The organism is Mycobacterium sp. 23, assembly GCF_048287075.1.
Taxonomy (GTDB): domain Bacteria; phylum Actinomycetota; class Actinomycetes; order Mycobacteriales; family Mycobacteriaceae; genus Mycobacterium; species Mycobacterium gordonae_B.
In genome coordinates this window covers 6,855,773-6,912,914 of the sequence record NZ_JBLVUX010000005.1, presented here as the reverse complement: position 1 = coordinate 6,912,914, position 57,142 = coordinate 6,855,773, and the positions used below count along the sequence as shown (strand labels likewise).

Below are 57,142 nucleotides of genomic sequence, written 5' to 3'. Positions count from 1 at the left end.
ACACTGCGCGCACTCTCGCCCCGATCGCAACTTCATCTGGGGCCACGCCCTCGAGACTGGCCAACAACTGCGGCCCCTCGTCCAGACGAACGAGCACGACGACGTACGGCTCGCTGCGCGGGAACGAGTCCCACGGGGGGCGGTACACCGGCGCGAAACTGACGATCTCACCAGTACCCGCCGCGGTCTCCCAGGCCAACTCACCGTCATGGCAGACGGGACACACCAGCCGCGGGTAGAGGAAAGGGTGGTCGTTCGCGCACCGCTGGAAGACGAGTACACCGCGGGCCGCTGCTGCGAAGTAGGGACGGTTGACATCGGTCAGCGGCGGCAGCGCCTCAGGATCGTGCAGACCGTCGAGAGAACTCGAAGCTGCGGTCATGACGCTCCCTCCATCACCATGCTGACGTGACTGCACAGCATCGAGCCGTAGCTGTGCACGAACGCGGTATCCGCCCCGGGCACCTGACGGCCCTCGGCGCGACCGGACAACTGCCAGTAACCCTCAAGGATCTGCGAAATGCCAGAGGAGGTCCCGGTGTGCCCGAACCGGATTAGGCCGCCGTCGGTGTTCACCGGAAGGTCGCCCCCCGGATCGGCGCAGCCGTCACGGTAGAAATCGCCTGCCCCACCGGGCTTCACGAAACCCGCCTCCTCAAGGATCATCGCCGGGTTGGAGGCGAAGGCGTCGTAGAGCAAAGCGATGTCGACGTCGGCCGGCGCCCGTCCGGAGCGCTCAAAGGCCATCGGACCCGAACGGGCGGCCCCGGTACGACCCGGCCGGGCCAGCGAGGTCAGAAAACCGTGGGTGTGACCCTCTCCAAAGCCCAGCAAATGCACCGGCCGGTGCTTGCCCGCGCGAGCCCGGCGGGCCGAGCCCAGCACCAGCGCGCCACCGCCCTCGCAGGGAATCGAGCAGTGGTAGAAGTGGAACGGCCCGGCGATCGGCCGGGACGCCAGCACGTCCTCCACAGTCAGGCGTTGAGCGCCGTGCGCGATAGCCGCGGGGTTCAGTGCGGCCCAACGGTCCTGCGACACGGTGACCTCGGCGATGTCCGCCTTGCCCTGTCCCGTCTCGTGCATCCAGGCCTGCGCGATCAAACCGTAGAGCGCCGGCACGGACGGTCCATAGGGCATCTCGAACGCGTGGTCACACACCAGCGCCATCAGTTCGCGCCCGCCATCGCGGATCGGTGGAAACTTGCCCGCCGACACGACCAGCACCGTCTCGGCCTCGCCCCGGGCGATGACGTTACTCGCCATGCGCGTCATGGCGAGATGGGTCCCGCCGCCAAGCTGACAGGTCATCTGAAGTTTCAGATTGTGCAGCCCGAGATAGTCCATGAGGTCCTCGGACAGGAAGATCGAACCCTCGTTCGTCATCGGCCCGGCGCACACGAGACCGTCGACCTCGTCTGGGACCACCCCTGCGTCGGCGAGAGCCGCGACCGCGGCGCGCACATGCAATTCAGTGGAGGTGTACGGAACGTTTCTTCCTGGAGCGAGTTCGGCGGCACCGATGATGGCCGGCTGGTCGTGTGGCATCCGGACTCCTTCCGACCACGCGTTCAACGCCGGTCCCGACGTGAACGACGGTTAGCATAGCGTGACTAGGGGGTCCGCGTCACCCCCGGCCCGCACCCGCCGCCAGCGCGGTATGGATTCTCTGGATGTCGTTGCGCCTCTTCCCAAGAGGGTGCTGCGATGACCGAAACCCGCGCCGATCGTGTCGTTTCTCGACGATGTCCAGGTGACAGATGAGGCCGATCGCGAAGCCCGCTGGTTCCGGTGGACGCCCGGCACGCGCCCGGGCGGAACTTTGCGCGCTCAGTCGCGCGTTTTTCTGAAGTGGCGCGGTGACCGACCGGTCCACCGTTTGAAGGCATGTGTGAAGTTCGTGAGGTCCGCGTACCCGAGTTCTGCCGCGATCTCGCTTACAGACACCGATCTGTCGAGAAGTCGCAGAATTGCTCGCTCCTGCAAGAACGACTGACGTAATTCTCGAAAGGTGGTCCCCTCTTCGCTGAGGCGCCGCTTCAACGTGCTCGGGGATATCGAGAGCTCGCCCGCCGTCCGGCTGATGTTCGTTTTTCCGGGATCTTTCTCGAGCAGGTCCCTTACTTTTTCGGAGACCGACGTGTCACGTCGTTGATCGAGAGTTCGCTGCAAATCGGTGACGGCAATCCGGTACGCCACAGGATCGGAGAATCGACAGACCTCCTCCAGCGTAGCCGCGGGAACGTGGACGAACGAGCTGGGGGCGTCGAAGAAGATCCGACCCGCCAACACTTCGTCATGAAGAACCCACGACTCCGGCGCTGAATGACTCAGATGCAGTTCAATATTCGGTACGGCACCCGCGAGCATGTCGAGCAGACGCAACAGCGCCAGCCCACCGTAGGTGACGGCCAGGCAGTTCAGGCCCGCGTCACCGGTGCGACCGGTGAGCCCGATCGTGAGGCCGCGTTCCGTCGAATGGAACGACGGGCTGAGGGCTGTGGTGATCACCGGCAGATAAGCAAGCAACTCGACAACCTCGGCTACCGAGCCCGCGCTGACCAAGGGAACACTGAGTGCCCCAAAGGACGTCAGTTTGGCGTGTTCAGCGAACGCGAAACCCAGACGGGTTCCCTGATCACAATCGAAATCGGAATATATCTCCCTGAACCACCGTAAGGGGACCTGCGCGTCGCGGCCCACCAACATCGACTCGGTGACGTGCTCGCGAACCATGATGCTGCGCAGCGCAATGCTGGCGTCATGCCCCAGCGACTCACTGTCCAGCATCTGCAGGAAAGCCAGCGCTGGCATACCCGAGTCGTCGAGTTTCACGTGCCTCCCTGCGCGTGAGCTAAAAATACAACTCTTTGACTCCTGCGAGCCTAGCGACGCTGGTCACGCGCGACAACACTAAAAAGAGAAGTTCCAGATTGAGGAGAGTTAATCATGGCAGTCGTCACCTTCGTCTCTCATGACGGCGAGAAGTACGAAGCCCCCTTGGCCGAAGGGCAGTCCTTGATGCAGATTGCGGTCAACAACGCGGTGCCCGGCATCGACGGCGATTGTGGAGGGGAAGCCGCATGCGGAACGTGCCACGTGATCGTCGCTCCCGAGTGGTCGGACACGGTGGGACTCTGCGGCGCCAACGAAGAGGAGATGCTCGCGATGAACCCCGAGCGTCAGCGGACGTCGAGGCTGTCCTGCCAGATGGCCGCCTCCGAGGCATGGGATGGCTTGACGGTCGAGCTACCTGAGTTCCAGCTCTGAAACAACGCCATGGATTTGGAGGAAACAATAATGAGTATTCCCGCGGCAGTGGCCGCCAAAGCCCAGTCTGCCGTGCCTCTGGAGCTGCAAATCCGCGGCGCACACCTCTACGACAAGACACGCCGGTGGGTAACCGGAACCAATGGTAAGAAGATCTTCACCGAGACGCCCATTCCTCCGGTCGAGGACATCGATATCGCCGACATCGATCTCAGCAACCCGTTCCTCTACCGCCAAGGCCGCTGGAAGTCCTACTTCGAACGCGTGCGCAACGAGGCGCCGGTGCACTACCAGGCTCACAGTCCGTTCGGCCCGTTCTGGTCGGTGACCCGCCACGCGGACATCATCGCCGTCGACAAGAACCACGAGGCTTTCTCCGCAGAGCCGTTCATCATCATCGGGAGACCGCCTCGCTTTATGGACATCGCCATGTTCATCGCGATGGATCCGCCACAACACGACTTGCAGCGCGCTTCCGTCCAAGGGGTTGTCGCGCCGAAGAACCTGCGCGAGATGGAGGGGCTGATCCGCTCGCGTGTCCAGGAAGTGCTGGACGATCTACCGGTGGATCAGCCGTTCAATTGGGTGCACCACGTCTCCATCGAACTGACAGCGCGCATGCTCGCGACCCTGCTGGACTTCCCGTACGAGCAGCGGCACAAGCTCGTGGAATGGTCGGACCTCGCCACCTCCATGGAGCAAGCCAATGGTGGTCCTTCCGACAACGACAGAGTGTTTCGTGGCATGGTCGACATGGCGAAGGGGCTCAGCGCTCTCTGGCATGACAAGGCGGCCCGTACCGCCAACGGGGAGCGACCGGGCTTCGATCTGATCACGATGCTGCAGGCCAACGAGGACACTAAGGATCTCATCGACCGCCCGATGGAATTCCTCGGCAATTTGGTACTGCTGATCGTCGGGGGAAACGACACGACTCGCAACTCGATGAGCGGAGGGGTTCTCGCCTTGAACCAGTTCCCCGATCAGTTCGAGAAGTTGAAGGCGAACCCTGACCTGATTCCCAACATGGTATCCGAGATCATTCGCTGGCAGACCCCGTTGGCGTACATGCGCCGAGTCGCGAAAAAAGACATCATGTTGAACGGGCAATTCATCCGCAAGGGCGACAAGGTCGTGATGTGGTACGCCTCTGGTAACCGCGATGAGCGTGTCTTCGAGCGGGCCGATGAGTTGATCATCGATAGGAGCAACGCCCGCAATCACATCTCGTTCGGGTTCGGCGTGCACAGGTGCATGGGAAACCGACTTGCTGAGTTGCAGCTTCGAATCCTGTGGGAGGAATTGCTCCCTCGCTTTGAGAACATCGAGGTGGTCGGCGAACCCGAGTATGTGCAATCGAATTTCGTCAGGGGTATCAGCAAGCTGATGGTTCGCCTCACTCCCAGGCCAAGTGCGTGACTCCCGAACGAGCGGTGATCGTCGGCGCGAGCCACGCCGGCGCGCAGTTGGCAGCTAATCTTCGAAGGGAGGGGTGGTCTGGGGAGGTCGTGCTCATCGGCGACGAGGGGGGACTGCCCTACCACCGGCCTCCGTTGTCGAAGGGATACCTGGCCGGCAAGAACGGCCTCGACGACCTCCTGATTCGCGGCGCTGATTTCTACGAAAAGCAGCACATTCGACTCTTGAATGCGACCGTGGAGGCGATCCACCGGAGTGCCAAGCGTGTGTCTCTGAGCACCGGCGACACGCTGACGTACACCAAGCTCGCGTTGTGCACCGGTGCAAGGGCCAGACGACTCCCCACACCAGGGGTGGATCTTCCCGGAATTCACTACCTGCGTACCGCTGCAGACGTCGAGTTGATCCGTGCCGCCGCTACACCGGGTCGGAGGGTTGTGATCGTGGGCGGCGGTTACATCGGGTTGGAAACGGCGGCCTCGCTGTGTTCGCTCGGCATGAACGTCACCGTCCTCGAGGCAACCGAGCGTGTACTCGAACGGGTCACCGCGCCGGAGGTTTCCGCGTTTTACACCCGAATCCACAACGGCGAGGGAGTGGAGATCCGAACACACGCTCTCGTCGAAGCCTTCTTCGGTAACGGTGGGGTGCAGGAGGTGGTGCTGGCTGACGGCGAACCGATCCCCGCCGACTTGGTCATCGTCGGCGTCGGTGTGGTGCCGAACACCGAGCTCGCCTCGGCCGCAGGATTATCCGTCGACAACGGCATCGTGATCGACGACCAGGCCCGCACCAGCGACCCCGACATCGTGGCCGCCGGCGACTGCACCAGCCACACCATGGCTCGATACGGCTCGCGTATTCGTTTGGAATCCGTATCGAGCGCCGGCGAGCAGGCCAAGATCGCTGCGGCGACAATCTGCGGAAAACACAGCGCAATCGCTGCGCTTCCATGGTTCTGGTCCGACCAGTACGATCTCAAACTCCAGATTGCAGGTCTCAACGCCGGGTACGACGAAGTGTTGCTCAGTGGTGACCCGTCGCGTGAGCGTGACTTCAGCTGCTTCTACTTCCGCGAGGGCGAACTCATCGCCGCCGACTGCGTCAATCGTCCTCGCGATTTCATGTCCAGTAAGCGGGCCATCAGCCAGCAGCTCCGAGTTGACCGCTCAGAGCTCCTCGCCGGCTCGATCTGACACGAGAGCTTGCTAGTTACAAACTGTGGACAACTCCCAGGTACCTGAGTGCTACGCGGGAGATCCGCTCACCGGTGGTGGCGATGTCCGCGGCTGGGAGTACAACATGACTCACTGTCAGTCGCACCAGAACATCTGCGACCTCCTCAACGTCTTCGGAATCGAGATCGTCGAAGTGGTCGTTAAACCACGTGATCAGAGCCGCGGAGCAGAGCTGAAGCAGGGAAGCCGACGTCGGCAGAAGAGGTAGGACTCCAGTAGACGACGAGCCACCGCGATCATTCCCCGAAGGGTTGGACGTCAGAACTGCCTTGAGGAGCGGGCTGTCTTCTGCTTCACAGAGGGTGAATTGCACCGCTGCGGTGATGCCGCCCCGCACGTCGCCCACGTGTTCGGCAAGGACGGCAAGAATGCCTTCCATAAAGCGCTGGCCCTCCGACACCACAAGCGCGTCGCCGAGCCCCTGTTTGTCGCCGAACTCTTTGTACAACGTCGGGCGGGAGACGCCGACCGATTCGGCAACCTCGCTCATCCGGACCTGATCCCAGCCCTTCTCGATGGCGAGTTCTCGTGTCGCCCTCAAAACCTTTTCGCGCACATGCCGGCGGAAAGACACCCGCGCTGGTTCAGTTGGCATAGGAGCAGGATAGGCGCCAGCCCTACATGGGCAGTCAACCGACAGCAGGGTTCATGTGGTCCTGTCGAGGAATTCGACGACCGCCGTCGAGAATGCGTCGTTGTTGTCGCCGGCAATCATGTGTCCCGCGCCCGATACGTCAACGGTTTGCGCGTGCGGAACGACGGTCAGGAAATGCTTTACTGTCTCTTCGGAGACCATGTCAGATAGTAGGCCCCGGACCAGCAGCGTTGGCGCGGACACCTGCCTCGCACCATCAAGAAGGAACGCGCTCATCATGTCGAAGTCTTTAGCGCCTTCGTCTGGATCACCCTGCAGGAACTGGAAATTCGACGTCACGAAAGCTGGATCCCATCGCCAGGCCCAGCGACCGTCTTCGCGACGGGCGAGGACTTTTCGGAGGCCGTCGAGGTTTTCGGGGCGAGGGCGGTGCGGGTTGTAGGCGGCGATCACGTCAGCGGCCGACTCTAGGCTGTCGAAACCTTCGGGGTGTGCCGACATGAACGCTACGACTCGTCGGGCGCCTTCCATCTCCATTCGCGGAGTGACGTCAACCAGGACGACGGCCTGCCATAGGTCCGGCGGGGCGAGCAAGTGTGTTCCGAGAATGGTCAAGCCGCCCAGAGAGGCGCCGATCGCGGCGACGGGGCGGCCGGAATCGGCGTATGAGCGCACGGCCAATAGGTCGGATCCAAGCCGGTCCCCGTCGTAGCGTCCGTCGGGGTCCCAGTCGCTGTCCCCGTGTCCCCTGGTGTCGTACGCGGCCACCGTGTAGCCCCGCTGGTGCAGGCGTTGGGCGGTGACGTCCCAGGCGTGTCGGCTTTGACCTCCGCCGTGAAGGAGCAACACGACCGCCCGCGGCGCATCACAGCGGTAGAGGTCGACCGCCAGCGTCAGCCCGTCCGCCGTGGGCACGCGCTCGACCACAGGAGCCGACGAATCGCCTGTTCTCTTTGCCGACATCAGGAGCTCGTCTTCGGTGCGACGACGGTGACGGTTCCCTGGGCCGCACACACCGCTCTGCCGTCGTTGCAGATGTCGATACGCGCCACACCGCTGGTTCTGCCCAGCGAGATGATCTCGGCTGTGGCTACACAGGTGCCGCTAGAGACCGGACGAAGCAGATTCAGTTTGAACTCCGTTGTCGCGACCCAAGATCCCAGTGGAATCACGGGATAAAACACCACTCCGAGGCAGTGGTCGACCATGGCCGATAAGCAGCCCCCATGCAGGTTCCCGAAAGGCGTCTTCAGGTCGTCGCGTGCGTCCATCTCCGCGACGAGCCGTCCCGCAGTGAATTCGGTGTGACGGAAGCCGAGGTAACCGGCCAACCCGCCCGTGGTTTCTGCTGCGCTCTTTAGTTGCTCAGCGACCTGTTCGTTGAACGTGGTGAATTGCACAGGCCCTCCTACCTCATCTGCCGTCGAGACATTACGCCATAGATGTCACATCGGTCGAGCGTGGTCACCCGCCAGGATCGCCGGAAGGAGAAACCTCGACAGAAACGCCCGGAGTCCGTCACGACTGCGCTCCCGCGGCCCTCGAACAGTCAGCAGGCTCAATATCGTGCGGACAACCCACTCGGCGGCGTCGTCGACGGAGACGCCCGGTTCCACGCAACTCCAGTGTCTGGTGAAGATGGGACGCAGAAATTCGGTGACGATTTCGAAGAGGGACGTCGAGGTCCCCGCCGCGAGACCCACGCCGGCGAGTTCCTCGTCGCTGCCGAACAACAATCCGATGATCTCTTCGCGGCGCGCGGCCTCAACCGTGTATTCCACGAAATCGACGAGCGCGGAGCCCAGGTCGGCGTGCGCCGCGATCCGCGGGCTGATGCGGTCGAGATAGCGCTCGGCGGCGCGAATGATGACACCCGACATCACCGCCTCCCGACTGGGGAAGTAGCGATACACCGTTGCCCTGGACACACCCGCTGTTCTGCCGATGTCCTCCATGGTCGTGCCCACCACACCGCAACTCTCGAGGCACCGCTCGGCAGCATCGAGCAACCGGTCGCGAGCGGACCCACGATCTGTCGGCGCGGCGGCGCCCCATCTCAACAACCTCGTCGACACACAGCTAGTATGCCGCGAGCGCACACCATTGTGACTTGCCCACGCACATGACACCATCGCAGTTATGTCTCAAGTCAGCCCCGTGGCCCTGAGCGGATGCCGATGCCGATGTTGGTAGAAGCGCGTACCCCGGTTGTCGTCGGCGTGGGCGAAGTTACCCATCGCGGGAACGACTTCGTGGACCCGATCGACTTGGCGGTAGAAGCCGCACGCCGCGCGGTCAAAGACGCAAGTCGCCCGGTCGAGCGGCGCATCGACACCGTCGCGACTCCGGGCATCCTGGTCATACCGCGCGACAATCCCGCCAGCAGGATCGCCGAAGCGATGCACATCAGTCCCGCCCGCCGCATCAGCTGTCCCGTCGGCGGAAACACCCCGCAGTATCTCGTCGAAGTGTTGGGTGGCGAAATAGGCGAAGGCCGTGCAGATGTCGTCCTGGTCGTCGGGGCGGAGAGCGGGCATTCCGCACGCAAGCTTCAGGGCGGGGAACTTCTCGACTCGCCGCCCCCACCCCGCTCCGACGACGAATCCCTGGGCGACGCCCGCCCCGGGCTGAGTCAAGCCGAATTGTCGGTGGGTCTGAGTTGGCCGCACGAGGTGTATCCCATCTTCGAGTCCGCGATCGCCGCGCGCCACGGCCGCGACTTCGATGCTCAACGGGAGTGGCTGGGCACGCTGATGGCCCCGTTCACAGCCGAGGCGGCACGCCATCCGGAACAGGCCTGGTTCCCACGCGCACGAAGTGCCACCGAACTCAGCGAAGTCACCGCGGAAAACCGCATGGTCTGCTTGCCCTATCCCAAGCTGCTCAACAGCATCATGTCCGTCGACATGGCTGCCGCCTTCATTCTCATGGCGGCCGAGGTGGCGGACGAATTAGGCGTCGCGCGCGATCGTTGGGTCTTTCCCTGGTCAGCAGCGACTTGCAACGACGTGTACTTCCCCGTGGAACGGCCGGACCTCAGCCGCTCATCGGGTATCGAGGTAGCGGCACGGAAGGCTCTCGATGCGGGCCGGTTGACCACCGACGACATCCGGTGGTTCGACCTCTACTCCTGCTTCCCGTCGGCAATTGAGATGGCTGCCGAGGCTCTCGACTTGGACCCCCTCGACGACAGAGGCCTCACAGTAACCGGAGGCCTGCCTTATCACGGCGGTCCCGGAAACAATTACGTCAGCCACTCGATCGTGGAGATGGTCCGACGGTGCCGACGCGACCCAACCGATGCCGGACTCGTCACCGGCCTCGGGTGGTATTCGACCAAGCATTCGGTCGGTGTGTGGTCGGCCACCCCGCCACCAGCCGGGTGGCGACTGCTCGACACGGCGGTCGAACAAGCTCAAATCGATTCATCGCGGCTGGCCGTCGCAGGCGCCGACGAGGCGACCGGTTGCGCGACAGTCGACGGATACACCGTCGTCTACGACCGAGACGGCCAACCTCGATGGACTCCGATCATCGCGCACCTGTCCGACGGGCAAAGAGTCGTCGCACGCAGCGACGATCCGCAGATCGCCGAGGCGATGGGCGCGGAAATGTACGTAGGTAAAACGGTGTGCCTCCGAAACACAGGGTCGTTCACCGGGTTCGAGCTTCCATGATCGCCGAGGCGATGGTGCTGACCGGACCGCGGAGTCTGCAGCGGCGCCAGATGACCATCCCCGACGTCGGCGACCGGGGTGCGATCCTGCGAGTTGAAGCATGCGGTCTGTGCGGAACAGATCACGAACAATTCACCGGACACCTGCCTGCCGGCTTCTCATTCGTTCCAGGGCACGAAATCGTCGGCATCGTCGAACATGTCGGCGCTGCGGCCGGCCAACGCTGGGGTGTACAAGCCGGCCAGCGCGTGGCCGTTGAGGTGTTCCGGTCCTGCCGAGACTGCCCCGAGTGCCGCCGCGGCGAATACCGGCGGTGCGCGGTGAACGGCATCGCCACCATGTTCGGGTTCGTCGACGTGGAGATCGGCGCGGGCTTATGGGGCGGATACGCCACCCATGTGGAGCTTCCGTGGGACGCGATGCTGCTCCCGATTGCCGAAGACATGGACCCCGTTCTCGCCACGTTGTTCAACCCTCTCGGGGCCGGTATCCAATGGGGGGCGACTCTTCCCGACACCAAGGCCGGGGACGTCGTAGCGATCCTGGGGCCCGGCATCCGCGGAATCTGTGCGGCGGTGGCGGCCAAAGAGGCGGGAGCCGCGTTCGTCGCGATGACCGGCGTAGGCCCACGCGACGAACAACGACTGGCCATAGCCAGATCATTCGGTGTCGACCTGCCCATCGATGTATCGCAGGACGATGCAGCGACCGCGCTCCAGCGTGAGACAGGCGGACGGCTTGCCGACGTGGTCGTCGACGTCACCGCTAAAGCACCCTCCGCGTTCGCCGATGCCGTCGGCCTTGCCAGGCCCGGCGGCACAATTGTGGTGGCCGGCACCCGCGGAGGAGGCGGCGCGCCCCGGTTTGAACCAGACTTGTTGGTCTATAAAGAATTACACGTCGTAGGCGCACTCGGCGTGGAGTATCCCGCCTACCGGGCAGCCCTCGAGATTCTCGCCATGGGCCGCTGGCCGTTCGACCGGATCACCAGAGAATCAACCGGCTTCGCTGGGCTCGCGCAGCTGCTCACTTCGCTTGCAGATGAAAGTGCCCGATCAAGTGGGGCGCTGCACAACGTCTTTTTGCCCACGCCCGAACGGCGTGGGCAGAGGTTCAACAGAGAGGGCCACCCGTGACCATGGCGGAACGCGTACCGATGCTCGACCGTGAGCAGGCCCAGCTGCGAGCTGCCGAATGTGGGTTGCCCGAAGAGTTGGCAGAACTGTCGGTATTCCGCGTGGCACTTCATCAGCCGCGTGTGGCGGTTGCGCTGTATGGGCTGCTGGACGCGTTACTCTTCCGCGGTTCCCTTGACGCGCGGCTACGCGAGCTGGTCATCTTGCGCATCGGCTGGATCACTGGCTCCGAATACGAATGGACTCAACATTGGCGAATCGCCACACTGCTCGGCGTGCCTGAGCCTGATCTCCTCGCGGTGCGCGACTGGCAGAATTCCGAAAGCCTCGGGCCAGTCGAGCGTGCGGTCCTCGCAGCGACCGATGATGTGGTACGCGACGGGGTCATCTCCGAGGAAAACTGGGCTGGGTGCCAGAAGGCATTCAATAGCGATCACGCGGTTTTGGTCGAACTTGTCGGAGCAATCGCCAATTGGCGGCTCTTTTCGATCCTGCTTCGATCTCTGAATATTCCGCTTGAGTCCGGTACCGACGGCTGGCCGCCCGATGGGCGAGCTCCTCAGCGTCGCGATTGAGCAAAAACGTGGACCGGTGCTTGACCGAAGCGGTCAGCGCCCCAATCGCCAGACCACGACCCGTGTCGTAGACGGACAAGTCCCCCCTCGGACACCCATGTGACAAGGCCAGTTGCCGAGTCTGCGCCGATGGCGTTCAGACTGCGCGGAGGGCGCCTTTTCTCGACAACTGACAACCCTCACCGCAGGCTCGATGTGCGGTGCGCGGGGTCGTAGGCTGGGTGAGGCCTGCAGTCGGGAGGGTGATCATGACCCCAGCCAGGAGATTTCTCCGGCGGATGCCGGCTCGCAGGTATCGCGACCGACGGGAAGCGGGTCGCGTGCTGGCGGCCGAACTCGCGTCCTACCGAGGAACGCCCGGGTTGCTCGTACTCGGCCTGGCCCGCGGCGGCGTGCCTGTCGCGTGGGAGGTCGCCGCGGCCCTGGACGCCGATCTGGACGTGTTTCTGGTGCGTAAGCTCGGCGTCCCACGCTGGCCCGAACTGGCGATGGGCGCGCTGGCCAGCGGCGGCCGTGTGGTGATGAACGACGACGTGGTGTCCAGCCTGCATATCAGTGATGACGACGTGCGCTCGGTCATCGAGAGCGAGACGACCGAACTACGCCGGCGTGAACTCGCCTACCGCGGCGGCAGGCCGGAAGCCGACCCGCGCGGCCGTGCCGTGGTGCTCGTCGACGACGGCATCGCCACCGGAGCGAGCATGCTGGCGGCGGTGCGGGCGGTGCGCGCCGCCGGAGCGCGGTCGGTGGTGGTCGCGGTGCCGGTGGGGCCCCGCTCTGCCTGTCGCCAACTCGCGGCCGAAGCCGATGACGTGGTGTGCGCGACGATGCCGGCGGACTTCGACGCCGTCGGGCAGGTCTACGCCGATTTCCATCAGGTGACTGATGACGAGGTGAGGGCGCTGCTGGCCACACCGGCCGGCGACGCCCCGCGCTGCTGAGAGCGCGCTACTTCTTGGAGCTTTCGTCGACCGCCGGCTCCTCGGCGGGCTCTCCGGCCTCGGACTTCTCAGCGGCCGGCTCGTCAGCTTCTTCGGGGTAGTCGACGGCGTCGAGGGGTTCGCCGTCGTCCTCCTCTTGGTCCTTCAAGTCCTGGTCGTCCTGAGCCGCGTCGCGCTGCTGGCGCTCTCGGACTGCGTCGACGATGAGCAGGATGACCCCCAGCACGCTGGCGCCGATACACACCCACGCCACCAGCTCATTGCTGGTCACCACGGCGAACACCAGGGCGACGAGCCCGATCAGGGCTAATACGAGCGCAATGATCAACATTGGTCATCCTCCGGCCGGCGCGGTGCGACTGCCCAACCTACCAGGGTCGACACTGCCCAAGCGGCAGCCCGCGCGTGTCCGTCCCCCCGCAGAGCGTCAGTTGCCGCGATTGAACTGGTCGAATCCGCCTGAATCGGCGCTGGAGTCGACCGGGGCCGCGGAGCCGCGCTGGCCAAGCTCTTCGAGCTGGGATTCCAGGTAGGTCTTGAGCCGGGTGCGGTACTCGCGTTCGAATGTCCGCAGCTGCTCGAGCCGGCCTTCCAGCACCGTGCGCTGCTGGTTGATGGTTCCCATGATCTCGGAGTGCTTGCGTTCGGCGTCGGCCTGCAGGGCGTCGGCCTTCTCCTGGGCCTGGCGCAGCTGCGTCTCCGACCGCGACGTGGCGTCAGCGAGCATCGCGTCGGCCCGCTGGCGAGCCTCAGACACCGTGGTCTCGGCGGTGTGGCGGGCCTCGCTGAGAATCTGGTCGGCGTTGGCGCGCGCGTCGGCCAGCATCTTGTCCGACTCCGCCTTGGCTGTGCTGGTCAGGCGGTCAGCGGTGTCCTGGGCCAGGCTGAGCACCCGAGCGGCCTTCATGGCCTGTTCCTCGTTGCTGGCCGACGGCGCCGCGACCGGAGCGGCCACCGGAGCCGGCTTGACCGGTTCGGGCTCGGGCTCGAACGTCGGAACGGGCTGAGCAACGGTAGGCGCGGCGGCACCGCCACCACCACCGGCGGCCAGCTCCTGGTCCAACTCGGCGATGCGCTGACGCAGGTCGGAGTTCTCCTCGATCAGCCGGGTCAGCTCGTTTTCCACCAGGTCGAGGAAGGCGTCAACCTCATCTTCGTTGTACCCGCGTTTGCCGATGGGCGGCTTACTGAACGCCACATTGTGGACGTCGGCAGGTGTAAGCGGCATTCTTTGTCCCCTCAAAGTTCCTGGACGGTCAAGCGATCTGGAGAGTCTAAAACGGTGCGGTAGCCGTCTGGCAACTGCCGCCCATCCTGTCACACCAGACTCGGCGGTTGCCGATTGGACTAATAAATAAGGAGCAATTTCAATCTCTAAGGCAAATAAATCACATTTCTTAGATCAGAAAAATCGCGCGCATCACACTTGTCGCCGAATCGTGGCCGAACCGTCTCCTAGCTACATTCGGTCCGTGGCAAGCGGCCGCTACGCCGCAGCGCTGAACGCCAACTGCATCCCGATGAATGCCACGAGCAACAACACCAGGATGGACAGGTCCAAACGGACGGCGCCGATGGTGATCTGTGGGATCAGGCGGCGCAGCAACTTCACCGGTGGATCGGTGACGGACATGATGATCTCCAGGATCACCACGGTCACACCCGTCGGCCGCCAGTCTCTGCTGAACGAGCGGATCCACTCGATGACGACCCGCGCGATGAGCAGCAGCCAGAAGGTGAACAGCGCAAAACCAAGGATCTGAAAGAACAGCACCAACGAGAGCCCGACCTTAACGATGACGATGAGAGGAATGTCCGCGCCGCCGCAGCGGCACCAGCAAGCCTACCGACCCGACCGCGGCATACCTGTCACGAGGGACGGCCGACATGCGCTCAGCCCGGTCGGCCACCCTGTGACCTACCGGGCTGTGCAGCGGAGATTTCGCCTATTGGTAAGCGTAGAAACCGGTTTCGGCAATGCGGCGACGCTCCTCCGGGGAGACGTCGACGTCGGCGGGCGACAGCAGGAAGACCTTGGTCGCCACCTTGTCGAACGACCCGCGCAACGCGAAGGCCAGGCCGGCGGCGAAGTCGACCAGTCGCTTGGCGTCGGCGTTGTCCATCGACACCAGGTCCATGATGACCGGGGTGCCGTCGCGGAATCGCTCGCCGATGGTGCGCGCCTCGCTGTAGTCCTTGGGCCGCAGCGTGGTGATCTTCGACAACGGGTGGCCGTCCTCGAACATCATTGCCATGCGGCGCGGGTCCATTGCCAGCGCACCGCGGGTGGAGCCCCGCAGCCACGAGCCCAGACGCGGCCGGGCCATGTCCGGCCGGTCGAACTCGCGCGGCTGGAAGCGCGGCTCCTCGGGGTAGCCGCCGCGGTAGCTGCTCGGCGGCGGATAGTCGGCGGGCATCTCAGGACGCAGGTCGCCCCGCGGGTCCCGGCGCGGCTCGTCGTATTCGCGATCGCGCCCTTCGTAACGGCCATATTCGTCGTCGAATCGGGGCCGTGAATAACCCCGGGACGGCGTGCGGTCGTCGTAATACTCGTCGTCGTAGTCCTCCATCGGAGCCATACCGAAGTAGGCCTTGACCTTGTGCAGAGTGCTCATCGTGCGAACCCTTCTAGCCTGGGATATTTGTTGTTTGTGATGAAGGTGTGACTCGAGTGACTATTCACGGTGACCGTAACCGCCGTTGACCCAGAAGCGCGGTACCGACACGCACACACGTCGATCCATGTTTGACGGCGATCTCGAGGTCTCCCGACATGCCAGCCGACAACCCGGCCGCATTGGGGAAGGCACGACGTACCCGGCAGTGCTCGGATTGCAGCCGGTCAAAGGCCTGTTCGGCGTCCCAGTTCAGCGGCGGAACACCCATCAGACCGACCAGTTCCAGACTCTCGGAGGTCTCCACCTGTTCGCAGACCCGATCCAGCGCACCGGGCTCGGCGATGTCGACCCCGCCGCGTGACACGTCGCCGTCCAGACTGACCTGAACGTAGACCCGTAGCGGCGTGCTGCGGCGCTGCTCGGCCAGGGCGCCGGCCACCGCCCGCTCCAGCGCGGTGACCAGCTGCCCGCTGTCCACCGAGTGGGCGGTGTGCGCCCAGCGGGACAGTGACTTGGCCTTTTTGCGCTGGATCTGGCCCACCATGTGCCACTGCATCTGCCGGGATTCCCCTGATGCGCCCAGCAACCGCGCCACCTCGGCCACCTTCGCGGACGCCTCCTGCTCCCGCGACTCGCCCACGGCCCGCACTCCGAGTCGGGCCAGGATCGCCACGTCGGTGGCCGGGAAGAATTTGGTGATCGGGAGCAGTTCGATCTCACCGACGTTGCGCCCGGCCGCCTCCGCGGCCGCCGCGAGCCGGGAGCGCACCGACGCCAGCGCGCGGGTCAGTTCCGACTGGCGCTCGCCCTGGGCGGCATCCGTCTCGGTCATCGCGGTGCTTCCATCCACACCAGGGACGCGAGTCGACCCGTCGGCGCGTCGCGCCGATGACTGAACAGGGCGGGGTCGGCCGCGGTGCAGCGCGGGTCGACCTCGATGGAGGTCACCCCCATCCGGCGCAGTTGCCCGGCGATGCCGACGCGAAGGTCCAGACCCGCGGTGCCTGCGGGGGTCTTGGTGTGACTGCCGGGCAAGACGGCTTCGACCTCCGCGGCCATCGCATCGGGCACCTCGTAATTGGGACCGCTGACCGCGGGGCCCAGTAGCGCCGAGATGTCACCGACCTGGGCGCCCAACTCCAGCATCGCCTCGACCGTGCGGGCGACCACGCCGTGCTGCGCGCCGACGCGGCCGGCGTGCACCGCGCCGACGACACCGGCCCGCGCGTCGGCGAGCAACACCGGCACGCAGTCAGCCGTCACCACGGCCAACGCCAATCCTGTTGTCGCCGTCACCATTCCGTCGGTGTCAGGCAGGGCCTCGCGCCGCGGACCGGCCACCGTCTCGACGTGGGTGCCGTGCACCTGGTTCATCCACAACACCCGATCACCGGGTAGGCCGATGGCTTTGGCCAGCCGGGACCGGTTGGCCCGCACGGCAACCGGGTCGTCACCGACATGGTCGCCGAGGTTGAAAGAGTCGAACGGCGGTTTCGAAACGCCGCCCGCCCGAGTCGTGGTGACCCGACGGATTCGAACGCTCACGTCCCCAGTATCTGGATGGTGTTGCCTGCCAGGCTGCATCGACGTCGGGCCATCATGTTTCGAGGCCGGTTTGTCGCGCAGTGGCAAGCAAACTGAGACCTCAGCGGCGCATGAAGGGCGGCACATCGACGTCGTCGTCGTCACCGCCGATGCTCAGGGTCGCACCGTTGGTGTGCAGCGGAACACTGACCGCGTCGACCGGTTCGAACAGCGTCGAGGTGAGCTTGCCCGCCTTGGCTGTCTCGATGCGGTGGGCGCCACCGGCTTCGTTGCTGCTGACAGCTTTGCGGCCGGGGCCGGCGTCGAAGCCGGCCGCGATCACGGTGACGCGCACCTCGTCGCCGAGCGAGTCGTCGATCACGGTGCCGAAGATGATGTTGGCGTCCTGGTGGGCGGCGTCCTGCACCAGCGAGGCGGCCTCGTTGATCTCGAACAGGCCCAGGTCGCTGCCACCGGCGATCGACATCAGCACGCCCTGGGCGCCTTCCATCGACGCTTCCAGCAGCGGTGAGTTGATCGCGATCTCCGCGGCCTTGAGCGAGCGTCCCTCGCCGCGGGCCGAGCCGATGCCCATCAGCGCGGTGCCGGCGCCGGACATGATGCCCTTGACGTCGGCGAAGTCGACGTTGATCAGGCCGGGTGTGGTGATCAGGTCGGTGATGCCCTGGACACCGTTGAGCAGCACCTCGTCGGCACTGCGGAAGGCGTCCATCAGCGACACCGCCGCGTCGCCCATCTGCAGCAGGCGGTCGTTGGGGATCACGATCAAGGTGTCGCAGCTCTCGCGCAGCTGTCCGATGCCGTTTTCGGCCTGGTTGCTGCGCCGCTTGCCCTCGAAGGAGAACGGCCGCGTGACGACGCCGACGGTCAGCGCGCCGAGTTTGCGCGCGATGCTGGCGACGACGGGCGCGCCACCGGTGCCGGTGCCACCGCCCTCCCCGGCGGTGACGAACACCATGTCGGCGCCGCGCAGCAGTTCCTCGATCTCCTCCTTGGCGTCTTCGGCGGCCTTCTTGCCGACCTCCGGGTCGGCACCGGCGCCCAGGCCGCGGGTCGAGTCGCGGCCGACGTCGAGCTTGACGTCGGCATCGCTCATCAGCAACGCCTGTGCGTCGGTGTTGATGGCGATGAACTCCACACCTTTGAGGCCTTGCTCGATCATTCGGTTGACGGCGTTGACGCCGCCACCACCGATGCCCACGACCTTGATGACGGCCAGGTAGTTGTGTGGGGGGGTCATCATTCGTCTTCCTCCCTGATGGGCTTTCAGTTCCCCTGGTATTGCGTGGGTATGCCTGCGGTGTGTCTCCTTGCAAAACCCTCAACCTCAACCATAGAGTTAGAGTTATGTCAAGTAGTTCCGCGTAACCAGAACCGTATGGGTACGACGGGCACTAGCCGTGCAGGCGCGCCGACGCGCGGCACGCATTTTTCTCTTTCGCCGAGTGTGAAGCTGGCCGCACACTGGGCTGCGAATGTGCGGGCAGCCGCACATTCGCCGCAGTGAGCGAAACTATTTCACTGTCGGCAGGTCCGGGCTGGACACGTCGTAGGTGCGGCCGGGCTGGGTCAACAGCGCCGCCAGCTTCTCGGCCTTCTCCGCCGCCCGGTCGGTGGTCCCCCAGATCACCACCCGGCCGTCGGTCAGCGTCAGGGTGATCGACGACACCGAGGGCGCCGCGATCCGGCCCACCTCCCCGGCGACCTCGGGGCGCAGCGTGCTCAGCACCTTCAACGCGGCCAAGGTAGCGGGGTCGGTGGGACCCGGGTTGTCCACGTCGATGTAGGGCACCGCGGGCGGCGGCGGGTCGGTCGCGAAGTCGACGCCGTCGCGGTCGAACAGGTGCGGCCCGTCCGGAAAGTCCTTCACCACCATCGGGATCCGCTCGACGATCGTGATGCGCAGCGCCGACGGGTACTGCCGCTGCACCCGAGCGCTGGCCACCCGCCGGATCGCGGCGACCCGGTCGGCGACCTGGTTGGTGTTGATCTGCAGCAGCGGCGTCCCGACCCGCACCTGCGCGGCGTCGAGCACCTCCTCCCGGGTGACGACCCCGGTGCCGGTGACCACGATGTTGCGGGCCGACATCGCCGGGGTGAAGTAGAGGATCAGGCCCAGCCCGACCCCGACCACCACCAGCAGCACCGTTGCCAGCACCATCTTCAAGCCCCGAACCACTCCTCGCGCAGGGGGTTTGGGTTCGGGCAGCACGGCGCCTTTGGCGCGCCGCTTGGCCTCGCGGCGGGCTTCCTCGATGGCGGTGGCCCGGGCCTGCGCGGCCCGGCGCTCGGCGCGTTCCCGCCGGGCACGCCGGCGGGGGCCCTCGAAGTCCTCTTCTTCTTCGGTTTCCTGGGCCGGCTCTTCGGTCGAGATCGGTTCCGTGACCGCGGTGTCCGCGGAGTCGGGACCTTCACCCGCCAGGTCGGCGGGCCGACTTTCGTCGGGCTCGCTCACTGCGGCACTCCACGGCCGGGCGCGCTGCGATTGGCCCGCAGCCGCAGCGCGGTGACGATCTCGGGTCCGAGCAGCGTCACGTCACCGGCGCCCATGGTGACGATGACGTCGCCGGGTGCCGCGGCGGCGGCCACCTCCTCGGCCACCGCCGAGAAGTCCGGGAGGTAGTGCACCGGGACGCTGACATGTTCGGCGACCGTGGCGCCGCTGATGCCGGCCAGTGGTTGTTCGCGCGCACCGTAGACGTCGAGCACGAAGACTTCGTCGGCGCCGTCCAGCGCTGCCCCGAATTCCTGCGCGAATGCCTTTGTGCGCGAGTACAAGTGGGGCTGGAAGACGACCAGCGAACGGCCGCTGCCGCTCTGCTGGACAACGGAACGCACGGCCGCCAGGGTGGCGCCGATCTCGGTCGGGTGGTGGGCGTAGTCGTCGAACACCCGCACCGCATTGGCGGTGCCGACCAGTTCGAAGCGTCGCCGCACTCCTTCGAAACCGGCCAGCCCGTCGAGCACCTCGTCGACGGGCGCGCCGATCTCGACCGCCGCGAGCAGCGCGGCCAGCGCGTTGAGCGCCATGTGGCGTCCCGGCACCGACAGCCGCATCACCCGCTGCTGAGGCTCTCCCGCCAGCTGGATATGGGCAACGGCCTCGGTGCCGTGTTGTTCCCACGACAGCAAGCGGGCGGCGAGCGACCCGTCTCCCGACCCGTAGCGCAGCACCCGGATGCCCAGTTCGGTCGTGCGCCGCGCCAGGGCGGCCGCACCCGGGTCGTCGGTGCACGCCACCAGCGCTCCGCCGGGCGCCAGCCGCTCGACGAAGGAGTCGAACACCCCGACATACGCCTCGGTGCTGCCGTAGAAATCCAGGTGGTCGGACTCGATGTTGGTGACGACCGCGACGTTGGGCGTGTATTCGAGCAGCGTGCCGTCGCTCTCGTCGGCTTCGGCGACGAAGAGGTCGCCGCTGCCGTGGTGGGCATTGGTTCCGGCCTCACCCAGTTCGCCGCCGACCGCGAAGGACGGGTCGCGTCCGCAGTGCTGCAGCGCGACGATCAGCATCGACGTCGTCGTCGTCTTGCCGTGTGTGCCGGTGACCATCAGGGTGGTGCGCCCGGCCATCAGCTTGGCCAGCACCACCGGCCGCAACACCACCGGGATGCCTCGGCGCCGGGCCTCGACGAGCTCCGGATTGGTCTTGGGGATGGCGGCGTGGGTGGTGATGACGGCGGTGACCCCGCCGGGCAGCAGATCCAGCGACGACGCGTCATGCCCGATGCGGATCAGCGCTCCGCGCGCCCGCAAAGCGTGCACGCCGCGCGACTCCTTGGCGTCCGATCCCGACACCATCCCGCCGCGGTCCAGCAGGATGCGGGCAATGCCTGACATGCCGGCGCCACCGATGCCCACCATGTGCACGCGCTGCAGCTCCGGCGGCAACTGTTCGGCGGTCACCGGCGCACTCCCCGCATCTGCCGGGCGACGTCCAGCGCCGCCCGGGCCACCTGCTCGGCGGCGTCGCGGTGCCCCACCAGCGTGGCCGCCGCGGTCATCGCCGCCAGCCGCGGCGGGTCGTTGAGCAACCCGGACACTTCGCGGGCCACCAGTTCCGGTGTCAAGGCGGCGTCGGCGACGATCATCCCGCCCCCGGCGTTGACCACCGGCAGCGCATTGAGCCGCTGCTCACCGTTGCCGATCGGCAGCGGCACGTAGATGGCGGGCAGCCCGACGGCCGAGACCTCGGCGACCGTCATCGCGCCGGAGCGGCAGATCACCATGTCGGCTGCGGAGTAGGCCAGGTCCATCCGGTCGAGATACGGCACCGCCACATACGGCGGGTCACCGGGGTCCGGCGTGCGGAGTTCGAGAGTGTTCTTGGGTCCGTGCGCGTGCAGGACTGACACGCCGGCGGCGGCCAGGTCGGCGGCCGCGGCGGAGACGGCCCGGTTCAGCGACACCGCACCCTGGGACCCGCCGAACACCAGCAGGACGCGGGCGTCGTCGGCGAAGCCGAAGTGGGCCCGCGCCTGTGCGCGCAGGCCGGCGCGGTCCAGCGTGGTGATCGCCCCCCGGACCGGCACTCCCACCACCTCGGCGCGCCGCAGCCCCGAATCGGGCACCGCCGACAGAATCCGGTCGGCGGTGCGCGCGCCCACCCGGTTGGCCAGCCCGGCGCGGGCGTTGGCCTCGTGGATCACCACCGGGATACGGCGGCGCCTCGGCCTGCCGCGCGAAGCCAGGTAGGCCGGCAGCGCGACGTACCCGCCGAAGCCGATGACGACGTCGGCGGCGACATTATCGAGCACCGCGCGAGTCTCCCGGACAGCGCGCCAGACCCGCGGTGGCAACCGGGCCAGGTCGCCGCTGGGTTTGCGGGGCAGCGGCACCGGGGTGATCAGCTCCAGCTGGTAACCGCGCTCAGGTACCAGCCGGGTCTCCAGGCCGCGCGCCGTGCCCAGCGCGGTGATCCTGATCCGGGGGTCCAGGGCGGTCAGCGCGTCGGCCACGGCCATCGCGGGCTCCACATGGCCGGCGGTCCCGCCGCCGGCCAGCACGACCGAGAACGCACCACCGGCGGGCAGGGGACTGTCCCCTCGCCCGCCGGCCGACTCCGTGACCTTGTCGTTCACCCGTAACGCTGACCTTCCAATGCACCTACGCGCCGTGTCTGGCGCCGGCCGGCGTACTGCTGGCCAGATCTATGATGCCTGTCCCGCCCACGGCCGCTTCCCGCAGACCGTCGAGTGGTGCGCGGCTGCGGCTTCTGCGGCGGTCCGGCGGCGCGGCGGGCGGCCGGCGCCTTGGGTGCCTGCTGCGGCCGCTTCCTGTCCCGGAACGACTCGATTCGGCTGGGCACGTAGGGCTCCGGCGGCGGCAGCCGCAGCAGCCGGTTCACCTTGTCATCACGCCCGGCGCGCAGCGCGGCCACCGCCTCGGGTTCGTGCCGGGCCGCGTTCGCCATGATTCCGATCATGAAAAGCGTTGCTGCCGTTGATGTTCCGCCAGCAGAAATCAGTGGCAGCTGCAGACCGGTGACGGGCAGCAGGCCGATCACATAGCCGATGTTGATGAATGCCTGACCGAGCACCCACAACGTGGTGGTAGCGGTGAGCAGGCGCAGGAACGGGTCGGCGGACCGGCGCGCGATGCGCATGCCCGTGTAGGCGAACAGTCCGAACAACCCCAGCAGGCCCACGGCTCCGATGAGCCCCAGCTCCTCGCCGATGATGGCGAAGATGAAGTCGTTGTGGGCGTTGGGCAGGTAGTTCCACTTGGCCACACCCTGCCCTAGGCCGTCGCCGAAGATGCCGCCGTGGGCGAGCGCGTACTTGGCCTGCCGGGCCTGATAGCCGGTGTCCATCGGGTCGTCTTCGGGATCCAGCCAGGACCGCACCCGGTCGGAGCGGTAGCCGGCGGACATCGCCAGCACCGCGCCGGCGGCGAACACCGCGCCGAGCGAGCTGACGAACACTCGCAGCGGCAGGCCGGCGTACCACAGCAGGCCCAGCAGGATGATGCCGAGCGAGACCGTCTGGCCGAGGTCGGGCTGGGCCACGATCAGCCCCAGCGCGATGAGCGCGGCCGGCACCAGGGGAATCAGCATTTCGCGCAGCGAAGCCCGCTCCAGGCGCCGGGCCGCCAGCAGGTGGGCACCCCAGATCGCGAACGCGATCTTGGCCAGCTCGGACGGCTGCATGGAGAAACCTGCGATGACGAACCATTTGCGGGACCCGTTGGCCAGGTTGCCGATGCCCGGAATGAGCACCAGGACCAGCAGGATGATGGTGATCGCGTAACTGGTGAACGCGATGCGCCGGATGAAACGCACCGACATCCGCAACCCGGCGTAACAGGCGACAAGCCCGACGACCGTCCACAGCACCTGCTTGGCGAAGATCGTCCAGGCCGAGCCGTCGTTGTCGTAAGAGTGCACGCCGGATGCGGACAGCACCATGATCAGGCCCAGCGACGTCAGCAGCGCGGTGACGGCGACGATGAGGTGGAACGACGTCATGGGCCGGCCCAGCCAGGCACCGAACGCGGTGCGCGGCCCGCCCGACCCGGCCATCGGCGCGCCGGCCTTCTCCTCGGCGGTGGCAGCGCCGGCCTGCTCGGCCGGGTCCGTCACCTCTGCGGCGGCCGACGTCTCCCCCTTGTCCCGGCGGAAGAGCCGGGTCACTGCGATACCCACACCGCCTACCGGACCGCGGCGCGAACGGCGGCCGCGAAGGCGTCACCGCGGGCGGCGTAGCCGGTGAATTGGTCGAACGATGCGCCGGCCGGCGCCAGCAGCACCGTGTCTCCGGGTTTGGCCAGGTCACGGGCCGCGGCTACGGCCGCGGCCATCACCCGGGCGCCGATATCCTCGTTATTAACTTGTGTCACATCAGCAACAGAAACCACACCAGTCGCATGCATCTCAACATCCTCGCCTGTAACAACCTGTACGACGGGGACATCGGGCGCGTGTCGTGATAACGCCTCGGCAACCTCGGCGCGATCCCGCCCAAAAAGGACCGCCCCGACCAGGTGGGACGCGATGCGGGCCAGTTCGGCGTCCAGAGACGCGCCCTTGAGCAGACCACCGGCCAGCCACACGACCCGGGGATAGGCCAGCACCGATGCCTGGGCGGCGTGCGGGTTGGTGGCCTTCGAGTCGTCGACGTAGTTGATGCCGTCGGCGACCGTCACCACCTCACAGCGGTGCCGGCCCAGCCGGAAGGCCGCGATGGCGGAGGCGATCGCCTCGGGTCTCACGTCGACCGCGCGCGCCAGGGCCGCGGCTGCCAGCGTGTTGAGCACTCCGACCGGACCCGGCACCGGAATCGAGGCGACCGGCAGCAGCGGCAGGTCCTCGGCGAAGGCACGGTCGACCAGCTGCCCGTCACGCACGCCGAGCTCGCCGGGCGCGGGTTCACCGAGCCGGAAGCCCACCCGGACAGCTGCCGGGGCGGTGTCGCGCAGCGCCGCTGCCCGGCTGTCGTCGAGTCCGACGACGGCGACCCGGCCGGTCAGCACCCGGGCCTTGGCGGCGGCGTAGGCGGCCATGGTGTGGTGCCAGTCCAGGTGGTCTTCGGCGATGTTGAGCACCACGCCCGCCTCCGGCCGCAGTGAGGGCGCCCAAAACAACTGGAAGCTGGACAGTTCCACCGCCAGCACGTCGGACGGCTGGTCCAGCACGTCGAGCACCGGGTCACCGATGTTCCCGCACAACTTGCTGCGCAGTCCCCCGGCGATCAGCATGTCGTGCAGCATCGAGGTGGTGGTGGTCTTGCCGTTGGTGCCGGTCACCACCAGCCACCGCCGCGGTGGCCCGAAATGGCTGGCCGCATCCAGGCGCCAGGCCAACTCCACATCGCCCCAGATGGGCACGCCGGCCGCGGCGGCCGCGGCCAGCACCGGGGTGTCCGGCTGGAAACCGGGGCTGGTGACCACCAGCGCGTACCGGCCGATGCGATCGATGGCGGTCGCGGGGTCGGCGGTCGCGACGCCGGCCGCGGCGTGCGGGGCCAGCATCGCCGGGTCGTCGTCGCACAGCGTGGGCACGGCCCCGAACCGGGTCAGCGTGGCCAGTACCGCGCGGCCGGTCACCCGGGCGCCGGCGATCAGGACGGGGGCACCCGGCGCCAGGGGATCCAGCACGTCAGGCACCGATCGTGGACAGCCACTCGCCGTAGAACAGGGCGACGCCCAGGCCGCAGCTGATCGCGGTGAGCAGCCAGAACCGGATGATCACCGTAGTTTCCGCCCAGCCGCCCAGCTCGAAATGGTGGTGGAAGGGCGCCATCCGGAACACCCGGCGCCCGGTGGTCCGGAAGGCGAGGATCTGCAGCACGACCGAGGTGACTTCCGCGACGAACAACGCCCCCAGCACGACGGCGAGAATCTCGGTGCGGCTGGTCACCGACAACCCGGCGATGATGCCGCCCAGAGCCAGCGACCCGGTGTCGCCCATGAAGATCTTGGCCGGGGCCGCATTCCACCACAGGAAACCGATGCAGGCGCCCGCGGTGGCGGCCGCGATCAGCGCCAGGTCCAGCGGGTCGCGCACGTTGTAGCAGCCCAGGCCGGGCGCGGTGACGCAGGCGTTGCGGTACTGCCAGAAGGTGATCAGCACGTAGGCGCCGGTGACCATCGCCATGCAACCGGCGGCCAGGCCGTCCAGCCCGTCGGTGAAGTTCACCGCGTTCGACCAGGCACTGACCACTATCACGCAGAACAACACGAACAGCCCGGGGGCGAAGGTGACCGTGGCGATCTCGCGCACGTAGGACAGATCCGCGCTGCCCGGCGTCAGGCCGGCGTTGTTGCGGAACTGCAGCACCAGCACGGCGAACAGCACGGCGGCGGTGATCTGCCCGACCGTCTTGGCCGTCTTGTTCAGGCCCAGGTTCCGCGACCGGCGGATCTTGATCAGGTCGTCGATGAAACCGACCCCGCCCAGGGCGGTGGCCAGGCCGAGCACACACAGGCCCGACGCCGAGATCCCTTCACCGTCGAAGGCCAGCCCGAACAAGTGGGTGCCCAGGTAGCCGGCCCAGATGCCGGCCAGAATCGCCACCCCGCCCATCGAGGGCGTACCCCGCTTGGTCTGGTGGCTGGGTGGGCCGTCCTCGCGGATCTGGTGACCGAACCCTTGCCGGGTGAACAGCCGGATCAGCGCCGGAGTCAGCAGGATGGACACGGTCACCGCGATGGCTACGGCGATCAGGATCTGCCTCACGGGCGTGCGCCCTCGGCGGTCAGTGCGTCGGCCAGCGCCCCGAGCCCGACCGAGTTGGACGCCTTGACCAGCACCACGTCTCCGGGCTGCAGCTCGGCGCGCAGCAGGGCCAGAGCGTCGTCGGCGTCATCCACCATGACGGCTTCCTCCCCCCACGAGCCCTCCATCACCGCACCCTGGTGCATGGCGCTCATCGACCTCCCGCTTCCCACGACAACGAGTCGAGACACATCTAATCGCACCGCGAGCCGGCCGATGCGGTCGTGCTCGGTTATTGCATCCTCGCCGAGTTCGGCCATCTCACCCAGCACCGCCCAGCTGCGTCGCGGATGAGTCTCCCCGTGGGCGATCCAGGCCAGCGCCTGCAGACCCGCCCGCATCGACTCGGGGTTGGCGTTGTAGGCGTCGTCGATGACGGTCACGCCGTCGGCGCGGGTGCTCACCTGCATGCGGTGGCGCGACACCGGGCCCGCCGCGGCGAGCGCCGCCGCGATCTGTTCCACGCTCGCGCCGCACTCCAGTGCGACCGCGGCCGCGCACAGCGCGTTACTGACCTGGTGCTCGCCGTAGACGCCGAGCCGAACCTCGGCCTGTTCGGCGCCCGCGTGCAACGTGAACTGGGGCCTGGCCAGCTCGTCGAGTGTCACCGGCCCGGCCCACACGCCCTCGGTTTCGGGGCCGGAATTGCGACTCACCCGGACGACCCGGGCCGCGGTCACGTCGGCCATCGCCGCCACCAGCGGGTCGTCCGCGTTGAGGATGACCACACCGGATGACGGAACAGATTGCGGCAGCTCGGATTTGGTCTGGGCAATGATCTCCCGGGAGCCGAACTCGCCCAGATGCGCGGTGCCGACATTGAGCACCACGCCGATCGACGGGGTCGCGATATCGGCCAGCGCGGCGATATTGCCGGGGTGGCGGGCCGACATTTCCAGAATCAGGAAATCGGTGTCCCGCGTTGCCCGCAACACCGTCCAGGGATGACCCAGTTCGTTGTTGAACGAGCCCGGTGGTGCAACCACCTCGCCCAGCGGCCGCAGCACCGCGGCCACCAGGTCCTTGGTCGACGTCTTGCCCGACGAGCCGGTGATCCCGATGATCCTCAGGCCACCGGACGTCAACTCGGCGGCCACCGCCGCGGCCAGCTTGGCCAGCGCGGCCAGCACTGCGGCACCCGACCCGTCGGCGTCGTGCTCGAGTACCGAGGCCCGATCGTCGGCGGCGGCCTCCGGCCGTACGACGATCGCGGGTACGCCGACCGGCCGGGCGGCCAGCACCGCCACGGCGCCGGCGGACACGGCGGATGCGGCGTGGTCGTGCCCGTCGGAGCGGGCGCCGGGCAGGGCCAGGAACAGGCCGCCCGGGCCGATGGCGCGGGAGTCGAATTCCACTGTCCCGGTGACGCGGGTGGTCGCGGCCACTTCCGGGGTTACGTCGGTCAGGGTGCCACCGACGATGTCGGCGATCTGGGCCACGGTCAGGTCGATCACGGCCGGCCTCCCTGGGCCTCGAGAGCCGCCGCGAGTTCCACCCGGTCGTCGAACGGACGCACCTCGTCGGCGCTGCGCTGGCCGGTCTCGTGGCCCTTGCCGGCGATCAGCACCACGTCTCCGGGGCGGGCCCAGCCGACGGCGTAACGGATCGCCTCGCGCCGGTCGGCGATCTCGGCCAGCTCCGCTTGTGAACGCGCTTCTTTTGCGCCCGCGAGGATTTCGCGGCGGATGGCGGCCGGATCCTCACTGCGCGGGTTGTCATCGGTGACGACGACGAGGTCGGCGAGTTCGGCGGCCACCGCACCCATCGGGGCCCGCTTGCCCGGGTCCCGGTCGCCACCGGCGCCGAAGACCACCGCCAAGCGGCGGTCCGGCCGCACCAGGGTGCTCAGCACCGCGCGCAACGCGCCCGGCTTGTGCGCGTAGTCGACCAGCGCGAGGAAGTCCTGTCCCCGGTCGATCTGCTCGAGGCGCCCCGGGACCCGGGTTTCCCGCAGACCCGGTGCGGCCTGCGCGGGCGAAACCCCGACCGCATCCAGAAGTGCCAGCGCCACAAGGCAATTCGCGATGTTGTAGTGGCCCGGCAGATTGATGCCGATGCGGTGCTCGGAGCCGGAGGGATCGACGGCGGTGAATTCCTGGCCGGCCGGACCGCAGAGCGTGACGTCGCGGGCGCGCCAGTGTGCGGGCTCCCCGGTGACACTGACGGTGATCGCATCACCCGCCCGCCCCGCCATCGCACGACCAGCCTCGTCGTCGACGCACACCACGACCCGGCGGGCGCGCAGGGCCGAGGCGGGGTCGAACAACAGCGCCTTGGCCTCGAAGTAGTCGGCCATGGTCGGGTGGAAGTCCAGGTGATCGCGCGACAGATTGGTGAAACCACCGACGGCGAACTCGGTCCCGTCCACCCGCCCCAGGGCCAGCGCATGGCTGGACACCTCCATCACGACGGTGTCGACGCCGCGTTCGGCCATGGCGGCGAACAGCGCCTGCAACGCCGGGGCCTCCGGCGTGGTGAGCGCGCTGGGGATGTCCGCGCCGTCGATGCGGATGCCGATGGTGCCGACCAGGCCCGCCACCCGTCCGCCGGCCCGCAGACCCGCTTCGACCAGGTATGTCGTGGTGGTCTTGCCGGAAGTGCCGGTGATGCCGATGACGGTGACCCGGTCCGACGGGCGGCCGTACACGGTCGCGGCCAGTCCTCCGAGCACGCTGCGCGGTGCCGGGTGCACCAGGACCGGCACTGCCGCCGCGTGCGGACCCATCTCGGTGACCCCGTCGGCATCGGTGAGCACCGCGACCGCTCCGCGCCCGATAGCGTCGCCGGCATGCCGGGCGCCGTGCGTGGTGGATCCCGGCAGCGCGGCGAACAGGTCGCCGGGCTGGACGTCCTGGCCGCGCAGCGTCACGCCGGTCACCGTCACATCGGGCCCGGGGGGCGATGGCGCGCCGATCTGCGCGGCCAGCGTGGACAGCGCAACGCCGGCGATGACGTGCGGGCGCAGCCCAGCGGGCGTCGACTCCGCCACGGGCAGCACCTCCGTCCGAGCGCAGATGGTCAGGGATCGCCATGATCGGCCCTGACACCCTATCGAGAGGCACCCGGTCACCGCGTAGAGCCGCGCCCGCGCGGAGCGCTACGGAACTATGACGATCCGTTCTGGCCGGGCTTGCCGAGAATCAGCCCCCCGCTGCCGCCGGCGCCGCCCGCACCGCCGTTGACACCGTTGCCGCCGTCACCGCCGTTGCCGAAGAAGGTCTGGGCAAAGGAGCCCTGGGTGAACGCCCCGACGTTGCCGCCCGCGCCACCGTCGGCAGCGCCACTGCCGAAGCCGGCGTTGCCGCCGTTTCCGGCAAAACCAACCGTGAACAGGCCGCCGGCGTCGCCGCCGTCACCGCCATTGCCGCTCTGACCAACGCTGCCGCCACCGGCACCGCCCGCACCGCCGACCGCAAGTCCCGCGACATTTGCGCCCTGGCCGCCCGCACCACCGACGCCACCGGCGCCGTTGTTGCTGTAGCCGCCCGCGCCGCCGACACCGCCGACGCCCAGGCCGAAAATCGCCGCGCCCGTCCCGCCGCCACCGCCCATGCCACCCGGCCCGGTGGGGGCCACCGCACCGCCGATACCGCCGGCACCTCCCACCCCTGTGCCCAGGAACACAGCGCCGGTGCCGCCCATACCGGCCGCACCGCCACCGGCAGGGCCAGATCCACCCGCTCCACCGACACCGCCCTGCGCGTAGCCGCCCAGCACACCGGCGGCACCACCAGCACCCCCAGCACCGCCGACGCCGGTCGCATCGAAGGCCGTTGCGCCGGCCCCGCCCGCACCGCCGAGTCCGAAGAGGTAACCGCCACCGGCACCACCGGCACCACCGGCACCGCCGGCGATAAAGCCGGTTCCACCCGCACCACCGGCACCGCCGAGGCCGAGGAGGGCACCACCGGCATCGCCGCCGACGCCGCCGGTGCCCCCACCGACATAGCCGTATCCGCCCGCACCGCCAGCGCCTCCGATGGCGACCAGCCTTCCGCCGGCACCACCGGCGCCGCCGGCCCCGCCGATCCCTCCTCCGGCGTTGCCACCCGCACCGCCGGCTCCGCCCCACCCGATGAGTGAGGCGTTACCACCGGCCCCACCCGCTCCGCCACTGTCAAAAAGCACCGATTCTCCACCGGCGCCACCCGCACCACCGTTACCGATCAACCATCCGCCGTTGCCACCCGCGCCGCCCACCCCGCCGCGCAAGCCGGTCCCACCCGCCCCACCATTACCGATCAACCCGGCGGCGCCGCCGCTGCCGCCGTTCTGCGGGTTCAACCCGCTGTTGTAACTGAAACCGTTGCCCCCGTTGCCGATCAGCAGTCCACCGGCACCACCGTTGGGGTTGGCCGCCGTGCCGTTCGCGCCGTTCCCGATCAGCGGACGGCCCAACAGCGCCTGAGTCGGGGCGTTCACCACACTCAGGACGCCGTCTTGCACCGCCTGCAACGGCGAGGCACTTGCCGCGTCCGCCGCCGCGTACGCGCCACCGGCCGCATTGAGCGTCTGCATAAAGCTCTGGTGAAACTGCGCGGCGACGGCGCTCAACGACTGGTACTGCACGCCGTGACCGCTGAATATCGCGGTGACCGCCGCCGAGATCTCGTCGGCACCGGCTGACAGGATTTCGGTAGTCGTCGCCGAGGCGGCGGCATTGGCGCTGTGCAACGAGGTCCCCAGACGCGCCAACTGCTGCGTCGCCGTCTCCAGCAGTTCTGGGGTAACGATTACAAACGACATCCGACATCTCCTGCCTGGCCACGAGTAAGCGGTTGACAGTATGCAAAACCGACCCGAATCCGGGCGGGTTTTCGCCGAAACCCATATATCCACTCGACGAAATGAGCTGCGCGGCCCGCCCTACATCGCCTGCAGCGTCAACGGCGGTCCCGGATCGGGCGACAGCGGCACGTTCTCCCGCTGCATCAGCCAGCCCGCGATGTTGTGGAACAGCGGTGCCGCCGAGTGCCCGGGAGTGCCGTCGGCGTTGCGTTGCGGGTTGTCCATCATGATGCCGATGACGTAGCGGGGGTTGTCGACGGTGGCCATGCCGGCGAAGGTGATCCAGTAGACGTCGTCGAAGTAGCAGCCGCAGCCGGGGTTGATCTGCTGGGCGGTGCCGGTCTTGCCGGCCATCTGATACCCCGGTACCGCGGCCGCCGGTCCGGTGCCCTGCTGGTAACCCATCGGATCCTGCTGCACCACCGCGCGCAGCATCTGCCGCACGGTCTGGGCGGTCTGTGCCGAGACCACCCGCACGCCCTCCGGACGCGGTTCGTCGGTGCGTGAGCCATCGGCGGCGATGGTTCCCTTGAGAATCCGCGGCGGAATCCGCACCCCGTCGTTAGCGATGGCCTGGTACATGCCGGCCATCTGCAGCAGCGTCATCGAAACGCCCTGGCCGATAGGAAGATTGGAGAAAGTACTGCCCGACCACTGGTCGATCGGCGGCACCAGGCCGGCGCTTTCACCGGGCAGCCCGACGCCGGTGCGCTGGCCCAGCCCGAATTTGCGGACCATGTCGTAGAAGCGCTCCGGGCCCACCCGCTGCGCCAGCATCAGGGTGCCGACGTTGGAGGATTTTCCGAACACACCGGTGGTGGTGTACGGCATCACGCCGTGATCCCAGGCGTCGTGCACGGTGACGCCGCCCATGTTGATTGTCCCGGGTACCTGCAGCACCTCGTCCGGGTTGGACAGGCCGTACTCGATGACCGAGGACGCGGTGATGATCTTGTTGACCGAGCCGGGTTCGAACGGCGAGGACACCGGCAGGTTGCCCAGTTGCCGGTCGCCCTGGCGACCGATGTCCTGCGACGGGTCGAAGGTGTTGTCGTTGGCCATGGCCAGCACTTCGCCGGTCTTGGCGTCCAGCACGACCGCCGAGACGGTGTGGGCTCCCGACACGTTCTTCGCCTGTTGCACCTGCTGCTGGACGTAGAACTGGATGTCGTCGTCGAGGGTCAGCTGGACGGTGGAACCGTGGACCGCCTTGTGCCGGTTGCGGTAGCTGCCGGGGATGACGACACCGTCTGAGCCGCGGTCGTAGGTCACCGAACCGTCGGTGCCGGCCAGCATGGCGTCCAGCGAGTCTTCGAGGCCGAGCAACCCGTGGCCGTCCCAGTCGATGCCGCCGACGATGTTGGCGGCCAGTGACCCGCCCGGATACTGACGCAGGTCCTGACGCTCCGAACCGACCTCGGGGTATTTGGCCGAAATGGCATGAGCGATGGCAGGTTCCACGTTACGAGCCAGGTACACGAACGATTCGTTGCTCTGCAGCTTCTTGAGCAGGGTGGCTGCGTCCGGCTTGTTGTTCAGCTTGCCCGCCACGTCTTTGGCCATGTCCTTCAGCCGCTGATCAGGATCGGGGGCGCTCGGGACTTTCTTTCTGGCGTCCTCGAGCTGCTGGCGAATCCGCTTGGGCTGGAAGGTCAGCGCGCGCGCCTCGATGGTGAACGCGAGCCGGTCGTTGTGGCGGTCGATGATGGCGCCGCGGATCGCCCGCTCGACGTCGGTGACCTTGAGCTGACCGGCCGCCTGTGCGTTGAGTTCCGAGGCGTTGGACACCTGCAGGTAGAACAGCTGGGTGATGGCCACCACCATCAGCACCAGGATCACGGCGTTGCCCGCCCGGTGACGGAAGACGAACGACGCACCGCGGCTGGTCACCTCCACCACCTGCCGGGTGCGTCGCTGGGTCGCCGAGTGCCCCATCTCAGGCCGTGCGGTGGCGCGAGACTTGTTGGCTTCCTTGGGTTTCCGAGCCCGCTTGGCGCCCGGGACCTCGGCCGCGGACCGGTCGCGGCGGCGCTTGGCCGGACCCTGGTCCTCGCGCGGCCGACGGGGACCACGCTCGCGCCCCGGTTCGCCGCGACTCATCGCGGTATCCCCGGAGTCGCCGGCGCCGCGGGGGGTGCTGGGGGTGCGATGGGAGCGGGTTGTTCGGTGTTAGCCGGCGGTGGCGCCGGCACTCCCGGAGCCGGCGGTGCATCGTGCACGGGGTTGGGCACCGTCGCCGCGGGCGGCAACGGTGAAGGCAACTGAGCCGGCATCTGATCGGGGAAGGACAACAACGGCCCGTGCACGTCCAGCTGACCCGGCGCGGTCGGCACCTGACCGGGAACGGTCGCGGCCTGGCCCGGTACCGCGGGGATCTGTCCCGGTACTGCGGGGACTTGCCCGGGCACCGCGGGAAGCTGACCCGGCACCGCGGGAACCTGACCCGGCGCGGTGGGAACCTGACCCGGCACCGGCGCCTGCAAGCCGGGATTCAGCGTCGCCGAACCGTCGGGCCCGCGAAGCAGCACCTGCGGGCCTCCCCGGCCCGGTTGAGTCGGGTCACCGGAGGGCGGCAGCACGCGCACCGCCACCTCCGGCGGAGTCACAGCCGGTTTCGGCGGTGCCGGCGGTGCCTCGTCGGGCAGCTTGGCGTTCAGCGGCGGCGGCTGGATGCCGTCCGCCGGTTTCGGCGTGCCGACCACGACCCAGTTGCCGTCGGGCGCCTGCACGAGGTGGGCGGTGTCCCTGGTCGGGATCATGCCCTGCTTGCGGGCGGCTTCGGCCAGTGCCGGCGCGGACTCCGCCTCCCGCACATCGCGTTCGAGCGCCTCCTTCTGCTGTTGCAGCATGCGGGTCCGCTCGCGGGCGTCACTCAATTTGTAGGAACGCTCGGCGGCATCGGTGGACAACCAGAGGGTCAGGCCCAGCCCGATGCCGAGCGCCCCGATGACCAACACCACGAACGGGATCCTGCTCAACAGGGTGTGCGGCCGCAGATCGATCTGACTGATCCTGGTGGCCAGTCGCTCGGTGAGCTTGGGCCGAATGACTTTGGGCGCTTTGGCCTTCCGCGCCTTCGCCCGGGCCTTGGCCTGACTGGTGTTCTTGGCGCGCGCCGGCCGGTCGACCGGCCGGGTCATCGGGCTGGTCTGCGGACCGGACCGCGGGACCCGGGCCTCACGGCTGGGCGCCGGCGGCTTTCCGGATCGGCCCCGGCCTCGGCGTGCCGGTGCGTCCATGGTGCCGGGACGAGCGGCAGCGGCTCGCCGGCCGCGACGCTCGCTCTCGCGGCGTTTCGTTGCCTCGCGCTTTGCGCTCATGCCTGTGCCTTCCCCCTCGCGTGCTCGATTCGTTGCAGGGCCCGCAACCGGACCGGGGCACTGCGCGGGTTGCGTTCCACCTCGGCCGCGTCCGCTTTCTCCGCTCCGTGAGTCAGCGACCGGAACAGCGGCCCGTGGCCGGGAAGTTCCACCGGGAGGCCCGGCGGGGTGCGGGAGGCGATGGCGTCGGCGAACAGACGCTTGACGATGCGGTCCTCCAGGGACTGGTAGGCCATCACCACGATGCGGCCGGCCAGCACGAGTGCCTCCAGTGCGGCGGGAACGGCGTTGCGCAGGGATTCCAGTTCGTCGTTGACGGCGACGCGCAGCGCCTGGAAGGTGCGTTTGGCCGGGTGCCCGCCGGTGCGCCGGGCCGGGGCCGGTATCGCTTCGTAGAGCAAAGCCACCAGCTCGCCGGTCGAGGTGAACGGGGTACGGGCGCGGCGGCGAACGATCTGCGCGGCGATGCGACGGGCGAAGCGCTCCTCGCCGTAGCGGTGCAGAATGTCGGCCAGCTCTGCCTCGCTGTAGGTGTTGACGATGTCAGCCGCCGTCAGCGACGACGACGGGTCCATCCGCATGTCCAGGGGCGCGTCTTTGGCGTAGGCGAAGCCGCGCTCGGCGCGGTCGAGTTGCATCGACGACACCCCGAGGTCAAACAGGATTCCGTCGACGGATTCCACTGTGCCGTAACCGCATTCGTCGAGCGCAGCGGCGATGCCGTCGTATCGCGTGTGCACCAGGGTGACCCGCTCACCGAACTGCGCCAGCCGGTCGCGGGCGATGTCCAGAGCACTCGGGTCGCGGTCGAGTCCGATCAGGCGCAGGCCCGGCAGTTCCGTCAGAAACCGCTCGGCATGCCCGCCCGCACCGAGTGTGGCATCGACCAGGACCGCGTCGGCGCCGTCGGAGTGGCGTCGGGTCAGCGCCGGGGTGAGCAGCTCGACACACCGCTGTGCCATGACCGGGACATGGCCGAAATCGCTTGCGCCGGAATCGGAGTCAGGCACCGCGACACCTCTCCCGCTCAGGCCGCCAGGGGCTGCTTGCCGTGCTGTCCGTGCACCGAGGCCCCTGTCCGAGACGCACCTGGCGTTGGGGAAGTACGCCAGGGTCGGTTCGGGCAGAGACCACGGTGCACAGGCATGCACCTCAGAAGATGTCGCCGAGTGCTTCATCGCTGGCCGCGGAGAAGTTCTCTTCATGAATTTGCTGATAGTTGTTCCACGCCTGCGCATCCCAGATCTCGAGGTAATCGACGGCGCCGATCACCACGCAGTCCTTGGACAGGCCGGCGTAACGACGGTGGTCGGCCGACAGAGTGATCCGGCCCTGTCCGTCGGGATGCTGTTCGTCGGTGCCGGCGGCGAGGTTGCGCAGGAACGCGCGCGCCTCCGGGTTGCTGCGCGGCGCCTTGCTCGCCCGGCGCGCCAGCTGCTCGAACTCCGCCCGCGGGTAGACGGCGAGGCTGTGGTCTTGGCTCTTGGTGACCATCAACCCCCCTGCCAGTGCGTCGCGAAATTTGGCCGGCAGCGTGAGCCGCCCCTTGTCGTCGAGCTTGGGCGTGTAGGTGCCGAGAAACACTGGGGCACCTCCAACTTGCTTCTCACCCAAACACTTCGGCCACCATACCCCACAACCCCCCACTTCGCCCCATAAACACCCCCTCCGCGCGTCCCGGAGTGGCGTTTTCCCACCCCGGCAGGGCCAGCGGTCGTTTCAGAGGTACCCGGCACACCGCTGGTGTTACATGAAACCCGATGTCACAGCCCATATTTGGCGCTTCGGGGGGCAGGTGGGGCGCAGTGGGGCGCCATGGACACAGATGCGCTACAAGTGGGGCACGAGATGGCGTCACCCGGCGTGGATGGCGTGTCGACGCCGCCGGGTCTGCAACCGTGTCAGCTGCCGAGTACACAAACAAAAACGGGGCAGCCCGAAGGGCTACCCCGTGACGAACCTACCGCGTGGGCCTAGTCGTCGAAACGACGCCGGAAGCGGTCCTCCATGCGACTGGTAAAGGAGCCGCCCGCGCCCTTGGAACGACGCTGCCGCGACGAACCCGCCGTCGGCCCCGTGGTGTCCGGCCGGCCGGACAACCGCCGGCCGGTGACCGCGTACACCACCCCGCCGAACATCACGACGAAGCCGAGCACACTCAGGATCGGGAAGCTGCCGATCATCGTGGCCTTGAACGCCACCCCGGAAACCAGCATGCCCAGTCCCACGACGAACAACGCCGTGCCCTGCAGGCGGCGGCGTGCGGTCGGCGCCCGGAAGCCGCCGCCGCGCACACTTGACGCGAACTTGGGATCCTCGGCGTAGAGAGCGCTCTCGATCTGATCGAGCATTCGCTGCTCATGATCGGAGAGTGGCATTCGTCCCTCCTTGCCGACACACTGTCACGTAACCACCGGTAGCCCGGGCCCTTGTTAGGGCAATTAACCACAATGATACGAGGTCAATCTGCGCCGTACCACTGGTTCGCAGGCGATTCTATCCCGGCTGCGATAGCGCGACATGATCGGCCGCAACCCGACCCGTCAAACCGGGCCGTCCCGCGCCCAGTCGTGGCTGCCCGAACGCTTCGTCCGATACTGGAACAACCCGGAGCTCATCCGCAGACGATCAAAAGGACACCCGCACGTTGGCGACATTCCTCATCGATTTGCCGGCCAAAGAGATGGAGCGCCGCCTCGGCGACGCTCTGAGTGTCTATGTCGATGCGATGCGTTATCCCCGAGGCACCGAGAATCAGCGGGCCGGCATGTGGCTCGAGCACACCCGGCGGCGCGGCTGGAAGGCGGTCGCCGCGGTCGAGGTCGCCGACGACGCGGCCACCCCCGGCTCGGAGGCCGAGCTGCGCAGCGCGCCGCTCGTCGGCATCGCCTACGGCTACCCGGGGGCACCCGGCCAGTGGTGGCAACAGCAGGTCGTCCTGGGCCTGCAACGCAGCGGCTTTCCGCCGCAGGCCATCGACCGGCTGATGAACAGCTATTTCGAACTCACCGAGCTGCACATCCACCCGCGCGCTCAGGGGCGTGGTCTCGGTGAGGCCCTGACCCGGCGCCTGCTCGCGGGCCGCGACGAGAACAACGTCCTGCTGTCCACCCCGGAGAACAACGGCGAGGCCAACCGCGCCTGGCGGCTGTACCGGCGGCTCGGTTTCACCGACGTCATCCGCAGCTACTACTTCGCCGGGGATCCGCGGGCCTTCGCGATTCTGGGCCGCGCTCTGCCCCTCTAATCGGGCGGCTCGCCCACGGGTGGCACCGGGTCTGGCACGATGACCTGGTGCGAGCCAGCTCTCCTCCGCTTCCAGCCCGCGGATTTACTGCCCGGCGGCGCCGCGTGCTGGCCATTCTGATGCTGCTGATGCTGGTGCCGCTGGCCACCGGCTGCCTGCGGGTACGGGCGTCGTTGACGATCTCGCCCGACGATCAGGTGTCCGGCGAGATCATCGCCGCGGCAAAACCGAAGAACAACAAGGACACCGGGCCGCAGCTGGACACGAACCTGCCGTTCAGCCAGAAGGTCGCCGTCTCCAACTACGACAGCGACGGCTATGTCGGTTCCCAGGCAGTCTTCTCCGACCTGACGTTCGCCGAGTTGCCGCAACTGGCCCACATGAACCCAGACGCCGCGGGCGTGAACCTTTCGCTGCGCCGCAACGGCAACCTGGTGATCCTGGAAGGCCGGGCCGACCTGACCTCGCTGACCGACCCCGATGCCGACGTCGAGCTGACCGTCGCGTTCCCGGGCACGGTCACCTCTACCAACGGCGACCGGATCGAACCCGAGGTCGTGCAGTGGAAGCTCAAACCCGGCGTGGTCAGCACCATGACCGCGCAGGCCCGCTACACCGACCCCAACACCCGGTCGTTCACGGGGGCGGGGATCTGGCTGGGCATCGCGTCGTTCGCGGCGGCCGGAGTGGTGGCGATGCTGGCCTGGGTCAGCCGGGACCGCTCACCCCGGTTCACCGCCTCGGGCGATAAGACGAGTTCCGGCTAATCGCGATCGCCCGAGCGGCGTAGCGGGTCGCTGCGGGTCGCGACGATCGGCTAGCCGCGGTCCGGGGCCCAGTAGGCGAGCATCTCGGCGAACGTCTCGAACGCCGGGGCCGACACGCCGTACGTCGCCTCGAAGTGAATGCTCAGCGGGAAGCCGAGATCGGCCACTCCGTCGACCACCCGCTTATACAGGTCCACCAGCAGCCGGCGCTTCTGCTCGGGTTCGCTGCCGGCCAACTGCCTGACGAATTCCTGCTCGCTGGCCACCGCCGCGTTGCCCGGATCCTGAATCAGCCAGTTGATCAAACCGACGCGGGTCTCCATCTTCGGCACGAAACCGAACGACAGCAGGATCTCCGGCCGGTGGTCGGTCTCCCGGGCGAACTCGGCGAGGAAATCCACCATCGCGTCGGAATACAGCAACTGGGTCATGCCGTAGGTGGCGCCCTGGTTGCACTTGAAGTTGAAGCGGCCCTGTTCACCTTCCCGGGTGGGGATCACGATCACCCCGCGGTTGGTCACCGCGTCGCGGTAGATCGACAGCGCGTCGGTGGGCGCGACGCCGGAGCCCTCGCCGTCGTTCATGGTCCGCGGCACTCCGACGAACACCACTCCCTCCATGCCGGCATCGGTCAGCTCGGCCAGTCGCTCACCGAGGGATGCCTCGTCCATGAAGGCGGTGACCTGGGTACACAGGCCGCGCATCCCGGGAAGCTCGGGCCGGATGATCGACCAGAAGTCCAGGACGTCCACCTTGGGCTTCATCGGCACCGGACGATCGTCGTCCTCGGCGATCATGCCGGGGATCATGACGTGCCGGATGCGGCCGTCGAGCCCCGATTCTGCCGAGTACCGCACCACTTTCTGCGCGTCTTCTGCCGCCTTCTCCCGACCCCCGTCCACGTTCGGCGGCACCAGCTCCAGCGCGATGGTGTTGAGCGTCACTCGGCTCCTCTCTTCCTCTTGTCTTCCTGTTGCGATTGCCCCGACTCCCCGTGCCGGGTCACCACGACAGCATAGGGGCGGCCGATGCGGTCACCTCAGCGCGCCGGGGGCTGCCGACGGGCCGGCGGCATCCAGGCGGCATACACTGTCGGGCCAGAAGCACGCCGAGCAGAAAGGGGCACCTCCGGTGAGCCTGGAAGCATCGGCGACCGTCGAGGTGGCCGGCGCCATCACCGAGCAACTGCGACGGTACGTGCACGGCCGTCGCAGCGAATCCGCCTTCCTCGGCGCCGACTACGACACGCTGACCGCCTGGCTCGAAGACTTCGTGCTCAGCGGCGGCAAACGGATGCGGCCGGTGTTCGCCTACTGGGGTTGGGACGCGGTGAGCGCCGAGGCACCCGATGCGGATGCGCTGCTGCTGTTCGCCGCGCTGGAGTTGCTACACGCCTTCGCGCTGATCCATGACGACGTCATCGACGCGTCCGCTACCCGCCGCGGACGGCCCACCGCCCACATGCATTTCGCGGCCCTGCACCGCGACCGCGACTGGCGTGGCGCGCCGGAGCAGTTTGGTTTGTCGGCGGCCATCCTGCTGGGTGACATCGCCCATGCCTGGGCGAACGACATCATCGCGCGGGCCAGTTTGTGCCCCGCGGCCCGCCGCCGCGTCGAGGGTGTCTGGTCGGACATCCGGACCGAGGTGCTTGGCGGGCAGTTCCTCGACATCGTCGCCGAGGCGTCGACGCCGGCTTCTGCCGCCGAAGCGGTGGCGGCGGCCATGACCGTCGCCACCTATAAAACCGCCTCTTACACCGTCTCCCGGCCACTGCAACTGGGGGCGGCCGCCGCCGCCGACCGGCCCGAGGTGATGGCGGCCTTCAACCAATTCGGGACCGACCTCGGGGTGGCGTTCCAGCTCCGTGACGACGTGCTGGGTGTGTTCGGCGATCCCGAGGTGACGGGCAAACCGTCCGGCGACGATCTGCGTTCGGGCAAGCGCACCGTGCTGCTGGCCGAGGCCACCCAGCTGGCCGACGAGTCAGACCCGGCGGCGGCCAACCTGTTGCGTACCTCGGTCGGCACCGAGTTGACCGACGCCCAGGTGTGTGAACTGCGCACGGTGATCGAAGATCTGGGCGCCCTGGCCGCCGCGGAGAACCGCATCACCGACCTCACCCGACGTGCGTTGACGACACTGTCCGCGGCGCCGATCAGCGCCACGGCCAAAGCCGGATTGTCCGAACTGGCCCGCCTGGCCACCGATCGGACCGCCTGAACCATGACAGACGCGACCCCCGCCGCGCCGAAACAGAGCTACCGGCAACGTCTTTCCCGGTTACGCACGTTCGCCACCGCCGCCGAGGGCGCACCGGCGCGACTGGGATTCCTCGGGGCGGTGCTCATCACCGCCGGCGGCCTGGGCGCCGGCAGCACCCGGCAGCACGACCCCCTGCTGGAGTCGATTCACCTGTCCTGGTTGCGTTTTGGGCACGGGCTGGTGTTGTCCTCGATCCTGCTGTGGATCGGCGTCGGTCTGATGCTGATCGCCTGGCTGCGGCTGGGCCGGCAGTGCCTGGCCGGCGCGGCCTCCGAATTCACCATGCGGGCCACCACCGCGTTCTGGCTGGCGCCTCTGCTCTTGTCGGTGCCGGTGTTCAGTCGCGACACCTATTCGTATCTCGCGCAGGGCGCGTTGTTGCGCGACGGCCTGGACCCATACGCGGTAGGCCCGGTCGGTAACCCCAACTCGCTGCTCGACGACGTCTCTCCCATCTGGACGATCACCACCGCTCCCTATGGTCCGGCCTTCATCCTGATCGCCAAGCTGGTCACGATGATCGTCGGCAACAACGTGGTCGCCGGCACGATGTTGCTGCGCTTGTGCATGCTGCCCGGCCTGGCGCTGCTGATTTGGGCCGCTCCCCGACTGGCACACCACCTGGGGACCGACGGCGCCAAGGCACTGTGGATCTGCGTACTCAACCCGCTGGTGCTCATTCACCTGATGGGCGGGGTGCACAACGAGATGCTGATGGTCGGCCTGATGGCCGCCGGCATCGCGCTGACTCTGCAACGTCACCACGTCGCGGGGATCACGCTGCTCACCATCGCGATCGCGGTCAAAGCGACCGCGGGGCTGGCGCTGCCGTTCCTGTGCTGGGTGTGGATGCGTCATCTGCGCGAGGATCGCGGCTGGCGGACCGTCCGCGCGTTCCTGGCCGCCGTGCTGGCGTCGTCGGTGATCTGCGTCGTCGGGTTCGCGGTGCTGTCGCTGGTGGCCGGCGTCGGGCTCGGCTGGTTGACCGCGCTGGCCGGCTCGGTGAAAATCATCAACTGGCTGACCATCCCCACCGCGGCGGCCAACCTGATCCACGCTTTCACCAGCGGTTTGTTCGCGGTGGATTTCTACACCTTGCTGCGAATCACCCGGCTGATCGGAATCCTGGTCATCCTCGTGTCGCTACCGGTGTTGTGGTGGCGCTTCCGCCGGGACGACCGGGACGCCCTGCTCGGCATCTTCGGGGTGATGCTGGTCGTCGTGCTGTTCGTGCCCGCCGCGCTGCCGTGGTACTACTCGTGGCCGCTGGCGGTGCTGGCCCCGCTGGCCCAGTCCCGCCGGGCGATGGCGGCGATCGCGGGATTTTCGACGTGGATCATGGTGATCTTCAAGCCCGACGGGTCCCACGGCATGTATTCCTGGCTGCATGTCGGGCTCGCGACCGCCTTCGCGGTCCTGGCCTGGTATTCGCTGTACCGCGAGCCGGAGCCGGCCGAGGGCCAGGACGAGGACGGGGCGGCGATCAGTACACCGGGGGTCAGTACGCCATAGCCTGGGCGCGCCGTACCACCTCGCGGGCCTGGTGGGCATGCAGCGCGTCGACCGGGCGGGCGTTGTTCAGCGCGTCACGCGAGCCGTCGCGGGTCACGGTCAGCGACGGGTCCGGCGTGAACAGCCAGCGCACGATCTCGGTCTCGTGATACCCGCCGTCGTGCAGGATCGTCAGCAGGCCGGGCAGGCTCTTGACCACCTGGCCGGTGCTGGTGAAGAACACCTGCGGCACCACTACGCCACCGTCGCGTCGCACCGCCACCAGGTGGCCTTCCCGCAGCTGCTGTAGAACCTTGCTCACCGAGATGCCGAGCAGTTCGGCGACCCGGGACAGGTCGTAGGTTGGTTCGTCAGGATCCAGAACATCGTCGCCGGCCGGGATGCTGCCCACGACGTCAGTCTAGAACTTGCCGGGCGGCCAAGTGTGCGCGTTCCGGGATCGAATTGCGTCGCCCACCTACGATGGCCCAGTGGTTGGAGGGGACCCGTTGGAGAACACCTTGCTGGATGGCCGATATCTGGTGCAGGCCAAGATCGGCAGCGGTGGCACCTCAACCGTCTACCGGGGCGTGGATACGCGGCTGGACCGTCCCGTCGCCCTGAAGGTGATGGATTCCCGCTACTCCGGTGATCAGCAGTTCCTGCACCGTTTTCAACTTGAGGCGCGCACCGTCGCCCGGCTGAAGAATCCGGGCCTGGTCGCGGTTTACGACCAGGGACAGGACGGCAGGCACCCGTTTCTGGTGATGGAGCTGGTGGAGGGCGGCACCCTGCGCGAGCTGCTGACCGAGCGGGGTCCGATGCCGCCCCACGCGGTCGCCGCGGTGCTGCGCCCGGTCTTGGGCGGGCTGGCCGCCGCGCACCGGGCCGGGCTGGTCCATCGCGACGTGAAGCCGGAGAACGTGCTGATCTCCGACGACGGTGAGGTCAAAATCGCCGACTTCGGACTGGTCCGTGCCGTCGCTGCGGCCGGAATCACGTCCAGCAGCGTCATTCTGGGCACCGCGGCGTATCTGTCGCCCGAGCAGGTGCGCGACGGCAACGCCGGTCCCCGCGGCGATGTCTACTCCGCCGGGATCCTCACCTACGAAATGCTGACCGGACAGACACCGTTCAGCGGCGACACCGCGTTGTCGGTCGCCTATCAGCGACTGGATAACGATGTGCCGCCACCGAGTGCCGTAATCGACGGTGTGCCAACACAGTTCGACGAGTTCGTGGCATGCGCCACGGCCCGTGACCCGTCGCAGAGGTACGCCGACGCGATCGAGATGGCCGCTGATCTGGCGTCGATCGTCGAGGAGCTGGGATTGCCGGACTTCCGGGTTCCGGCGCCGCGCAACTCAGCTCAGCACCGGGCACTCGAGCACAGCCGCATGACCGAGCGTCCTGCCCCGTCCCCGGCTCCCAACCCGACCCGACAGTTCACCCGCGAACCCGGCGAGTCCGCACCCGCGCCTGCGGCGCAACCGGACGCCTTCGACGAGCTGGACGACGAAGAGGAATACGTCGCCGACTCCGGCGAATTCGCCGGGATATCGATGGACGAGTTCGTCTGGGCGCGCCAACACCGCCGCCGCATGGTGCTGATCTGGGTGGCCGTGGTGCTGACCCTGACCGGGATGGTCGCCACCGCGGCCTGGACGGTCGGCGTCCACCTCAGCACGCTGCTCTAGTCGCGCAGCATCTCCGCGACCAGGAAAGCCAGCTCCAGCGACTGCTGGGTGTTCAACCGCGGATCGCACGCCGTCTCGTAACGCCCCGACAGGTCGGTGTCCGAGATGTCCTGTGCCCCACCAAGGCATTCGGTGACGTTCTCGCCGGTGATCTCGACGTGAATCCCGCCCGGGTGGGTGCCCAGCGCGCGGTGCACCTCGAAGAAGCCCTGCACCTCGTCCACGATCCGGTCGAAGTGCCGGGTCTTGTAGCCCGTCGACGACTCGTGGGTGTTGCCGTGCATGGGGTCGCACTGCCAGATCACCTGGTGGCCCGCGGCTTGAACCTTCTCGATGATCGGCGGCAGCACGTCGCGCACCTTGTTGTTGCCCAGCCTGCTGACCAGGGTCAGCCGGCCCGGCTTGTTGTGCGGGTCCAGGCGCTCGACGTATTCGACGGCGAGCTCGGGGGTCATGGTCGGACCGATCTTGACGCCGATCGGGTTCGCGATCACCTCGGCGAACGCCATGTGGGCGCCGTCGAGCTGGCGGGTCCGCTCGCCGATCCAGACGGTGTGCGCCGAGAGGTCGTACAGCTGCGGCTCGCCGTCCTCCACGTCGGACAGCCGTAGCATCGAGCGCTCGTAGTCCAGCACCAGGGCTTCGTGGCTGGCGTAGATCTCGGCGGTCTGCAGGTTGCGGTCGGCCACCCCGCAGGCGCTCATGAAGCGCAGCGCACGGTCGATCTCCGAGGCCAGCGCCTCGTACCGGGCGCCGGCCGGCGAAGTGCGCACGAACTCGCGGTTCCAGTCGTGCGCCAGGTGCAGCGAGGAGAAGCCGGACGAGGTCAGCGCCCGCACCAGGTTCATCGCGGCGCTGGCATTGGCGTATGCCCGCACCAGCCGCGACGGGTCGTGTGCCCGCACCGCGGCGTCGGCGGCGAAGCCGTTGATCATGTCGCCGCGGTACGACTTCAGGCCCAGCGCGTCGATGTCGGCCGAACGCGGCTTGGCGTACTGCCCGGCGATGCGGGCCACCTTGACCACCGGCATGCTGGCGCCGTAGGTGAGCACCACGGCCATCTGCAACAAGGTGCGGATATTGCCGCGGATGTGCGGCTCGGTGTTGTCGGTGAACGTCTCCGCACAGTCGCCGCCCTGCAGCAGAAACGCCTCGCCCCTGGCCACCTGCGCAAGCTGTTCCTGCAGCCGGACGATCTCGGACGGCACCGTCACCGGTGGCACGCTTTCCAGCACCTTGCGCATCGCCGCCGCCTGGTCGGCGTCCCAGCTCGGCTGCTGGGCGGCCGGCTTGGCCAGCGCGGCGTCCAGCTGCGCCCGCAGATCGGCAGGCAGCGGCGGCAACGGCGGCAGCTGGTCGATCGGAATGTCGACGGTCCAGTTCATCGGTCCATGGTAACTGTGGCCGTTCGCGGCTGATCAGGGCGAACGGCGCTGGGCCACTTCGTCTGCCGAGGCGATTATCTGAAAGCGGCGCAGCTGATCCCGGGCGTCGACCAGCGCGTCGTGTGCATCGGGCGACCTGGGCGGCAGGCGCGGAGATCCGCGGTCCTCCCACAGCTGGCGCAACTCCCGGGTGAATCGGGGGATCGCCCTGGGCAGATTGGGCATCGTGCCCCACAGCTGGCACAGCACGACGTGGTCGTAGGCACCGAGCCAGGCCCACAGTTCGATGGGTTCTGAGCCGTTGACGCCCAGGAACTGCTCCAGGTCGGCGCGGATCCGCCGCCGCGAACGCCACAGCTGCGACGACGGCGACGGCAGCTTCGGCAGCACGTGAGATCGCACCCAGTTGCCGGCTCGTCCGGGGTCGAATTCGGAGGACACGGCGTAATACTCCCGGCCGTCTTCGGCGACCACGCCTATCGAGATCAGCTCAATGGTGCGGCCGTCCTCGATGAATTCGGTGTCGTAGAAGTACCGCACCGCCGCAGCTTAGTTCGCCTCAGTTGCGCGAGCAGACACAAAAGCCCCCGGGAGCGTCCGCTCCACGGGGCTTTTGTGTCTGCTCGCGCTCACTGGCCGATCAAAATGGGGCCGGTGTCCGGCGGCGGCGCGGGGTGCACCTCGAGGTCCAGTTGCGCATCGACGGTGCGCTCGTCGGGCAGCCGCGGAGTTCCGGCGATCGCGCCCTGCAGCCACAGCTTGGCCTGCACCACCGGGCGCCGCCATCGGCGTTCGCGCGCCAGCGCGCGCCGCATCTTCGCCGGCCGGGCGGTGTAACGCCACCGCGCCCACGGCGCGTGCGGTCGGGACAACCGGACCGCCCCGATGATCAGCAGCACCACGATGAACATGCCCAGCAAACCGGTCCACACCTTGCCCTTGAGCAGCACGATCACCGCCAGCGGCAGGGTGACGACCAGCGCGGAGGCCAGCGTGCTCTGCAGCGTCAGCCAGTCACCGTCGTAGCGGATCGGCAGCACGAACATCAGTGGGTGCAGGCCGAGCATCAACAGCCCGGCCACCGCGACCGCGGCGAACACCGCATCCACCGAGCTGCGGCCGTCTTCCTCCCAGTACACGTCGGAGAGGTGCAGGATCAGCGCGTACTCGTCCAGCACCAGCGCCGCGCCGATTCCGAAAAGTACTGCCGCCAGGGTGAGTTGGGGCTCCTGCCCGTTGACCGCCAGGGTCACCAGGGTGAGCCCGGACAGCATCACCAGCACCACCCCGAACGCGACATGGTGAATGTGCACCGTCCCGACGTGGATATTGCGTGGCTGCCACCACCGCGCCGGCCGGTCCCGATCTGTCCGGTGCCGGATGAAGCGCACACAGGACCGGGTGACGAAGAACGTCAGGATGAAGGCGACCAGGCAACACAACAGCGGCAACCGGCCGCGGTCGATGATGTCGTGCTGCAGCCAGTGGTGCACCTCAAAAACCTACGCCGCAGTGGCACGCGACACCCGCAAGCCGCGCTGCGCGGGCAAGACAAGCCGAAATAACGATTAGGCTGTTCCCTGACATGAGTAAATGGCGGTCGCCCGGGGTGGGCAGTCAACTCGGGCGGGTTGCGCTATGGTGCCTGCTCTGGCTGCTTGCCGCCTTGGCGCTGACTTACACGTGCTGGCAGCTGTTCGGCCACATTCCGTACCGCATCGACATCGACGTCTATCAAATGGGCGGCCGGGCCTGGCTGGACGGGCGCCCGCTCTACACCGGCAACGTGATGTTCCACACACCTATCGTGGATCTGCCGTTCACCTATCCCCCGCTGGCCGCCATCGCATTCAGCCCGTTCGCCTGGATGGGGATGCCCGTCGCCAGCGTCGTGATCACCGCGCTGACACTGGTGGTCCTGTTGGTCTCGACGACGCTCGTGCTGAGCCGCCTCGACGTGTGGGCCGAGTCGACGCTGCCCGGTCCGGCCTGGCTGCGCCGCGGATGGTTGGCCGTCGTGATCGTCGCTCCGGCGTCGATCTGGCTGGAACCCATCGCCTCGAACTTCGCCTTCGGCCAGATCAACGCCATCCTGATGACGCTGGTGATCGCCGACTGTTTCCCGCGCCGCACGCCCTGGCCGCGCGGTCTGCTGCTGGGCTTGGGGATTGCGCTCAAGCTGACCCCGGCGGTGTTCCTGCTGTATTTCCTGCTGCGCCGGGACAACCGGGCCGCGCTGACGTCGCTGGCGTCGTTCGCGGGCGCGACCGTGCTGGGTTTCGTGCTCGCCTGGCGAGACTCCTGCGAGTACTGGACCGAAACGCTGCCCCACACCGACCGCATCGGTGAGGCGGCCCTGAACACCGACCAGAACATCGCGGGCTCGCTCGCCCGGTTGGGGCTCGATCAACACGAACGTTTTCCGTTCTGGGTGCTCGGCTGCCTGCTGGTGCTGGCCGCGACCGTCTGGGCGATGCGCCGAGTGCTCAAGGCCGGTGAGCCGACGCTGGCGGTAATCTGCGTGGCGCTGTTCGGCCTGGTGGTTTCCCCGGTGTCGTGGTCGCATCACTGGGTGTGGATGCTGCCCGCGGTGCTGGTGACCGGGATTCTGGCCTGGCGTCGCCGCAACGTTGCGCTGGGCGTGGTCACCGTCGCGGGGCTGGCGCTGATGCACTGGTCGCCGATTGACCTGCTGCCCAAGCATCACGAGACGATGGCGAACTGGTGGCGCCAGCTAGTCGGGATGTCGTACGTCTGGTGGGCGCTGGCCGTCATCGTCGTGGCCGGCCTCACGGTCACCGCCGCGATCGCGCCGACGCGCCTGACCCCCCGCGAGCGCACGCCGGTCGCGGCCGCCTGACGCGGCGGCGCTTCAACCGACCGCGGTCTCCGGAATCCGCGCCGGGACTGACGATTCCCCGTTGGAATCCTTGGTGTCACCGTCTTCGGCGCTGCCGTCCTTGACCGTGGCGGCGTAGATATCGACGTATTCCTGACCGGACAGGCCCATCAGCTCGTACATCACCTCGTCGATGACCGCACGCTCGATGAAGTGGTTTCCGGCCAGGCCGTCGAAGCGGGAGAAGTCCATCGGCTTGCCGAAGCGGACGGTGACGCGGCCGAACCGCAGCCGGGTCGTGCCGGGCGGGTTCACCACATCGGTGCCGATCATCGCCACCGGGATCACCGGGACACCCGTCTGCAAGGCGAGCCGCGCCAGGCCGGTCTTGCCCTTGTAGAGCCGCCCGTCCGGCGAGCGGGTGCCCTCGGGATACATGCCCAGCAATTTGCCCTGGCCCAGCAACCGCTCCGCGGTCGTCAGAGCGGCCTGAGCGGCTTCGGCATCGGTGCGGTCGATCGGCACCTGACCGACGGCGGTATAGAACCACCTGTTGAACCTGCCCTTGATGCCGGTACCGGTGAAGTACTCGGCCTTGGCGAGGAAGGTGATCCGGCGACGCACCACCAGCGGCAGGAAGAAGCTGTCCATCACCGCCAGGTGGTTGCTGGCCAGAATCGCCGGGCCAGAACTGGGAATGTGCTCTAGCCCTTCAACTTTGGGACGGCCGATCAAAGACAGCAACGGACCGAGGAGGACGTACTTAAACAGGTAGTACCACATTGGCCCTCCCTCTCGCCCACACCCGTTGGTGACTGCGCCAACTGTACCCACCCGCGCTGAGTCCGACCACCTCGCGCAGGCTGCCCCGGCGCCGGCTCACTCCTGGACCGTCACGGGAATGGACTGATAACCCGTCTTGGCAGCGGCCTTGCCGTTGGTGCGCGGGGCGGGCGGTTCGGCGTTGTCGTCCTGGTCCGCGTCCGCCGTAGGCGTCGCTGATCGATCGATGTCGTCGACGATGGCTTGAATCACTTCCAGGAGGGCGACGCTGTGATCGGCGATGACCGTCACCAACGGGTGCTGCTCGCCGCTGACCGCCGCGGCCAGCGCGCACACCGGGCACCACACCTGCTGGCACTTACCGGGCGTGCCGCCGGAGGCCATGGTGGCCGCCGCCCGCACCGCCGGGTCGATGCCGTCCAGGATCGCCTGCGCGAGCCTGCGCAGCTCGGGACCGATCTCGATATGACCCGTACTCACTTCGGCCATACCTCCGGATCGGGTTGGAAACGAACAGTCAACTCACTGCCCCGCAGATGCGCGTCAAGCACCGTACAACGGCGCAGCACAGAGGCTAGCCGAACGCGGCGCCGCACACCGCCGGCGCTGACGATCAGGTCGTCGTCGGATCTGCCCAGTGCCAGCGATCCGGCGTCGAGTTGCGGCAACGACAGCCGCATCCGGTACACGGACTCCAGACCCGTCCCGGATTCCAGGTCGACGACCGGGTGCAGCGGCCCGGGCGGGGCGGCACCGCGCCGCCGCCGGGCGCTGTCGAGCAACCCGCCCAGGGCCTTGGGGCCGATCGGCTCTCCCGCCTGGTGCGGCACCAGCACCAATGCGACGTCGCCGATCGTGGCGTCGAGTTCTTCGAGCACCGCGCGTTGCTCGGCAATACGTTCGGCGTACCAGTAGAACGCGGGATGGTCCGGCAGGCTGCTGTATTCGTAGGTCTCGTCGCGCACCAGAACCTGGTTGACCAGCAGCTCCTCGACCCGCACTCCCATCAGCGCCAACGACCCCAGGGTGCGGGCGGCCTCTGCGGCGACCACCCGCTCCGGTGTGAGCACCAGGTGCGCGCTGACCAGGTCGCCGTCGGTCAGCAGCGAGCTCAGCCGGTCAACGCCGGCGCTGGTGCGTTCCAGCAGTTGCACCACCGCGGCCGAGCGCGGGTCCTCCACGCCGATACTCAGCCGCCGGTGTCGCGGCCAGGCCCGTTCGACGTACAGGCCGAATGTGGCCGGCAGCGTCAACATCCGCAATGCGTCAGCCGTCGAGGCGCAGTCGACGATGATGCGATCCCACCGGCCCGACATCGCAAGCTCGCCGACGGCGTGCAGTCCGAGGACTTCCTGTATCCCTGGCAACGCCGAAAGTTCCTCGGGCGCAATGCGACTGAGCTCCGACTCGGGGAACCGCGCATCGAGGGCAGCTACTACCTCGCGCCAGCGGTCCTCGAGCAGGGCCAGGGTGTCCAGGGCCAGGGCGTCGAGAAAGCCGCCGCCGGCCTCCGAGTCGTCGGCGTGCACCCGGACGGGTTCGCCGTGACCGGTAGGCGGGACCGGGATGCCCAGGACGTCGCCCAAAGAGTGGGCCTGGTCGGTGGAGACCACCAGCACGCGCCGCCCGGCGCTGGCATCGCCGACCGCGGTCGCGGACGCCAGAGTGGACTTCCCTACCCCGCCCTTGCCGACAAAGAGGCTGATCCGCGCCGGGGTAGGCGGAACGGAATCACTCAGCCCTCGACTCGTTTCTTCAGATCCTTCAAGGCGCCGTCGATCAGCCGGCGTTCGGCCTTGCGCTTGAGCATGCCGATCATCGGAACGGCCAGGTCTACCGCCAGCTCGTAGGTCACATCGGTGCCGGACCCCTTGGGAGCCAGGAGGTACGAGCCTTCCAGGGACTTGAGCAGGGAGCTGGATTCCAGCGTCCAACTCAGCGACTCACGGTCGGCGGGCCACTCGTAGTTCATGATCAGGGTGTCCTTGAAGATCCCCGCGTCCATCAGCATCCGCGCCTTTTTGGGGTAGCCGTCGTCGGTGGCCTCCAGGACTTCGACTTTCTTATATTCGTTGATCCAGTCCGGGTAGGACTCGATGTCGGCGATCGCCTTCATCACCTCGGCCGGGTCTGCGTCGATGTAGATCGTCTGGTTCGTCTTGTCCGCCACTTGGCTGCTTCCCTTTCCCGGTCAACCCCGGTCAACCCCGGTCAACTGCGGGAGTGCCCCAAGTCTCCCGGCAGAAACGGTACTCTCTCTCGCCTGTCTTGATGCCAGTCTTGACCCGGTTAAACTACCGGAGAACTCCCCACGGGACGCGACCGTTCCAGGGTCGTTTTCACCTCGAACGCCATATTCTTGCCCGCCACGCGACGACGGTGCGTCATTTTGGCCAGGTTCAGCCTGGCCAGCTCGGACGCCGGGACGCCGGTCGGTTCCGCGTGCAGGAAGTAGTGCAAGATCACCCCGTCCATCGACGGTTCCAGCCAGACCTCCATGGTGCCGGTCACCGGGCCGCTCACCGCCCACCGGATGCCCTTCTCGGCACGGTCCTCGGTGACCTGCAGGTGCAGGTCCGGCCACCACCGGCGCCACTTCGAGCGATCTGCGATAGCGGCCCCGACCAGTGCGCCAGCGGCGGCGATGTAGGTTTCGTCGGCGATCTGGATGCTGTTCATCGCCTCAGCTTCACATACCCGCGCGAGCGGGATCGGTGCAGCCCTCGGCCACGCCCGCAATCGCGCCCGACGTCCACCGGCCGTGGCTATGCTGCGCGAATGTGCCCGATAGGCTGGGTGACAGCAAGCCGCCGGCATCCGGAGAGCACCCCTAGGTCAAGCGAGGTATAGAGAGTGCGTTCGTACAGTGTCCCCGCCCGCTTTTCCGTCTACGACCACGACAACGTCGCGGCCGTGGTGTACGAGCACGAGCGGAACGACCCCGACTATGTGATCTACCGACGGCGGGTCGACGGGGTCTGGACGGACGTCACCTGCGCCGAAGCCGCTGACCAAATTCGTTCGGCCGCGCTGGGTTTGATCTCGTTAGGGGTTCAGGCCGGCGACCGGGTCTCGATCTTCTCGGCCACCTGCTACGAGTGGGCGATCTTGGATCTGGCGATTTTGTCGGTAGGCGCGGTGACCGTGCCGATCTACGAGACATCGTCGGCCGAGCAGGTTCGCTGGGTCCTGCAGGACTCCGAAGCGGTGCTGGCGTTCGCCGAGACCGATGCACACGCCGCGATCGTCACCGAACTCACCGGCGAACTGCCCGCCCTGCGCCGGGTGCTGCATATCAACGGCTCCGGCCCGAAAGCGCTGGATCAGTTGGTGGAGGCCGGCGCCTCGGTCGATGCGGCCGAATTGACCGCGCGGCAGCAGGGGCTTGGCGCCGACGCGCCCGCGACCCTCATCTACACCTCTGGCACCACGGGACGACCGAAAGGCTGCCAACTCACCCATTCGAATCTGCTGCACGAGATCCGCGGCACCAGTGAGTGCCTGCCCACGCTTTTGTGCGAGGGTCAGCGATTGCTGGTCTTCTTGCCGCTGGCCCACGTCCTGGCCCGGGCGCTCACCCTGGCGGCCTTCACCAGCAAAGTGACCGTGGGATTCACCAGTGACATCAAAAACCTGCTGCCGCTGCTGGCCGAGTTCAAACCGACTGTGGTGGTGTCGGTTCCGCGAGTGTTCGAGAAGGTGTACAACACCGCCGAGCAGAATGCTGCCAATGACGGCAAAGGCCCTATTTTTAAGGCGGCCGCCCAGACGGCGGTCGATTGGAGCCGCGCGCAGGACGACGGTAAGCCAGGGCTGGTACTGCGGGCCAAGCACGCGCTGTTCGACCGGCTGGTCTACGGGAAGCTGCGCGCAGCGCTGGGCGGTGAGTGCCACGCCGCGGTATCCGGCGGGGCGCCGCTGGGCGCGCGGCTGGGGCACTTCTACCGCGGTGTCGGAGTGACCATCTACGAGGGGTACGGACTCACCGAGACCAGTGCGGCTATCACCGTGAACCAGATCAACGGCCTCAAGATCGGCACTGTGGGCAAGCTGGTGCCAGGCAACAGCCTGCGTATCGCCGAGGACAAGGAACTGCTGGTACGCGGCGGGGTGGTGTTCACCGGCTACTGGCGCAACGAGCAGGCCACCGCGGAGGCCTTCACCGACGGCTGGTTCCGCACCGGCGATCTCGGCGCCGTCGACGAAGACGGGTTCGTCAGCATCACCGGCCGGAAGAAGGAGCTCATCGTCACAGCGGGCGGCAAGAACGTGGCACCCGCGGTGCTGGAGGATCAACTGCGGGCTCACCCGCTGATCAGTCAGGCGATGGTCGTCGGGGACGCCAAGCCATTCATCGGCGCGCTGATCACCATCGACCCCGAAGCCATCGAGGGCTGGAAGCAGCACCACCACAAGGCCTCCGCTGCGACGGTTGGTGATCTGGCCACGGATCCGGACCTGCTGGCTGAGGTGGACACGGCAGTCAAGGAAGCCAACCAGCAGGTGTCTCACGCCGAGTCGATCCGGAAGTTCCGCATCCTGCCGGTCGACTTCACCGAGGACACCGGTGAGCTGACGCCGACGATGAAGGTCAAGCGCAACGTGGTGGCTGAGAAGTTCGCCTCCGACATCGAGGCGATCTACTCGAAGGACTGACAGCCGGCGGCTCAGGCCTCGCCGTCCAGCAGGCCCGCGAGCCGCGCGGCCAGGAGGTCCCAGCGCCACTGCGTTCGCACCCATTCGCGGCCGGCGGCGCCCATCGCGGCAGCCCGGTCGCGATCAATCAGCACCTCGGTGACTGCCTCGCCGATCTCTTCCACCGAGTTGCCGTCGACCACTAGCCCAGTCTTGTTGTGCTGCACAGCTTCCGGGGCTCCTCCGGAGTCGCCGGCCACCACCGGTATGCCGGTGGCCGATGCCTCCAGGAAGACGATGCCGAGACCTTCGACGTCCATGCCCGCGCCGCGGGTGCGGCAGGGCATCGCGAACACGTCGGCCATCGCGTGGTGGGCGGGCAGCTCATCGCCGGGTACGCCGCCGGTGAAGGTGACATGGTCCTCGACCTCGCAGTCGCGCGTCAGCTTGCGCAAGGTCTCGAGGTAAGGGCCACCGCCGACGATGACGAGCGCGGCGCCCTCGACCCGTCGCCGGATCGCGGGCAGGGCTCGGATCAGCATGTCCTGGCCTTTGCGGGGCACCAACCGCGATAGGCACACCACGGTGGGCCGCTCGCCCAGCCGATAGCGTCGACGCAGTTCGGCGCGCGCGGCGGGGTCCGGATGGAAGCGGTCGCTGTCTACGCCGGGCGGGAGGTATTCCAGTGCGGCTTTGGGCCCGAACGCCGGCGCGAATCTGGACCGGGTGTAGCGGCTGACGAAGGTCACGACGTCGGTATGGTCGCCGATGCTTCGCAGCACCGATCGAGCGACCGGCAGCATCGACCAGCCGACCTCGTGGCCGTGGGTGCTGGCCAGCACCCGCTTGGCGCCGGCCTGCCGGGCGCGCGGTGCAAGTAATGCCAGCGGGGCGGCCGCGCCGAACCACACGGTGTCGATGTGGTTCTCTTCGATCAGCCGGCGCATCCGGGCGTCGACGGTGGGCACGGGCAGCATCAGCGTGGTCGGATGGCGCACCACCCGATAGCCCGCCGACTCGGCTGCTTCGTCAAAAGCCTCGGCGCCCTTCCACTTTGGCGCGTAGACGGTGACGCTGTGCGAATTGGAGTCGACGAGTCGGTTGACGAACTCTCCCAGATAGGACTGGATCCCTCCGCGCCGCGGGGGAAAGTCGTTGGTTACCAGCAGGACCCGGCTCACAGGGTGAGGTTAGCGGGCGACGACGCGCGCCGCGGGAGCGGCGCGTTGAGGAGGCCGCTCAATCGAACCAGCGGGCGACGACGCGCGCCGCGGGAGCGGCGCGTTGAGGAGGCCGCTCAATCGAACCAGCGGGCGGCCACGAGGGTGCGCCGAATGCCAGTCGCCACGGCGTGTCGTTGTACAGACACGCACGCTCGCGGTGAAGTGGGGTCACGCGTGTCCGGCCATCCACTGCTGCCAGCGCGGCAGCAGACCGGCGACGTCGATTCCCAGCGCCTGATCGACGGCGGTGGCCAGGTCAGAGTGCCCGACCCCACATGCGTCCACGTAGAGTTCGCGCAGCTTCCCCGGCCCGTAGGTGTCGGCGACGAACCGGGTGAACCACCACGCCCGGTCATAGGCCAGCGAGCGTTGCGGCCCAGGGTTGTCGAGATCGTCGTCCGTCGGTAGCGCCGCAGCGGACGAGGCCGCACCGGTGGGCAGCGCCGTCGGCGGCCGGGCGACGAAGTCGGCCACTCCTTCGGTGAGCCAGCGCGGCGCGTCCAGCGCGGTGTCGACTCGGGCCGCATAGTGAAAGAGCTCATGGCTCAGCACTATTCGTAGTGCGCCCTCCGTCATGTCCGCCGCACCGGGAGCCAGCACGATCCGGGCGTCGACCATCGTCCGGGCCACTGGGTCGACCCGTTCGGCTACCGTCACGGCCGCGATATCCGCCCATTGCGAGGCCGGCCCACCACCCGCGGACTGCTCAAACTGCTGATCCGACCCGGCGGCCACCACCACGATGTCACGCGTCCAGTCCGGCCCCCAGAACCCCACCACCGCATCGATGGCATTACCGAGATCGGCGGCTATCCGTGTCAGCAGCTGATCGGCGCCCGGACCGCCCTGGTTGACCAGTCGCACCGTGCGACCACCGATCAGCGACGTCCTCGGTGCCGGGTCGGCGCGGGCAATCGTCGGCGCGGACGCTGCGGGAGCCTCGTGCGGCGGCAACAGCACTGCGGCGATCAGCTCAGCGGTGAAGACACACGCCAGCAGAATGTGGAGCCGACGCCGCGTGGGCGGAGCCGTCAGTAGCGCCGGGCGTCGTAGATGGGGCCCGAGGAGTCCATCGGGACCACCCGAACCGGCTGGCCGTAGGTGGACGAGTGGACCATCATGCCGTCACCGACATAGATGCCGGCGTGTGATGCGTCGGAGTAGAACGTCAACACGTCGCCGGGCTGCAGGTCACCCAGCGACACCGGCTGACCGCCGTGGGCCAGCGCCTGGCTGGAGTGCGGCAGCGAGATGCCGGCCTGCTGGAACGCCCACATCACCAGCCCGGAGCAGTCGAATCCGCCGGGAGCGGCACCGCCCCAGACGTAGGGACTTCCGATCTGGGTCAATGCGGCCTGCACGACGACCGCACGGTCGCCGCTGCCACCGCCACCCGTGAAGGGCACGTTGGACGCACCGCCGGGCGCCGGCATCTCACCGGGGACGCCTTCCGGCGGCACCGGCGCGCCGGGCGGCAGCGCATCGGGAGCACCGGGGCCACGGTCCGGTACCCGGTCGGGCGCCGGCCCGGGATTGGCCAGCGCGGTGCGCTGGTCCGGGGTCAGTGCTTGATATTGCGACTTGACGACGGCGATCTGTACCTGCAGCTGACTCTGCTTGTGCTGCAGGTTCGCCCGTACAGCCGCGGCCTGCTCGGCGGCGGCCTTGGCGTCGGCGGCAGACTTGGCGGAAGCCTGCTCGGCCTTGACGGCCTCCTCGCCGGCGGCCTTGAAGCTGGCCATCTGGGAGGACATCTGTCCCGCCATCACCCGCTGGATCGTCAGCCCGTCGATCAGGGACTGCGGCGACGCGGCGGTCAGGATGGCGTCCAAGCCGTCGGTGCGACCGCCCATGTACGTCGCGGCGGCGACTTTGTTGACCGCGCCCTGGAAGTTGGCCAGGCGAGCTCTCGCGGCTTCCAGCTTGGCCTGGTCGTCGGTCAGCTTCCGCTCGGCCGCCTGCTGGGCCGCCAGCTTCTCGTTCAGGTCCAGCTGAGCGCTGTGCATCGCCTCGGTGGTCTGCTCGGCCTGCCGGGAAAGCTCGTTGAGTTTCGCCAGTGCGTCATCGGCAGGATCGGCGAACGCGCCGGCCGCTGTAATACCCGAAAACACAACGAAGCTCGCGAACGAACCGATGGCGAACCGCTTGAACACGCGCGCGATCGAATGCCTACAGTCGAGCCTCAAGATTTGCTTCCTTAAACTGCCATCGACGTAAATGCGCCGAGCTGGTTTAGGTCTCAAACAGGTTACGAAACGATATCGACGTTTGTCCAAAGGGGGGAGTTAAGAAATTAGGAAGATTTATGTCATTTCTATGTGAGACAGGGTTTCTGGCTGTGGCCGACCATACACGACCCGTCAGGCCACTCCCTTAGGCGACACAGCGCGCTCGCGCCCGATCGGCACCAGGCGCAGCCGCGGCGCCAGCCCGGCCTCGGCCAGCGTCTCCAACGCGACTTGTTCGTCGTACGAAAG

Annotated in this window: 55 protein-coding genes and 1 pseudogene (2 of these 56 cut by a window edge); 14 read left to right on the top strand and 42 right to left on the bottom strand. The window is 67.6% G+C overall.

Annotated elements, in window-relative coordinates; genetic code table 11:
• The 3 genes from ACNQS7_RS32650 to ACNQS7_RS32640 form a co-directional block, all read right to left on the bottom strand.
• A protein-coding gene (locus ACNQS7_RS32650; protein ID WP_011560597.1) for a Zn-ribbon domain-containing OB-fold protein crosses the window boundary here: on the bottom strand, nt 1-382 show its 5' portion. 56 nt of this gene lie to the left of the window's left edge; the window shows 382 of its 438 coding nt (coding positions 1-382); it begins with the start codon at nt 380-382; the stop codon falls past the left edge of the window.
• A complete protein-coding gene (locus tag ACNQS7_RS32645) occupies nt 379-1,545 on the bottom strand; it encodes a thiolase family protein (RefSeq protein WP_011560598.1) in 1,167 nt (388 codons plus the stop codon). Before ACNQS7_RS32645 ends, ACNQS7_RS32650 begins: the two co-directional genes overlap by 4 nt.
• A gap of 282 nt (nt 1,546-1,827) precedes the next feature.
• Entirely contained in the window at nt 1,828-2,832 is a 1,005-nt protein-coding gene (locus ACNQS7_RS32640) for a helix-turn-helix domain-containing protein (protein WP_025239364.1), read from the bottom strand.
• A 114-nt stretch (nt 2,833-2,946) separates the two neighbouring features.
• On the opposite strand from ACNQS7_RS32640, the gene ACNQS7_RS32635 reads away from it, so the two are divergent.
• From ACNQS7_RS32635 to ACNQS7_RS32625, 3 genes are read left to right on the top strand one after another with little or no spacing between them, the layout of a single operon-like run.
• Nucleotides 2,947-3,267 carry a 2Fe-2S iron-sulfur cluster-binding protein gene (locus tag ACNQS7_RS32635; RefSeq protein WP_005086615.1) on the top strand — a complete coding sequence of 107 codons (321 nt, stop codon included), beginning with the start codon at nt 2,947-2,949 and terminating at the stop codon, nt 3,265-3,267.
• Between the two features lie 30 nt (nt 3,268-3,297).
• The gene (locus ACNQS7_RS32630) at nt 3,298-4,686 is read left to right on the top strand and encodes a cytochrome P450 (protein WP_025239363.1); all 1,389 of its coding nucleotides are present in this window, start codon (nt 3,298-3,300) and stop codon (nt 4,684-4,686) included.
• Nucleotides 4,683-5,882 (top strand): NAD(P)/FAD-dependent oxidoreductase, encoded by a 1,200-nt coding sequence (locus tag ACNQS7_RS32625; protein WP_029644203.1) that lies wholly within the window; start codon nt 4,683-4,685, stop codon nt 5,880-5,882. Before ACNQS7_RS32630 ends, ACNQS7_RS32625 begins: the two co-directional genes overlap by 4 nt.
• A gap of 16 nt (nt 5,883-5,898) precedes the next feature.
• Here ACNQS7_RS32625 and ACNQS7_RS32620 read toward each other — a convergent pair whose 3' ends face one another.
• The 4 genes from ACNQS7_RS32620 to ACNQS7_RS32605 all read right to left on the bottom strand — a co-directional run bounded on the left by ACNQS7_RS32620 (nt 5,899) and on the right by ACNQS7_RS32605 (nt 8,651).
• Nucleotides 5,899-6,480 (bottom strand): TetR/AcrR family transcriptional regulator, encoded by a 582-nt coding sequence (locus ACNQS7_RS32620; protein WP_025239361.1) that lies wholly within the window; start codon nt 6,478-6,480, stop codon nt 5,899-5,901.
• Nucleotides 6,481-6,570: 90 nt separating this feature from the next.
• On the bottom strand, nt 6,571-7,482 hold the full coding sequence (locus ACNQS7_RS32615) for an alpha/beta fold hydrolase (RefSeq protein WP_011560604.1): 912 nt from the start codon (nt 7,480-7,482) through the stop codon (nt 6,571-6,573).
• A complete protein-coding gene (locus tag ACNQS7_RS32610; RefSeq protein WP_011560605.1) occupies nt 7,482-7,919 on the bottom strand; it encodes a PaaI family thioesterase in 438 nt (145 codons plus the stop codon). The genes ACNQS7_RS32615 and ACNQS7_RS32610 overlap by 1 nt, the downstream gene beginning before the upstream one ends.
• A 45-nt stretch (nt 7,920-7,964) precedes the next feature.
• Nucleotides 7,965-8,651: a TetR/AcrR family transcriptional regulator gene (locus tag ACNQS7_RS32605; RefSeq protein ID WP_100522083.1), complete on the bottom strand. Its 687-nt coding sequence runs from the start codon at nt 8,649-8,651 to the stop codon at nt 7,965-7,967.
• 51 nt (nt 8,652-8,702) lie between these two features.
• Here ACNQS7_RS32605 and ACNQS7_RS32600 point away from each other — a divergent pair, with 51 nt between their 5' ends.
• From ACNQS7_RS32600 to ACNQS7_RS32585, 4 genes and pseudogenes are all read left to right on the top strand, one after another.
• Nucleotides 8,703-10,196 (top strand): acetyl-CoA acetyltransferase, encoded by a 1,494-nt coding sequence (locus ACNQS7_RS32600; protein WP_025239360.1) that lies wholly within the window; start codon nt 8,703-8,705, stop codon nt 10,194-10,196.
• Nucleotides 10,193-11,332: a zinc-dependent alcohol dehydrogenase gene (locus tag ACNQS7_RS32595; RefSeq protein WP_051464906.1), complete on the top strand. Its 1,140-nt coding sequence runs from the start codon at nt 10,193-10,195 to the stop codon at nt 11,330-11,332. Before ACNQS7_RS32600 ends, ACNQS7_RS32595 begins: the two co-directional genes overlap by 4 nt.
• Nucleotides 11,329-11,907, top strand: a complete 579-nt coding sequence (locus tag ACNQS7_RS32590) for a carboxymuconolactone decarboxylase family protein (RefSeq protein ID WP_025239359.1) — start codon at nt 11,329-11,331, stop codon at nt 11,905-11,907. The genes ACNQS7_RS32595 and ACNQS7_RS32590 overlap by 4 nt, the downstream gene beginning before the upstream one ends.
• 209 nt (nt 11,908-12,116) lie before the next feature.
• Nucleotides 12,117-12,848: pseudogene (locus ACNQS7_RS32585) on the top strand (phosphoribosyltransferase); the annotation flags it as partial.
• A 7-nt stretch (nt 12,849-12,855) separates the two neighbouring features.
• On the opposite strand, the gene ACNQS7_RS32580 reads toward ACNQS7_RS32585, so the two are convergent.
• The 21 genes from ACNQS7_RS32580 to ACNQS7_RS32480 all read right to left on the bottom strand — a co-directional run bounded on the left by ACNQS7_RS32580 (nt 12,856) and on the right by ACNQS7_RS32480 (nt 36,711).
• On the bottom strand, nt 12,856-13,179 hold the full coding sequence (locus tag ACNQS7_RS32580) for a hypothetical protein (protein WP_418015803.1): 324 nt from the start codon (nt 13,177-13,179) through the stop codon (nt 12,856-12,858).
• A 96-nt stretch (nt 13,180-13,275) separates the two neighbouring features.
• Nucleotides 13,276-14,076, bottom strand: a complete 801-nt coding sequence (locus tag ACNQS7_RS32575; protein ID WP_055579971.1) for a DivIVA domain-containing protein — start codon at nt 14,074-14,076, stop codon at nt 13,276-13,278.
• Between the two features lie 258 nt (nt 14,077-14,334).
• Nucleotides 14,335-14,625, bottom strand: a complete 291-nt coding sequence (locus ACNQS7_RS32570) for a YggT family protein (RefSeq protein ID WP_055579970.1) — start codon at nt 14,623-14,625, stop codon at nt 14,335-14,337.
• Nucleotides 14,626-14,794: 169 nt separating this feature from the next.
• Complete coding sequence (locus ACNQS7_RS32565; RefSeq protein ID WP_055579969.1) at nt 14,795-15,463, bottom strand: cell division protein SepF; 669 nt, start codon at nt 15,461-15,463, stop codon at nt 14,795-14,797.
• Nucleotides 15,464-15,527: 64 nt separating this feature from the next.
• Nucleotides 15,528-16,298: a YggS family pyridoxal phosphate-dependent enzyme gene (locus ACNQS7_RS32560; protein ID WP_418015802.1), complete on the bottom strand. Its 771-nt coding sequence runs from the start codon at nt 16,296-16,298 to the stop codon at nt 15,528-15,530.
• Complete coding sequence (gene pgeF, locus ACNQS7_RS32555; protein WP_418015801.1) at nt 16,295-17,011, bottom strand: peptidoglycan editing factor PgeF; 717 nt, start codon at nt 17,009-17,011, stop codon at nt 16,295-16,297. Before pgeF ends, ACNQS7_RS32560 begins: the two co-directional genes overlap by 4 nt.
• Nucleotides 17,012-17,111: 100 nt before the next feature.
• On the bottom strand, nt 17,112-18,251 hold the full coding sequence (gene ftsZ, locus ACNQS7_RS32550) for a cell division protein FtsZ (RefSeq protein ID WP_055579976.1): 1,140 nt from the start codon (nt 18,249-18,251) through the stop codon (nt 17,112-17,114).
• A gap of 273 nt (nt 18,252-18,524) precedes the next feature.
• Nucleotides 18,525-19,466: a cell division protein FtsQ/DivIB gene (locus ACNQS7_RS32545; protein ID WP_418015800.1), complete on the bottom strand. Its 942-nt coding sequence runs from the start codon at nt 19,464-19,466 to the stop codon at nt 18,525-18,527.
• On the bottom strand, nt 19,463-20,917 hold the full coding sequence (murC, locus tag ACNQS7_RS32540; protein WP_418015799.1) for a UDP-N-acetylmuramate--L-alanine ligase: 1,455 nt from the start codon (nt 20,915-20,917) through the stop codon (nt 19,463-19,465). Before murC ends, ACNQS7_RS32545 begins: the two co-directional genes overlap by 4 nt.
• On the bottom strand, nt 20,914-22,092 hold the full coding sequence (gene murG, locus ACNQS7_RS32535; RefSeq protein WP_418015798.1) for an undecaprenyldiphospho-muramoylpentapeptide beta-N-acetylglucosaminyltransferase: 1,179 nt from the start codon (nt 22,090-22,092) through the stop codon (nt 20,914-20,916). Before murG ends, murC begins: the two co-directional genes overlap by 4 nt.
• The gene (gene ftsW, locus ACNQS7_RS32530) at nt 22,089-23,654 is read right to left on the bottom strand and encodes a putative lipid II flippase FtsW (RefSeq protein ID WP_418015797.1); all 1,566 of its coding nucleotides are present in this window, start codon (nt 23,652-23,654) and stop codon (nt 22,089-22,091) included. The genes murG and ftsW overlap by 4 nt, the downstream gene beginning before the upstream one ends.
• A 5-nt stretch (nt 23,655-23,659) precedes the next feature.
• Entirely contained in the window at nt 23,660-25,105 is a 1,446-nt protein-coding gene (gene murD, locus ACNQS7_RS32525) for a UDP-N-acetylmuramoyl-L-alanine--D-glutamate ligase (protein ID WP_418016253.1), read from the bottom strand.
• Nucleotide 25,106: 1 nt separating this feature from the next.
• On the bottom strand, nt 25,107-26,186 hold the full coding sequence (mraY, locus tag ACNQS7_RS32520) for a phospho-N-acetylmuramoyl-pentapeptide-transferase (protein WP_055579962.1): 1,080 nt from the start codon (nt 26,184-26,186) through the stop codon (nt 25,107-25,109).
• The gene (locus tag ACNQS7_RS32515) at nt 26,183-27,679 is read right to left on the bottom strand and encodes a UDP-N-acetylmuramoyl-tripeptide--D-alanyl-D-alanine ligase (RefSeq protein ID WP_418015796.1); all 1,497 of its coding nucleotides are present in this window, start codon (nt 27,677-27,679) and stop codon (nt 26,183-26,185) included. Before ACNQS7_RS32515 ends, mraY begins: the two co-directional genes overlap by 4 nt.
• A complete protein-coding gene (locus ACNQS7_RS32510; RefSeq protein ID WP_418016252.1) occupies nt 27,676-29,247 on the bottom strand; it encodes a UDP-N-acetylmuramoyl-L-alanyl-D-glutamate--2,6-diaminopimelate ligase in 1,572 nt (523 codons plus the stop codon). The genes ACNQS7_RS32515 and ACNQS7_RS32510 overlap by 4 nt, the downstream gene beginning before the upstream one ends.
• Before the next feature lie 83 nt (nt 29,248-29,330).
• On the bottom strand, nt 29,331-30,971 hold the full coding sequence (locus ACNQS7_RS32505; protein WP_418015795.1) for a PE family protein: 1,641 nt from the start codon (nt 30,969-30,971) through the stop codon (nt 29,331-29,333).
• Between the two features lie 120 nt (nt 30,972-31,091).
• Nucleotides 31,092-33,113 (bottom strand): peptidoglycan D,D-transpeptidase FtsI family protein, encoded by a 2,022-nt coding sequence (locus tag ACNQS7_RS32500; protein WP_418015794.1) that lies wholly within the window; start codon nt 33,111-33,113, stop codon nt 31,092-31,094.
• On the bottom strand, nt 33,110-34,333 hold the full coding sequence (locus ACNQS7_RS32495; RefSeq protein WP_418015793.1) for a hypothetical protein: 1,224 nt from the start codon (nt 34,331-34,333) through the stop codon (nt 33,110-33,112). Before ACNQS7_RS32495 ends, ACNQS7_RS32500 begins: the two co-directional genes overlap by 4 nt.
• Nucleotides 34,330-35,484 carry a 16S rRNA (cytosine(1402)-N(4))-methyltransferase RsmH gene (gene rsmH, locus ACNQS7_RS32490; protein WP_418016251.1) on the bottom strand — a complete coding sequence of 385 codons (1,155 nt, stop codon included), beginning with the start codon at nt 35,482-35,484 and terminating at the stop codon, nt 34,330-34,332. The genes ACNQS7_RS32495 and rsmH overlap by 4 nt, the downstream gene beginning before the upstream one ends.
• Before the next feature lies 1 nt (nt 35,485).
• Nucleotides 35,486-35,917 (bottom strand): division/cell wall cluster transcriptional repressor MraZ, encoded by a 432-nt coding sequence (gene mraZ, locus ACNQS7_RS32485; protein ID WP_055577515.1) that lies wholly within the window; start codon nt 35,915-35,917, stop codon nt 35,486-35,488.
• 389 nt (nt 35,918-36,306) lie between these two features.
• Nucleotides 36,307-36,711: a DUF3040 domain-containing protein gene (locus ACNQS7_RS32480; RefSeq protein ID WP_418015792.1), complete on the bottom strand. Its 405-nt coding sequence runs from the start codon at nt 36,709-36,711 to the stop codon at nt 36,307-36,309.
• A 269-nt stretch (nt 36,712-36,980) separates the two neighbouring features.
• Between ACNQS7_RS32480 and ACNQS7_RS32475 the strand changes: the two genes are divergently transcribed.
• Both ACNQS7_RS32475 and ACNQS7_RS32470 read left to right on the top strand, forming a co-directional pair.
• Entirely contained in the window at nt 36,981-37,580 is a 600-nt protein-coding gene (locus ACNQS7_RS32475) for a GNAT family N-acetyltransferase (RefSeq protein WP_055578972.1), read from the top strand.
• 119 nt (nt 37,581-37,699) lie between these two features.
• Complete coding sequence (locus ACNQS7_RS32470) at nt 37,700-38,347, top strand: LppM family (lipo)protein (protein WP_418016250.1); 648 nt, start codon at nt 37,700-37,702, stop codon at nt 38,345-38,347.
• Between the two features lie 50 nt (nt 38,348-38,397).
• On the opposite strand, the gene ACNQS7_RS32465 is transcribed toward ACNQS7_RS32470, so the two are convergent.
• Nucleotides 38,398-39,291 carry a mycobacterial-type methylenetetrahydrofolate reductase gene (locus ACNQS7_RS32465; protein ID WP_418015791.1) on the bottom strand — a complete coding sequence of 298 codons (894 nt, stop codon included), beginning with the start codon at nt 39,289-39,291 and terminating at the stop codon, nt 38,398-38,400.
• A 217-nt stretch (nt 39,292-39,508) separates the two neighbouring features.
• On the opposite strand from ACNQS7_RS32465, the gene idsA2 reads away from it, so the two are divergent.
• Both idsA2 and ACNQS7_RS32455 read left to right on the top strand, forming a co-directional pair.
• Nucleotides 39,509-40,570: a bifunctional (2E,6E)-farnesyl/geranyl diphosphate synthase gene (gene idsA2 / locus ACNQS7_RS32460; RefSeq protein WP_418016249.1), complete on the top strand. Its 1,062-nt coding sequence runs from the start codon at nt 39,509-39,511 to the stop codon at nt 40,568-40,570.
• A gap of 3 nt (nt 40,571-40,573) precedes the next feature.
• Nucleotides 40,574-42,124: an alpha-(1->6)-mannopyranosyltransferase A gene (locus ACNQS7_RS32455; RefSeq protein ID WP_418015790.1), complete on the top strand. Its 1,551-nt coding sequence runs from the start codon at nt 40,574-40,576 to the stop codon at nt 42,122-42,124.
• On the opposite strand, the gene ACNQS7_RS32450 is transcribed toward ACNQS7_RS32455, so the two are convergent.
• Nucleotides 42,111-42,515, bottom strand: a complete 405-nt coding sequence (locus ACNQS7_RS32450; protein WP_055578975.1) for an Rv2175c family DNA-binding protein — start codon at nt 42,513-42,515, stop codon at nt 42,111-42,113. The two genes, ACNQS7_RS32455 and ACNQS7_RS32450, sit on opposite strands and share 14 nt — an antisense overlap.
• Nucleotides 42,516-42,594: 79 nt before the next feature.
• Here ACNQS7_RS32450 and ACNQS7_RS32445 point away from each other — a divergent pair, with 79 nt between their 5' ends.
• The gene (locus ACNQS7_RS32445) at nt 42,595-43,800 is read left to right on the top strand and encodes a protein kinase domain-containing protein (RefSeq protein WP_418015789.1); all 1,206 of its coding nucleotides are present in this window, start codon (nt 42,595-42,597) and stop codon (nt 43,798-43,800) included.
• Here ACNQS7_RS32445 and ACNQS7_RS32440 read toward each other — a convergent pair.
• From ACNQS7_RS32440 to ACNQS7_RS32430, 3 genes are all read right to left on the bottom strand, one after another.
• Complete coding sequence (locus ACNQS7_RS32440) at nt 43,797-45,185, bottom strand: class II 3-deoxy-7-phosphoheptulonate synthase (protein ID WP_418015788.1); 1,389 nt, start codon at nt 45,183-45,185, stop codon at nt 43,797-43,799. The genes ACNQS7_RS32445 and ACNQS7_RS32440 overlap by 4 nt on opposite strands.
• Nucleotides 45,186-45,218: 33 nt before the next feature.
• Nucleotides 45,219-45,725: a polyadenylate-specific 3'-exoribonuclease AS gene (locus tag ACNQS7_RS32435; RefSeq protein WP_418015787.1), complete on the bottom strand. Its 507-nt coding sequence runs from the start codon at nt 45,723-45,725 to the stop codon at nt 45,219-45,221.
• 89 nt (nt 45,726-45,814) lie between these two features.
• Nucleotides 45,815-46,678 carry a hypothetical protein gene (locus tag ACNQS7_RS32430; RefSeq protein WP_418015786.1) on the bottom strand — a complete coding sequence of 288 codons (864 nt, stop codon included), beginning with the start codon at nt 46,676-46,678 and terminating at the stop codon, nt 45,815-45,817.
• Between the two features lie 92 nt (nt 46,679-46,770).
• Between ACNQS7_RS32430 and ACNQS7_RS32425 the strand changes: the two genes are divergently transcribed.
• Entirely contained in the window at nt 46,771-48,045 is a 1,275-nt protein-coding gene (locus ACNQS7_RS32425; protein ID WP_418015785.1) for a glycosyltransferase 87 family protein, read from the top strand.
• A 12-nt stretch (nt 48,046-48,057) separates the two neighbouring features.
• Here ACNQS7_RS32425 and ACNQS7_RS32420 read toward each other — a convergent pair whose 3' ends face one another.
• The 5 genes from ACNQS7_RS32420 to ACNQS7_RS32400 form a co-directional block, all read right to left on the bottom strand.
• Nucleotides 48,058-48,807: a lysophospholipid acyltransferase family protein gene (locus ACNQS7_RS32420; RefSeq protein WP_418015784.1), complete on the bottom strand. Its 750-nt coding sequence runs from the start codon at nt 48,805-48,807 to the stop codon at nt 48,058-48,060.
• 96 nt (nt 48,808-48,903) lie between these two features.
• Entirely contained in the window at nt 48,904-49,296 is a 393-nt protein-coding gene (locus ACNQS7_RS32415) for a hypothetical protein (RefSeq protein ID WP_418015783.1), read from the bottom strand.
• On the bottom strand, nt 49,284-50,546 hold the full coding sequence (locus ACNQS7_RS32410; protein ID WP_418016248.1) for an ArsA family ATPase: 1,263 nt from the start codon (nt 50,544-50,546) through the stop codon (nt 49,284-49,286). Before ACNQS7_RS32410 ends, ACNQS7_RS32415 begins: the two co-directional genes overlap by 13 nt.
• Nucleotides 50,543-50,977 carry an SRPBCC family protein gene (locus tag ACNQS7_RS32405; protein WP_055578981.1) on the bottom strand — a complete coding sequence of 145 codons (435 nt, stop codon included), beginning with the start codon at nt 50,975-50,977 and terminating at the stop codon, nt 50,543-50,545. The genes ACNQS7_RS32410 and ACNQS7_RS32405 overlap by 4 nt, the downstream gene beginning before the upstream one ends.
• Nucleotides 50,978-51,096: 119 nt before the next feature.
• Nucleotides 51,097-51,486, bottom strand: coding sequence for a polyketide cyclase / dehydrase and lipid transport (locus tag ACNQS7_RS32400; RefSeq protein WP_418015782.1), 390 nt, complete (start codon nt 51,484-51,486; stop codon nt 51,097-51,099).
• A gap of 174 nt (nt 51,487-51,660) precedes the next feature.
• Between ACNQS7_RS32400 and ACNQS7_RS32395 the strand changes: the two genes are divergently transcribed.
• On the top strand, nt 51,661-53,463 hold the full coding sequence (locus tag ACNQS7_RS32395) for an AMP-dependent synthetase/ligase (protein ID WP_418015781.1): 1,803 nt from the start codon (nt 51,661-51,663) through the stop codon (nt 53,461-53,463).
• Nucleotides 53,464-53,474: 11 nt separating this feature from the next.
• Here ACNQS7_RS32395 and pimB read toward each other — a convergent pair whose 3' ends face one another.
• From pimB to ACNQS7_RS32375, 4 genes are all read right to left on the bottom strand, one after another.
• On the bottom strand, nt 53,475-54,623 hold the full coding sequence (gene pimB, locus ACNQS7_RS32390) for a GDP-mannose-dependent alpha-(1-6)-phosphatidylinositol monomannoside mannosyltransferase (RefSeq protein ID WP_418015780.1): 1,149 nt from the start codon (nt 54,621-54,623) through the stop codon (nt 53,475-53,477).
• A gap of 210 nt (nt 54,624-54,833) precedes the next feature.
• The gene (locus ACNQS7_RS32385; RefSeq protein WP_418016247.1) at nt 54,834-55,664 is read right to left on the bottom strand and encodes a hypothetical protein; all 831 of its coding nucleotides are present in this window, start codon (nt 55,662-55,664) and stop codon (nt 54,834-54,836) included.
• A gap of 32 nt (nt 55,665-55,696) precedes the next feature.
• Entirely contained in the window at nt 55,697-56,851 is a 1,155-nt protein-coding gene (ripC, locus tag ACNQS7_RS32380; RefSeq protein ID WP_055578986.1) for a peptidoglycan hydrolase RipC, read from the bottom strand.
• Nucleotides 56,852-57,025: 174 nt separating this feature from the next.
• A protein-coding gene (locus ACNQS7_RS32375; protein WP_418015779.1) for a hypothetical protein crosses the window boundary here: on the bottom strand, nt 57,026-57,142 show its 3' portion. It continues 147 nt past the right edge of the window; only the last 117 of its 264 coding nucleotides appear in the window; its start codon lies beyond the right edge, outside the window; the stop codon is at nt 57,026-57,028.

Excerpts from the sequence above, each read along its gene's own strand:
- ACNQS7_RS32415 (WP_418015783.1), bottom strand. The coding sequence starts at position 49,296 with ATGGCCGAAGTGAGTACGGGTCATATCGAGATCGGTCCCGAGCTGCGC.
- ACNQS7_RS32580 (WP_418015803.1), bottom strand. The coding sequence starts at position 13,179 with ATGTTGATCATTGCGCTCGTATTAGCCCTGATCGGGCTCGTCGCCCTG.
- ACNQS7_RS32470 (WP_418016250.1), top strand. The coding sequence starts at position 37,700 with ATGCTGCTGATGCTGGTGCCGCTGGCCACCGGCTGCCTGCGGGTACGG.
- ACNQS7_RS32600 (WP_025239360.1), top strand. The coding sequence starts at position 8,703 with ATGTTGGTAGAAGCGCGTACCCCGGTTGTCGTCGGCGTGGGCGAAGTT.
- ACNQS7_RS32480 (WP_418015792.1), bottom strand. The coding sequence starts at position 36,711 with ATGCCACTCTCCGATCATGAGCAGCGAATGCTCGATCAGATCGAGAGC.
- ACNQS7_RS32495 (WP_418015793.1), bottom strand. The coding sequence starts at position 34,333 with ATGAGCGCAAAGCGCGAGGCAACGAAACGCCGCGAGAGCGAGCGTCGC.
- ACNQS7_RS32645 (WP_011560598.1), bottom strand. The coding sequence starts at position 1,545 with ATGCCACACGACCAGCCGGCCATCATCGGTGCCGCCGAACTCGCTCCA.
- ACNQS7_RS32560 (WP_418015802.1), bottom strand. The coding sequence starts at position 16,298 with ATGACCGAGACGGATGCCGCCCAGGGCGAGCGCCAGTCGGAACTGACC.
- ACNQS7_RS32500 (WP_418015794.1), bottom strand. The coding sequence starts at position 33,113 with ATGAGTCGCGGCGAACCGGGGCGCGAGCGTGGTCCCCGTCGGCCGCGC.
- ACNQS7_RS32400 (WP_418015782.1), bottom strand. The coding sequence starts at position 51,486 with ATGAACAGCATCCAGATCGCCGACGAAACCTACATCGCCGCCGCTGGC.
- ACNQS7_RS32440 (WP_418015788.1), bottom strand. The coding sequence starts at position 45,185 with ATGAACTGGACCGTCGACATTCCGATCGACCAGCTGCCGCCGTTGCCG.
- ACNQS7_RS32605 (WP_100522083.1), bottom strand. The coding sequence starts at position 8,651 with ATGGTGTCATGTGCGTGGGCAAGTCACAATGGTGTGCGCTCGCGGCAT.
- ACNQS7_RS32635 (WP_005086615.1), top strand. The coding sequence starts at position 2,947 with ATGGCAGTCGTCACCTTCGTCTCTCATGACGGCGAGAAGTACGAAGCC.
- ACNQS7_RS32425 (WP_418015785.1), top strand. The coding sequence starts at position 46,771 with ATGAGTAAATGGCGGTCGCCCGGGGTGGGCAGTCAACTCGGGCGGGTT.
- ACNQS7_RS32505 (WP_418015795.1), bottom strand. The coding sequence starts at position 30,971 with ATGTCGTTTGTAATCGTTACCCCAGAACTGCTGGAGACGGCGACGCAG.
- ACNQS7_RS32575 (WP_055579971.1), bottom strand. The coding sequence starts at position 14,076 with ATGCCGCTTACACCTGCCGACGTCCACAATGTGGCGTTCAGTAAGCCG.
- ACNQS7_RS32565 (WP_055579969.1), bottom strand. The coding sequence starts at position 15,463 with ATGAGCACTCTGCACAAGGTCAAGGCCTACTTCGGTATGGCTCCGATG.
- ACNQS7_RS32455 (WP_418015790.1), top strand. The coding sequence starts at position 40,574 with ATGACAGACGCGACCCCCGCCGCGCCGAAACAGAGCTACCGGCAACGT.
- ACNQS7_RS32615 (WP_011560604.1), bottom strand. The coding sequence starts at position 7,482 with ATGTCGGCAAAGAGAACAGGCGATTCGTCGGCTCCTGTGGTCGAGCGC.
- ftsZ (WP_055579976.1), bottom strand. The coding sequence starts at position 18,251 with ATGACCCCCCCACACAACTACCTGGCCGTCATCAAGGTCGTGGGCATC.
- ACNQS7_RS32630 (WP_025239363.1), top strand. The coding sequence starts at position 3,298 with ATGAGTATTCCCGCGGCAGTGGCCGCCAAAGCCCAGTCTGCCGTGCCT.
- ACNQS7_RS32595 (WP_051464906.1), top strand. The coding sequence starts at position 10,193 with ATGATCGCCGAGGCGATGGTGCTGACCGGACCGCGGAGTCTGCAGCGG.
- ACNQS7_RS32420 (WP_418015784.1), bottom strand. The coding sequence starts at position 48,807 with ATGTGGTACTACCTGTTTAAGTACGTCCTCCTCGGTCCGTTGCTGTCT.